This window comes from Acinetobacter sp. HR7 (assembly GCF_000773685.1).
GTDB classification, from domain to species: domain Bacteria; phylum Pseudomonadota; class Gammaproteobacteria; order Pseudomonadales; family Moraxellaceae; genus Acinetobacter; species Acinetobacter thermotolerans.
In genome coordinates this window covers 1-51,684 of sequence record NZ_JPQO01000145.1, presented here as the reverse complement: position 1 = coordinate 51,684, position 51,684 = coordinate 1, and the positions used below count along the sequence as shown (strand labels likewise).

General features: G+C 43.4%; 44 protein-coding genes and 1 pseudogene. 32 read left to right on the top strand and 13 right to left on the bottom strand.

Annotated elements, in window-relative coordinates; translation table 11 throughout:
* Nucleotides 1–129 precede the first annotated feature (129 nt).
* Nucleotides 130–333 (top strand): hypothetical protein, encoded by a 204-nt coding sequence (locus tag GW12_RS06630; protein WP_034585199.1) that lies wholly within the window; start codon nt 130–132, stop codon nt 331–333.
* A gap of 8 nt (nt 334–341) precedes the next feature.
* On the opposite strand, the gene GW12_RS06625 is transcribed toward GW12_RS06630, so the two are convergent.
* Both GW12_RS06625 and GW12_RS06620 read right to left on the bottom strand, forming a co-directional pair.
* On the bottom strand, nt 342–950 hold the full coding sequence (locus GW12_RS06625) for a MarC family protein (RefSeq protein ID WP_034585197.1): 609 nt from the start codon (nt 948–950) through the stop codon (nt 342–344).
* Between the two features lie 28 nt (nt 951–978).
* The gene (locus tag GW12_RS06620) at nt 979–3,015 is read right to left on the bottom strand and encodes a choline transporter (protein WP_034585196.1); all 2,037 of its coding nucleotides are present in this window, start codon (nt 3,013–3,015) and stop codon (nt 979–981) included.
* A 271-nt stretch (nt 3,016–3,286) separates the two neighbouring features.
* Here GW12_RS06620 and betI point away from each other — a divergent pair, with 271 nt between their 5' ends.
* From betI to GW12_RS06570, 11 genes and pseudogenes are all read left to right on the top strand, one after another.
* Nucleotides 3,287–3,865 (top strand): transcriptional regulator BetI, encoded by a 579-nt coding sequence (betI, locus tag GW12_RS06615; RefSeq protein WP_005235723.1) that lies wholly within the window; start codon nt 3,287–3,289, stop codon nt 3,863–3,865.
* 21 nt (nt 3,866–3,886) lie between these two features.
* The gene (gene betB / locus GW12_RS06610) at nt 3,887–5,362 is read left to right on the top strand and encodes a betaine-aldehyde dehydrogenase (RefSeq protein ID WP_034585194.1); all 1,476 of its coding nucleotides are present in this window, start codon (nt 3,887–3,889) and stop codon (nt 5,360–5,362) included.
* A 10-nt stretch (nt 5,363–5,372) separates the two neighbouring features.
* Nucleotides 5,373–7,028 (top strand): choline dehydrogenase, encoded by a 1,656-nt coding sequence (gene betA / locus GW12_RS06605; protein ID WP_034585192.1) that lies wholly within the window; start codon nt 5,373–5,375, stop codon nt 7,026–7,028.
* 127 nt (nt 7,029–7,155) lie between these two features.
* Complete coding sequence (locus GW12_RS06600) at nt 7,156–7,926, top strand: hypothetical protein (RefSeq protein WP_034585190.1); 771 nt, start codon at nt 7,156–7,158, stop codon at nt 7,924–7,926.
* Nucleotides 7,927–8,281: 355 nt separating this feature from the next.
* Nucleotides 8,282–10,483 (top strand): OsmC domain/YcaO domain-containing protein, encoded by a 2,202-nt coding sequence (locus GW12_RS06595; protein WP_034585187.1) that lies wholly within the window; start codon nt 8,282–8,284, stop codon nt 10,481–10,483.
* 222 nt (nt 10,484–10,705) lie between these two features.
* Nucleotides 10,706–11,703: pseudogene (locus tag GW12_RS06590) on the top strand (acyl-CoA dehydrogenase).
* A complete protein-coding gene (locus tag GW12_RS06585) occupies nt 11,691–12,479 on the top strand; it encodes a PIG-L deacetylase family protein (protein WP_034585185.1) in 789 nt (262 codons plus the stop codon). The pseudogene GW12_RS06590 and the gene GW12_RS06585 overlap by 13 nt, the downstream one beginning before the upstream one ends.
* Nucleotides 12,466–12,600, top strand: a complete 135-nt coding sequence (locus GW12_RS16100; protein ID WP_264673522.1) for a hypothetical protein — start codon at nt 12,466–12,468, stop codon at nt 12,598–12,600. Before GW12_RS06585 ends, GW12_RS16100 begins: the two co-directional genes overlap by 14 nt.
* A gap of 18 nt (nt 12,601–12,618) precedes the next feature.
* Nucleotides 12,619–12,852 (top strand): methyltransferase domain-containing protein, encoded by a 234-nt coding sequence (locus tag GW12_RS15995; protein ID WP_227504143.1) that lies wholly within the window; start codon nt 12,619–12,621, stop codon nt 12,850–12,852.
* Nucleotides 12,779–13,060 carry a hypothetical protein gene (locus tag GW12_RS06575; RefSeq protein ID WP_227504141.1) on the top strand — a complete coding sequence of 94 codons (282 nt, stop codon included), beginning with the start codon at nt 12,779–12,781 and terminating at the stop codon, nt 13,058–13,060. Before GW12_RS15995 ends, GW12_RS06575 begins: the two co-directional genes overlap by 74 nt.
* Before the next feature lie 213 nt (nt 13,061–13,273).
* Complete coding sequence (locus GW12_RS06570) at nt 13,274–14,488, top strand: MFS transporter (protein WP_034585183.1); 1,215 nt, start codon at nt 13,274–13,276, stop codon at nt 14,486–14,488.
* A 39-nt stretch (nt 14,489–14,527) separates the two neighbouring features.
* Here GW12_RS06570 and GW12_RS06565 read toward each other — a convergent pair whose 3' ends face one another.
* The 4 genes from GW12_RS06565 to GW12_RS15985 all read right to left on the bottom strand — a co-directional run bounded on the left by GW12_RS06565 (nt 14,528) and on the right by GW12_RS15985 (nt 18,470).
* Nucleotides 14,528–15,955, bottom strand: coding sequence for a trehalose-6-phosphate synthase (locus GW12_RS06565; RefSeq protein WP_034585181.1), 1,428 nt, complete (start codon nt 15,953–15,955; stop codon nt 14,528–14,530).
* Nucleotides 15,922–16,773: a trehalose-phosphatase gene (otsB, locus tag GW12_RS06560; protein WP_227504140.1), complete on the bottom strand. Its 852-nt coding sequence runs from the start codon at nt 16,771–16,773 to the stop codon at nt 15,922–15,924. Before otsB ends, GW12_RS06565 begins: the two co-directional genes overlap by 34 nt.
* Before the next feature lie 317 nt (nt 16,774–17,090).
* Nucleotides 17,091–17,585: a zinc ribbon domain-containing protein gene (locus tag GW12_RS15990; RefSeq protein ID WP_227504139.1), complete on the bottom strand. Its 495-nt coding sequence runs from the start codon at nt 17,583–17,585 to the stop codon at nt 17,091–17,093.
* Nucleotides 17,586–17,648: 63 nt separating this feature from the next.
* The gene (locus GW12_RS15985; RefSeq protein ID WP_227504138.1) at nt 17,649–18,470 is read right to left on the bottom strand and encodes a transposase; all 822 of its coding nucleotides are present in this window, start codon (nt 18,468–18,470) and stop codon (nt 17,649–17,651) included.
* Between the two features lie 188 nt (nt 18,471–18,658).
* On the opposite strand from GW12_RS15985, the gene GW12_RS15400 reads away from it, so the two are divergent.
* Nucleotides 18,659–20,671 carry a CocE/NonD family hydrolase gene (locus GW12_RS15400; protein WP_081403469.1) on the top strand — a complete coding sequence of 671 codons (2,013 nt, stop codon included), beginning with the start codon at nt 18,659–18,661 and terminating at the stop codon, nt 20,669–20,671.
* A 62-nt stretch (nt 20,672–20,733) separates the two neighbouring features.
* Here the strand turns inward: GW12_RS15400 and GW12_RS06545 are convergent, their stop codons facing one another.
* On the bottom strand, nt 20,734–21,786 hold the full coding sequence (locus tag GW12_RS06545) for an aromatic ring-hydroxylating dioxygenase subunit alpha (RefSeq protein ID WP_034585177.1): 1,053 nt from the start codon (nt 21,784–21,786) through the stop codon (nt 20,734–20,736).
* A 167-nt stretch (nt 21,787–21,953) separates the two neighbouring features.
* A complete protein-coding gene (locus tag GW12_RS06540) occupies nt 21,954–22,886 on the bottom strand; it encodes a LysR family transcriptional regulator (protein ID WP_034585175.1) in 933 nt (310 codons plus the stop codon).
* Nucleotides 22,887–23,155: 269 nt separating this feature from the next.
* Between GW12_RS06540 and GW12_RS06535 the strand changes: the two genes are divergently transcribed.
* From GW12_RS06535 to GW12_RS06500, 8 genes are all read left to right on the top strand, one after another.
* Nucleotides 23,156–24,211: an aromatic ring-hydroxylating dioxygenase subunit alpha gene (locus GW12_RS06535; RefSeq protein ID WP_034585173.1), complete on the top strand. Its 1,056-nt coding sequence runs from the start codon at nt 23,156–23,158 to the stop codon at nt 24,209–24,211.
* Nucleotides 24,212–24,321: 110 nt separating this feature from the next.
* Nucleotides 24,322–24,807 (top strand): nucleoside deaminase, encoded by a 486-nt coding sequence (locus tag GW12_RS06530; RefSeq protein ID WP_034585171.1) that lies wholly within the window; start codon nt 24,322–24,324, stop codon nt 24,805–24,807.
* A gap of 330 nt (nt 24,808–25,137) precedes the next feature.
* Entirely contained in the window at nt 25,138–26,229 is a 1,092-nt protein-coding gene (locus tag GW12_RS06525; protein WP_034585169.1) for a BMP family ABC transporter substrate-binding protein, read from the top strand.
* Nucleotides 26,230–26,335: 106 nt separating this feature from the next.
* The gene (locus GW12_RS06520) at nt 26,336–27,937 is read left to right on the top strand and encodes an ABC transporter ATP-binding protein (RefSeq protein WP_034585167.1); all 1,602 of its coding nucleotides are present in this window, start codon (nt 26,336–26,338) and stop codon (nt 27,935–27,937) included.
* A gap of 41 nt (nt 27,938–27,978) precedes the next feature.
* Entirely contained in the window at nt 27,979–29,076 is a 1,098-nt protein-coding gene (locus GW12_RS06515) for an ABC transporter permease (RefSeq protein WP_034585165.1), read from the top strand.
* Nucleotides 29,077–29,097: 21 nt separating this feature from the next.
* A complete protein-coding gene (locus GW12_RS06510; protein WP_034585163.1) occupies nt 29,098–30,018 on the top strand; it encodes an ABC transporter permease in 921 nt (306 codons plus the stop codon).
* Nucleotides 30,019–30,050: 32 nt separating this feature from the next.
* Entirely contained in the window at nt 30,051–31,436 is a 1,386-nt protein-coding gene (locus GW12_RS06505) for an amidohydrolase family protein (RefSeq protein ID WP_034585161.1), read from the top strand.
* A gap of 106 nt (nt 31,437–31,542) precedes the next feature.
* Nucleotides 31,543–32,226, top strand: coding sequence for a metallophosphoesterase (locus GW12_RS06500; protein WP_034585201.1), 684 nt, complete (start codon nt 31,543–31,545; stop codon nt 32,224–32,226).
* A gap of 76 nt (nt 32,227–32,302) precedes the next feature.
* On the opposite strand, the gene cynS is transcribed toward GW12_RS06500, so the two are convergent.
* Nucleotides 32,303–32,752: a cyanase gene (gene cynS / locus GW12_RS06495; RefSeq protein ID WP_034585159.1), complete on the bottom strand. Its 450-nt coding sequence runs from the start codon at nt 32,750–32,752 to the stop codon at nt 32,303–32,305.
* A gap of 290 nt (nt 32,753–33,042) precedes the next feature.
* On the opposite strand from cynS, the gene GW12_RS06490 reads away from it, so the two are divergent.
* The 3 genes from GW12_RS06490 to GW12_RS06480 all read left to right on the top strand — a co-directional run bounded on the left by GW12_RS06490 (nt 33,043) and on the right by GW12_RS06480 (nt 37,124).
* Nucleotides 33,043–33,852, top strand: coding sequence for a formate/nitrite transporter family protein (locus GW12_RS06490; RefSeq protein ID WP_034585157.1), 810 nt, complete (start codon nt 33,043–33,045; stop codon nt 33,850–33,852).
* Between the two features lie 51 nt (nt 33,853–33,903).
* Nucleotides 33,904–35,631, top strand: a complete 1,728-nt coding sequence (locus tag GW12_RS06485; protein WP_034585154.1) for a bifunctional protein-serine/threonine kinase/phosphatase — start codon at nt 33,904–33,906, stop codon at nt 35,629–35,631.
* Nucleotides 35,632–35,810: 179 nt separating this feature from the next.
* On the top strand, nt 35,811–37,124 hold the full coding sequence (locus tag GW12_RS06480; RefSeq protein ID WP_034585150.1) for a sorbosone dehydrogenase family protein: 1,314 nt from the start codon (nt 35,811–35,813) through the stop codon (nt 37,122–37,124).
* Between the two features lie 365 nt (nt 37,125–37,489).
* Here GW12_RS06480 and GW12_RS06475 read toward each other — a convergent pair whose 3' ends face one another.
* The 3 genes from GW12_RS06475 to GW12_RS06465 all read right to left on the bottom strand — a co-directional run bounded on the left by GW12_RS06475 (nt 37,490) and on the right by GW12_RS06465 (nt 43,058).
* The gene (locus GW12_RS06475) at nt 37,490–38,188 is read right to left on the bottom strand and encodes a DUF1826 domain-containing protein (RefSeq protein WP_034585148.1); all 699 of its coding nucleotides are present in this window, start codon (nt 38,186–38,188) and stop codon (nt 37,490–37,492) included.
* A gap of 138 nt (nt 38,189–38,326) precedes the next feature.
* A complete protein-coding gene (locus GW12_RS06470; protein WP_034585146.1) occupies nt 38,327–40,879 on the bottom strand; it encodes an EAL domain-containing protein in 2,553 nt (850 codons plus the stop codon).
* A 253-nt stretch (nt 40,880–41,132) separates the two neighbouring features.
* A complete protein-coding gene (locus GW12_RS06465) occupies nt 41,133–43,058 on the bottom strand; it encodes a sigma 54-interacting transcriptional regulator (RefSeq protein ID WP_034585144.1) in 1,926 nt (641 codons plus the stop codon).
* A 224-nt stretch (nt 43,059–43,282) separates the two neighbouring features.
* Between GW12_RS06465 and GW12_RS06460 the strand changes: the two genes are divergently transcribed.
* Genes GW12_RS06460 through GW12_RS06430 form a run of 7 tightly spaced genes read left to right on the top strand, consistent with a single transcriptional unit; the run spans nt 43,283 to nt 49,171 of the window.
* Complete coding sequence (locus GW12_RS06460; protein ID WP_034585141.1) at nt 43,283–43,765, top strand: MSMEG_0572/Sll0783 family nitrogen starvation response protein; 483 nt, start codon at nt 43,283–43,285, stop codon at nt 43,763–43,765.
* Nucleotides 43,766–43,798: 33 nt separating this feature from the next.
* Nucleotides 43,799–44,806, top strand: coding sequence for a Nit6803 family nitrilase (locus tag GW12_RS06455; protein WP_034585138.1), 1,008 nt, complete (start codon nt 43,799–43,801; stop codon nt 44,804–44,806).
* A 48-nt stretch (nt 44,807–44,854) separates the two neighbouring features.
* Complete coding sequence (locus GW12_RS06450; RefSeq protein WP_034585135.1) at nt 44,855–45,934, top strand: MSMEG_0568 family radical SAM protein; 1,080 nt, start codon at nt 44,855–44,857, stop codon at nt 45,932–45,934.
* 11 nt (nt 45,935–45,945) lie between these two features.
* Nucleotides 45,946–46,545, top strand: coding sequence for an MSMEG_0567/Sll0786 family nitrogen starvation N-acetyltransferase (locus GW12_RS06445; protein WP_034585132.1), 600 nt, complete (start codon nt 45,946–45,948; stop codon nt 46,543–46,545).
* Nucleotides 46,546–47,592, top strand: coding sequence for a sll0787 family AIR synthase-like protein (locus tag GW12_RS06440; protein ID WP_034585129.1), 1,047 nt, complete (start codon nt 46,546–46,548; stop codon nt 47,590–47,592).
* A complete protein-coding gene (locus GW12_RS06435) occupies nt 47,580–47,873 on the top strand; it encodes an MSMEG_0570 family nitrogen starvation response protein (protein WP_034585126.1) in 294 nt (97 codons plus the stop codon). Before GW12_RS06440 ends, GW12_RS06435 begins: the two co-directional genes overlap by 13 nt.
* A gap of 11 nt (nt 47,874–47,884) precedes the next feature.
* Entirely contained in the window at nt 47,885–49,171 is a 1,287-nt protein-coding gene (locus tag GW12_RS06430) for an MSMEG_0569 family flavin-dependent oxidoreductase (protein ID WP_034585123.1), read from the top strand.
* An 87-nt stretch (nt 49,172–49,258) separates the two neighbouring features.
* On the opposite strand, the gene GW12_RS06425 is transcribed toward GW12_RS06430, so the two are convergent.
* Nucleotides 49,259–50,146 (bottom strand): diguanylate cyclase, encoded by an 888-nt coding sequence (locus tag GW12_RS06425; protein WP_034585120.1) that lies wholly within the window; start codon nt 50,144–50,146, stop codon nt 49,259–49,261.
* 693 nt (nt 50,147–50,839) lie between these two features.
* Here GW12_RS06425 and GW12_RS06420 point away from each other — a divergent pair.
* Complete coding sequence (locus GW12_RS06420; protein WP_034585117.1) at nt 50,840–51,673, top strand: MASE3 domain-containing protein; 834 nt, start codon at nt 50,840–50,842, stop codon at nt 51,671–51,673.
* Nucleotides 51,674–51,684: the final 11 nt, after the last annotated feature.

Here is a 51,684-nt window from a genome sequence, read left to right as displayed (position 1 = left end):
TTTATATCGAACTCAGGTTACTTAAATAAATCCGTTTCAAACCACAAATTTTCATTTACCAGACTTCAACAGCACATGATTTATAGTGTTTTAAAATAAAATCAACTGTTTGATGATATGTTGAAATGAATGAGAGTAAATACCAAGAAATTAACCGCTAAATTGCTCACGGCACATTGGACGCGTGAGCAGGACATTATTCTAATCGAAAATAATCACTTGCCGATTGAACAGCTCAGTGAAATGCTGAAATGCAGCCAAGAAGATATTATGGCGCGCCGAAAAGTCTTGGGATTGGTGACACGCAACAAGCAGTTAAGACGACTTTTATAATGATTAAATTATTTCTGTATGATGCCACTGACACCTGTCACAATCATATCAATGGCGATGGTTCCGATTAATAGTGCTGCGACACGACCAACGATATCGACATAAAGGTCAATATAATTAGAATATTTGTGCTGCATATGATCATGCAGATACTTCATCAGGATCAGTAAGCTACAGGTTAAAAATAAAGTGAAAAAGATCACCAGAATGGTTTGCATTAAACTGAGCTGAATCCCGGTAATCACGGAAGCCGAAATGGTGCCGGGACCGATCATAAACGGCATGGCAATCGTACCCGCCAGATGACTGGGCGCTCCACGCATCACACCAATCGTATCAGCACCTTCAAAGACATAACGATAGCCAATCACCAGAAAAATAATACCGCCAAAAATCTGGAAGGACTCAAACCGTACATGCAAGACTTCATTAAAGAAGGCTTCACCGGTTTTTGCAAAAATGATGAACACAATAAAGCTGATCAGACTGCCCTGAATCAATGCCATGTTGAATACTTTTGCGTCGGAATTACGGATAATTCCGAGCATATAGATACTCATCAGAAAAGGGTTGAGCAGGGAGAAAAACAGGGCAAATGCATTCAAACTTTCTGACATCATTCAGTCCTTCCGTAGTTGAGATATCCTAGATTTCACGGTCCGGGAACAGCGGACGTTTACCTGGGCTGATCCGGTTAATATGCAGATACATCATATGGCGTTCATATTTATCCAGGATGTCATTGATCACCTGTTCCTTACTATAACCGACCAGATCGTTGCCCTGAGAGCCTTCAAACAGATAACTTTCCAGACGATAGTAATAACGTTTGGTTCGTTTACCCCGTGAACTGAAATTTGGCGTGTCATAGCGTACCGGCCATATTTCATAGACAAAGTTTTCTTCTTCATCCAGCTGAATGGTGAGATCCAGATGATACAGTTCAGGTTCTTCCTCAAGCGGTTTTTCCTGAATATTTACTTGAATGCCTTTGTCAATTAACTCGGTTGCAACGGCCTCAATGGCTGGTTTGCAAACATTATCCAGCATGGTTCGGGTCTGGGATAGGCTTGGATGCAGCATGACCCGGCTCAGACGCTTCTTCCAGTTCAGGATATCCACATTACCGACCACAGGCGCAGCATTCAGACTGGTACTGGCCTGCCGAAAATCCTCCAGACGCAAGGACTTATACAGTCCGGCCATCACAAAGAAAATCACGAAACTAAAAGGCAGACCCATAATAATCGTGGTGTTCTGTAATGCTGTCACGCCATTCGCCATGAGCATTGCCAAAGTTAGCAAACCGATAGCAATGGCCCAGAACACACTGAGCCAGCGCGGTGAATCATGCTCAATATTAGTGAATTTAGTGGTGAAGTTCCCCAATACCAATGCCCCTGAATCCGCTGAAGTCACATAGAACAGCAAACCTGTAATGGTGGCGACACCTGCGAGAAATGTGAAACCTGGATACTGTGCTAGCAGGTCATAAAAACCATGCGCTGGATTTTCTAAAACAGTTGTCGCAAGCTGAGTATTACCATCAAAAATCACGCTGTATAAAGCACTGTTACCGAAAATAGACAACCAGGTCAGGGTAAATAACAGAGGAATAACTAAAGTCCCGGTGACAAATTCACGAATAGTACGACCACGGGAAATACGTGCCAGGAACAGACCGACAAAAGGCGACCAGGCAATCCACCATGCCCAGAAGAACAGCGTCCAGCTATTCATCCATTCTTTAGGCTGCTCAAAAGGAAAACTGCTTAAAGAGAGTTTCGGGAACTGGCTGAGATAATCACCAAAATTCTGAATTAGAGCCGCTAATAAAAACTCTGTATTTCCCATAAAGAGAATAAAGAGCAGCAACCCGATTGATACATAGATATTAATTTCAGACAGAACCCGAATACCTTTATTGACACCCGCAGTCACGGAAATAATAGTAATAATGACTGCAACACCAATTAATGCAGTTTGAATCCAGATATTTTCCGGCAAGCCGAACAGGACATGCAGACCGTAGTTCAGCTGAACCACACCAATACCGCAGGTTGTGGCAATACCAAAAATCGTACCGAGTACTGCAGCGGTATCTACTGTATGGCCAATTGGGCCATTAATTCTTTTTCCAAAAATAGGATAAAGCGCAGAGCGAATTGTCAGTGGTAAATTATAGCGATAACTGAAATATCCCAACGCAACCCCAATCAGCGCGTACATGCTCCAGCCGGTCAGACCATAGTGAAACAGGGTCCAGACCATAGACTGACGCGCGGCTTCAAAGGTTTCAGCTTCACCGACTGGAGGACTCATATAGTGCGACAGGGGTTCAGCGACCGAGAAGAACATCAAGTCAATCCCGATCCCGGCTGAGAACAACATGGCCGACCAGCTCAGCAGGCTGAATTCGGGTTTAGAATGTTTGGGACCAAGCTTGATTTCGCCATAACGTGAGCAGGCGATAAAGACAATAAAAACCAGATACAGCGTTGCCGCCAGCAGGTAATACCAGCTAAAGGTACTACTGACCCAGTTTAAAATATTAATAATGATTAGATTGGCTTGTTCATTAAATAAAATCGTGATGATAGAAAATAGCAGAATAAGCGTCGCCGAACAATAAAAGACTACCTTATTCAGACTATCTTGCACCTCTTCGTTTTTCTTTTGCATAAATCTCTGACCATCGTTTTTGTTGCCGGATGATCTACAGTGCAGTGTGATTTAAAAGCAAAAGCTGGCCCTAAAGCTTCCTTGTTTTCGTGAATTACAAACTTTTGCAAATCCAAAACAAACTGCGCTGTACATCAAGGGTGAGCTGGCACTATAATTTTTATTAATTGAACGTTCAATTAAAAAAGCGTTTATGAATTGTTACATCATTCAGCTATTTGCTTTAGCAGAGTGATTTTTTATTGCTACATCCGTTATTCAGGTTAGTCCTATGCCAAAAGTTGGTATGCAACCGATCCGTCGTCAGCAACTGATCGATGCCACCTTAGCTGCAGTCAATGAGCTAGGTTTTGCAGAAGCTTCAATTAGTCAGATTGCTCAGAGGGCAGGTGTCTCAACCGGCATCATAAGTCATTATTTTCAAGGTAAAAATGGGTTAATTGAAGCCACAATGCGTTACTTATTGCAGCAATTAGGTAAGTCTGTTGCTGAAATCAAGTCACAGGTGAATGACGCCCCTGAACAACGCTTACTGGCGATTGTGCGTGGCAATTTTACTGCTCCACAAACAGATAAAGCGGCCATGAAGGTGTGGTTGGCTTTTTGGGCCAGCAGTCTGCACCAGCCTGATTTACATCGTTTACAGCAAATAAACCATTACCGCTTACATTCCAATCTTAAATATGAATTCATGAAAAAGCTGAGTAAGGATCAAGCTGAGAAGGCAGCACAAGGTCTGGCTGCACTCATTGATGGATTCTGGCTAAGAGGTGCTTTAGTAAGTGGCGAAATTGATCCAGAACTGCCGATTGAACTGTGTAGTGAATATATCCGGCAACAACTCAAATAAACAATCTGCGAGGGAATTCCATTGACAACATTCAAACTGCAACGTCCTTATATCCATGGACAATATGTCGATGCAACGTCCAATAGCACGTTTCAAACGATTAATCCTGCAACAGGCGAAGTCCTGGCTGAAGTGCAGGTCTGTTCAAAAAATGATATCGATCGTGCGGTTGAATCTGCACAACAAGGGCAAAAAGTCTGGGCAGAAATGACCGCGATTCAACGCTCGCGCATCTTGAACAAGGCAGTCGCCATTTTACGCGAGCGCAACGATGAGCTGGCAAAATTAGAAAGTCTGGACAGCGGTAAAGCCTTTAGTGAAACATCGACTGTTGATATTACGACAGGTGCAGATGTACTCGAATATTATGCGGGGATTCTACCGGTTCTTGAAGGCCAGCAAATCCCGCTGAGAAGCAGTTCCTTTGTCTATACTCGCCGTGAACCTTTGGGTGTTGTCGCTGGAATTGGCGCATGGAATTATCCGATTCAGATCGCATTGTGGAAATCTGCACCGGCACTCGCTGCAGGCAATGCCATGATTTTCAAAGCCAGTGAAGTTACGCCTTTAACTGCACTGAAACTGGCAGAAATTTATACTGAAGCTGGTGTACCGCATGGTGTCTTTAATGTGGTTACCGGCAGTGGTGAAATTGGTGGTTATCTGACTTCGCATCCTGATATTGCCAAAGTATCGTTCACTGGTGGCGTTTCAACCGGCAAAAAAGTTATGGCACAAGCTGCAAATTCTAGCCTGAAAGAAGTCACTATGGAGCTGGGCGGAAAATCTCCACTCATTATCTGTGAAGATGCCGATCTGGATCTGGCGGCTGATATTGCCATGATGGCCAACTTCTATAGTTCCGGTCAGGTGTGTACTAACGGTACTCGCGTTTTTGTACCTTTGGCATTGAAAGCAAAATTTGAAGAAAAGATTTTGCAGCGTGTTGAACATATCCGTATGGGTGATCCTCTCGATCCTGAAACCAATTTCGGTCCGGTGTCCAGCTTTGAGCATATGGAAAAAGTGCTGGGCTATATCGAAAAAGGCAAGATAGAAGGGGCGCGCTTATTGTATGGCGGCGGCCGTGCTGAGGATGAACAGTTTGCCCAAGGGGCGTATGTCCTGCCAACCGTGTTTACCGACTGCCGCGATGACATGACCATTGTACGTGAAGAAATCTTCGGTCCAGTCATGAGCATCTTGAGTTATGACACCGAGCAAGAAGCGATTCGCCGTGCCAATGATACCGATTATGGTCTGGCCGCAGGTGTCGTCACACCAGACTTAGTCCGTGCACACCGAATTATTCATCAGGTCGAAGCCGGTATCTGCTGGATTAATACCTGGGGTGAATCACCTGCGGAAATGCCGGTCGGTGGTTATAAGCACTCCGGTGTTGGACGTGAAAATGGGCTTGTAACCTTGCAGCATTACACCCAGACCAAATCGATTCAGGTCGAACTCAGTCCTTTCCAGTCTGTATTTAGCGCATAAGGGGGATTTGATGAATTACGACTATATTATTATCGGTGCGGGCTCTGCGGGTAATGTTCTGGCAGCGCGTTTAACTGAAGATCCAGATACTAAAGTGCTATTACTTGAGGCAGGTGGTCCGGACTATCGTCTGGATTTTAGAACCCAGATGCCGGCTGCTTTAGCTTATCCTTTACAAGGACGCCGTTATAACTGGGCCTACCTGACTGATCCAGAACCCCACATGAACAATCGCCGTATGGAATGTGGTCGTGGTAAAGGTCTGGGCGGATCTTCACTGATTAATGGCATGTGCTATATCCGTGGTAATGCTATGGATCTGGAACAGTGGGCCAGCCTTAAAGGTCTGGAACACTGGAACTATGCGCAGTGTCTACCCTATTACAAAAAAGCTGAAACCCGCGATATTGGCGGCAATGACTATCATGGCGATTCAGGCCCGGTTTCAGTCGCAACGCCTAAGAATGGTAATAATGAGCTGTTTCATGCCATGGTGGAAGCTGGGGTTCAAGCCGGTTATCCACGTACCGATGACTTGAATGGCTACCAACAGGAAGGCTTCGGGCCAATGGATCGTACTGTGACACCACAAGGTCGTCGCTCCAGTACGGCACGTGGTTATCTGGATATGGCCAAAGGCCGGGATAATCTCACCATTATTACCCATGCCATGACCAACCGAATTCTGTTTAATCGCAATCAGGCGATTGGCGTAGAATATTTTGAAGGTCAAAATACCTTACAGCCGATTCAGGTCTTTGCGGATCGTGAAGTTCTACTATGTGCAGGTGCAATTGCATCTCCACAAATCTTGCAACGCTCTGGTGTAGGTCCGGCTGAGTTATTAAAAAGTCTGGATATTCCCGTGGTTCAGGATCTGCCGGGTGTGGGTGAAAACCTGCAAGACCATCTGGAAATGTACTTACAATATAAGTGCAAAAAACCGGTCAGTTTATATCCGGCATTGAAATGGTATAACCAGCCCATGATTGGCGCAGAATGGCTATTCCTGGGCAAAGGCATTGGCGCCAGCAACCAGTTTGAAGCCGGAGGCTTTATCCGTTCTTCGGATGAGTTTGAATGGCCAAACATCCAATACCACTTCCTGCCAGTGGCGATTAACTATAATGGGACCAATGCTATTCATGAGCACGGTTTCCAGGCCCATGTCGGTTCTATGCGTTCACCATCTCGTGGTCGGGTTCGCCTGAAATCCAAAGATCCATTTGAACATCCAAGCATTCTGTTCAACTATATGAGCACTGAACAGGACTGGCGCGAATTCCGGGATGCTATCCGTATTACCCGTGAAATTATGCATCAGCCCGCCCTGGATCCCTATCGTGGTGAGGAAATCAGTCCGGGCAAAAATCTGCAAACTGATGCAGAAATTGATGAATTTGTTCGTAATCATGCAGAAACAGCGTATCATCCGTCCTGTAGCTGTAAAATGGGTGAGGATGATATGGCAGTTGTCGATGGTTATGGGCGTGTGCATGAGATGCAAGGCCTACGTGTCATCGATGCTTCAATTATGCCGCTTATTATTACAGGCAACCTCAATGCAACCACGATCATGATGGCTGAAAAGCTTGCAGATCATATCCGTGGCAAGCAGGCATTACCTGCTTCTACAGCGCCTTTCTACCGGGCCCCACGCGCTTAAGTCATGGCTATATTCCTGTTGCTTATTGCATCAAGGAATATAGCGAAATTTATTTTTACCCAAAGCTGGATAGGGCTGTCATCGGTTTCAGTGTTATCCATTCTTTGCTTAATATAATTTATATTTTATGAGAATTTTCAAACAAACAGTCCTTTTCGGCTGTGCTGCTGTTTCTAGTGTTTATTGTTTTGCAGATGATGCAGAAGCAAAAAAAATTGAAACCAGTGGAAACATCAGTGTAGTTTCTAAATACATCTCCCGTGGTCTGACCAATGCGCCAGAAAATGATGACGTTGCCTTACAGGCAGCGCTGAATCTGGCTTATGGTAATTTTTATGTCGGTTACTGGGGCTCAACCTTAGGTTATTCCTATCCGGAACTGGAAGGCAAGAAGTCACATCGTCGCGATAAAGTCGAACATGATTTTATCGTGGGCTATACCTATAGCAGTGAAAACTACGACTGGAATTTTTGGGATGCGACCTACTATTATCCGGGTGGCAGCCATACCACTTCAAATGAATTAGGTTTGAATGTAAGTCGTGCACTGAATGACAAGACCAGTGTTACAGCAGGTGTATCGACCTATTTATATGATGTCGCCTATGCCAATCAAGGTGATACTTTTTATACCCTGGATCTAACCCATCAGATTAATAACAAGCTTGGTGCGCATGTCGGTGCAGCAGGTGGTTACTTTAATGATGAAGGCAAATATGAAGGTAATGAGCTGGGTAATACCACAAAACAGCATGCTTTCCGTTATGCAACTGCCGGATTGAGTTATGAAGTTGCGCCGAAATTGACCTTGTCTGGTGATTATATCTTCGGTGGTTATGACCGTTTTGGTGATAAACAGCGCGATCTCGCTGTGTTTGGTATTGGCTATGACTTTTAATTTGGATCTTTATCTGATTTAAACGACATATCTCACAGCCCATAAAATCCAGTCGGGAACAGCAAGTATCAATAAAAACAGCCTGTTCCCGGCTTAAAGCCAGATTTCCTGAATATTTAATTAACAGATATTTTGATAAATCTGCAGGAAATTCGAGCAAACATTATCAATTTCATAAAATGATTCTATAATAGCGCCCATTCTTACTCGAGCTTATCCTCAAGCTAACTGGTTGAAGGTTTAACCCGGGTTATTTTTATTTTTGAGTCAAATTCTCCTCCGTGATTCGGCTTGTATATTCAGATTTAGCATCTTATCTGTCCGTGGCGGCACATAAGAATATTTAGGTATCCACATGGAAATTAAGGTCAATTATCTCGATAATCTTCGTCAGGAAGCCAAGTTCGATGACTTCACGGTAATCGCCGATCAGCCGATCCGCTATAAAGGTGATGGTTCTGCGCCAGGCCCATTTGATTATTTTCTGGCATCTTCAGCTTTATGTGCAGCGTATTTCGTAAAAGTTTACTGTCTGGCACGTAATATCCCAACCGATAATATTCGTCTGTCGCAAAACAATATTGTTGATCCGGAAAACCGTTACAAACAGATATTCAAAATTCAGGTTGAACTGCCAGCTGATATTTCTGAAAAAGACCGCCAAGGCATTTTGCGTTCAATCGACCGTTGTACTGTGAAAAAGGTAATCCAGACCGGTCCTGAATTTGTCATTGAAGAAGTTGAAAGCATTGATGCTGATGCACAGGCCTTGCTAATGCCAAACTTGGCTTCTGGTCAGAGCACCATGATTCCGGGTAAGGACCTGCCGCTGGAAGAAACGATTGCCAATATGTCTGGCATTCTGGCTGGTCTGGGCATGAAGATCGAGATTGCTTCGTGGCGTAATATCGTGCCGAATGTCTGGTCGCTGCATATCCGTGATGCACAGTCACCAATGTGCTTTACCAATGGTAAAGGCTCGACCAAAGAGAGTGCACTGGCATCGGCGCTGGGTGAATTTATTGAACGTCTGAACTGTAACTTCTTCTATAACGACCAGTTCTGGGGTGAAGACCTGGCCAATGCCGAGTTTGTTCATTATCCAGATGAAAAATGGTTCCAGCCAGGTCCAAATGGCGAATTGCCAGCTGAAGTTTTAGATGACTACACCCGTGAAATTTACGATCCGGAAGGTGAGTTACTGGGTACACATTTATATGACACTAACTCAGGTAATAAAGCACGCGGCATCTGTTCACTGCCATTTGTGCGTCAGTCTGACAGCGAAACCGTATATTTCCCATCGAACCTGATTGAAAACTTATACCTGAGTAATGGTATGAGTGCCGGTAATACATTGGCAGAAGCTCAAGTACAATGTCTGTCTGAAATCTTTGAACGTGCGGTGAAACGTGAAATTTTGGAAGGTGAATTGACCCTGCCAGATGTACCAGAACATGTACTAGCCAAATATCCAAAGATTGTTGAAGGGATTAAAGGTCTGGAAGAACAGGGCTTCCCGGTACTGGTCAAAGATGCCTCATTAGGCGGTCAATTCCCAGTCATGTGTGTCACCCTGATGAACCCACGTACTGGTGGGGTATTCGCTTCATTTGGCGCACATCCAAACTTTGAAGTAGCACTAGAACGCAGTCTGACTGAACTGCTACAAGGCCGTAGTTTTGAAGGCCTAAATGACCTGCCACGTCCGACATTCAGCTCAAATGCTGTGACCGAGCCAAATAACTTTGTAGAACACTTTATTGATTCCAGCGGTGTAGTGTCTTGGCGTTTCTTTAGCAGCAAAGCGGATTATGAATTCGTGGAGTGGGACTTTACCAATAACGGTCAAAACAGCAATGCCGAAGAAGCTGAAGCCATGCTGAACATCCTGCAAGATATGGATAAAGAAGTATATATGGCGGTTTATACGCATCTGGGAGCAACAGCCTGCCGTATTCTGGTACCGGGTTATTCAGAAATCTATCTGGTGGAAGATCTGGTTTGGGACAATACTAACAAGGCGCTGTTATATCGTGAAGATATTCTGAACCTGCATCGTCTGGATGATGAACAGCTGGAAGCACTGGTTGAACGCCTGGAAGAAGCAGATGAAGATGATTACACCGAGATTCGTACCCTGATCGGGATTGAATTTGACGAAAATACCGAATGGGGTCAGCTGACCATTCTGGAACTAAAACTGCTGATCTATCTGGCTCTACAGCAATTTGAAGAAGCCAAAGATCTGGTAGAACAGTTCCTGCAATACAATACCAATACGGTAGAACGTGGCCTGTTCTATCAGTGCATGGATGTAGTACTTGAAGTACTGCTCGATGATGAGCTGGAACTGGAAGATTTTGAACCGAACTTCCGCCGAATGTTTGGTGACGAACGTATGAATGCCGTCATTGGTTCGGTTGAAGGCACTGTCCGTTTCTATGGCCTGACTGAAACCAGCATGAAACTGGAAGGTCTGGACCGTCATTTACGTCTGATCGACAGCTACAAGAAACTGCACGCAGCCCGTGCCAAGTTTGTTGCACAGCAATAATACTGTCTAACCTTAACCAAAAGACCGTCTCTCTGGAGGCGGTTTTTTTATGGGTGAAAAATCCCTTTATTTACAAATCCGACAAATTTCTGACAGAAACACTACAGCGTTTAGTCCTGAGTATAGGCATAAAATAATTCATAAAACAGTCATTTAAACCCTAGATTTAATGCGATGTCAGGGTAATAAAAGCGTGATAAAAATATTGAATGAGGAAAATTCATGTACCTCAAACAGCTGATCGACCAATTAAAAGCGGACTTTGATCCTACTGCAAACGAGCTTGAGCAGCAGATTGATCATGCCTTGTATCAGCTGATTCAGCATAGTGCTGAAGTGCCATATCCGGGTGAAGGACAGACCTTAAAACGCTGGAAAATCCTGAGTCAGGTGGCAGCAATTGATCTAAGCCTGGCTAAAATTTTTGAATCAAATCTGGATGTATTGGCAATTCTGCATGAACTGCATGCAGACCCTGAGCAGATAGTTGGACTCGCGGCCATCTGGGCAGCAGAGGGTGGTCCTGAACCATTAGAGCTGGAACATGGGCTCCTTTCTGGGATTAAACCGTGGTGTTCGGCAGCTGAACAGGTACAACAGGCATTAGTAACTTATCGGGATGAAGAAGAACGTTCTCAGCTGTTGCTCGTCGATATGACTCAGGACGGTATTGAGATTGATACCAGTGCCTGGCACGCCGTCGGGATGCAATATACCCAAACTGCTGCAGTGACCTCCATAAAGTTCAAGCCAAACCGATTAGCAAACCCAATTACTACTTAGATCGTGCCGGATTCTGGCATGGCGCAGCGGGTGTGGCTGCCTGCTGGTATGGGGCAACGGCGAAACTGGCAGGTTTTCTTAAACAGGCGATGCAGCATCAATCCAATGCGTTCAGGGAAATGTATCTGGGTGAGGTGAGTAGCAAGCTATATGCCTCACAAGCCTTATTTTATGAAGCTGCAAAACAGATTGATGCTGACCCCAAACATAGCCATGAACTGATGGTTCGATCTTTACGTGCTCAGGTCGAAGACACCGCTCTGTCTGTACTGGAACTTACTGGAAAAGCCTTGGGTGCAGCACCGTATTGTCAGCAGGCAGATTTTGCCCGTTGTGCAGCCGATCTGCCAGTGTTTATCCGGCAAAGCCATGCTGCTTTTGACCTGCAAAGGATCGGACAACTTTCCATGGGGGATGCGCCGTCATGGGCACTTTAAAACATCCAATCGTTGAGGACCGCATCATTCAGGGCGAAGGCACGGCGTTAGAAGAATGGCAGCAAAGCCAGCAACTCGCTAACTTAAAGCTATTTGACTTCACTTCTATATTTCCAGTGAATCACCGAATCTGTATTATCGCGCTACATCCGGATGATGAAATTTTGGGGTGTGCTGGCCTGATTCAGCAGCTGGATGCTGCGGGTTATGAAATTTTCCTGTTTGCTGTGACTAATGGTACAGCCAGCCATCCAAATTCCAGCCTGTATACACCTGGACAACTGGATTTGATTCGCCCACGAGAAAGCCTGAATGCCTTGCAAACACTGAATCTTTCTCAACCTGTTCAACGGATTGCTTTAAATATTCAAGATGGAGAAGTCGCCCAGCAGCGTGATCAGCTGGCAGCTGCCTTAAAACAATATTTGAAGTCTAATGATATTTTAGTCACGACCTTTGAACATGATGGTCATCCGGATCATGAAATTACTGGGCAGGTGTGTAAACAAGTGGCAATCGAGATGTCTTTAAAATGCCTGCAAGTATTAATCTGGGCATGGCATTGGGCCAGGCCTGGAGATATACGTATTCCATGGCATAAAGCCTTAAAACTAGAACTTAGTTCACGTCAATTAAAGCTCAAATCAAAAGCAATGCAGTGCTTTAAAAGCCAGTTAGAGCCAGACTTGAGCATAGGCAATGATCCGATCGTGTCAGCCAGTGCATTGGAACGCTTATTACAGCCTTGGGAGGTTTATATTCATGACCAAGGCTGAAGCATATCAGCATGAGTATTTTGCTGAACTATACCGTGAAAATAATGGTGATCCGTGGCGTTACGAACAACGCTGGTATGAACAGCGTAAACGTGACATCACATTGGCAGTATTACCATAACCTTCATTCTCAACAGGAATTGAAATAGGTTGTAGTAACGGTGTGCTGAGTTCCGAACTTGCGAAACGCTGTGAACATTTAATATGTATGGATGCTAATCCAACGGCGATCCAGTTGGCCAATCAACGACTCACACATGATCATGTAACAGTGGTGCAGGGGATATTATCAGGATCGGATGGGCCACCGACATATTCATGGTGCCAATTTATGTTTTCGGGCATCCAGCTATCTGGCCTTAGGCGGCTTTAAAGCGATGCCATGTCATGAAGATGTTGATCTAGTCAAAAGAGCTGAAAAAATCGGACTACATATTAGCTGGTCAAATCAGCTGCGCGTCATCACCAGCAGCCGTTTGAGCTCACGTGTAGGCGAAGGGTTTTCCCGGTTCCTGTGGGTGATTGAACAGGAAAATCTGCATGAATATTCATCTGAATCTGCACTCAGAAAAATTGTCTGAAATTTTTTGAAACTTTATTTTTTCATGAATCATAGGCTTAACAATTTAGCCTAATTTTGCTGATTAAAAACTATTCCATTTTGCATAAAACTGCTTATAATTCATCCGAAATAAGCCTCATGTACTAATACATTTCAAGTATAAGTACATGAGGTTTTTCTATGGATCAACGGTTAGGGATGCCGCACTGATTTACTTAATGGTTCATGCGATATGTATTTATTACCTGCTTCTGTTCGTGCGCTTCCACGTTCTCAATGGCAACGCATTGCGACTGCATTATGTTTCTTCGCTCTAGGCTTTAGCACAGCAGCCTGGGCACCGTTGATTCCATTGGTACAGCAGCGCCTGAATCTGTCACACTCAGATTTTGGAGTGTTACTGCTGGGTGCAGGTGTAGGTTCAATGATTGCAATGCCATTGGCTGGCCGTCTGGCACACCGTTTTGGTTGCCGTCCGGTGATTGCCACTGTGCTGGCAGCTTTTGCTGTCATTCTGCCGGCATTAGCATTAAGTCCATCTAAAGGTGTACTCGCTGCAGCATTATTTGCGTTCGGTTCGAGTGCAGGTGCACTGGGTGTTTCAGTCAACCTGCAGGCCATTAAACTGGAAAGCCAGCAACGTAAAAGCATGATGTCATTGTTCCATGGTATCTGTAGCTTAGGCGGTTTGGCTGGTGTATTAGGCATGACAACTATGCTTGGCTTGGGTTTAGCTGTTCCATTAAGTGCACTGGTGATCAGCCTGAGTATTATGCTGGTGATGATGCTAGCTGTACCTTTCTGCCTAAAAGCAGAAGCTCCTGCGACTGAAACTACACAGGTAAGTAAAGTTGAAGAAGAAAAGCATCGCCCTAGCTTTGCCATTCTGTGCATGGGACTTATCTGTTTTATCGCTTTTCTGTCTGAAGGCGCAGCGATGGACTGGAGTGGAATTTACCTGAATACTCAATTTAAAGTAGAAGCATCTCAGGCAGGTTTAGCGTATAGCTGTTTCGCAGCTTTAATGGTGGCAGGCCGTTTAAGTGGTCACCTGATCATCAAATTCTTTGGTGAAAAGAATACCATTTTGTACAGTGCAGCATTGGCGGGTCTAGGTCTGTTAACTGTGGTATTTGCACCAGTCTGGTATGTGGCTTTGATCGGCTATGCAATTTTGGGTCTAGGCAGCGCCAACATCGTACCTTTGATGTTCTCGCGTGCCGGACGTCAACCAAACATGCCTAAACATATTGCTTTATCATATGTTTCGATCTTTGCTTACACCGGTTCGCTGCTTGGACCTGCACTGGTCGGCTTTGGTAGTGAAATGATTGGTTTAAGTCATGTATTCTTTGTGATTGCAGTTGGCCTGATCGGGATCACTGTGTTGAACCAGATGAGTTCAGCACCGGCAACTGCAGCAGAAAAAACACAAACACCAGCTTAAAGCTGGTGTTTTTCTTTATAAAAATAAAAGTTAAATAATTTAGTGCTGTAAAGAGAGATGATGTGCCTTTTGTTTGCTGAGCGGGCGGTAAATATACTGGCTGCCCACATGTTTCAGATCTTTTAAAATCGAATCGCGCCAATGCAGAATGTCATAATCCAACAAACCTTGAAATAAGGCTTTATAACGGGCAATACGTTCAGTTCTTGGCATGGTAATGGCCCGTTTTAATGCTCTGATCATGCTGTACTGATCATGCGGATCAACAATCAGGGCTTCCTTCATTTGTTCTGCAGCACCCGCATATTTGGATAGAATCAAGATTCCTGGATCTTGTGGATCCTGCGCAGCGATATATTCCTTAGCCACCAGATTCATTCCATCATAAATGGAATTCACCCAGCAGATTTCCGCTTTGCGGTACAAGCTCATCAGGGCATGATGACTTAAAGTATCGTAGTAACAATCAAACACCGGTTTCTCTGTAGCAAATTCCTGATTGAGCTGTTCCACACCTTTTTGGAAATCACGATAAAGATGGGCATAGGTCGGAACTTCCAGCCGGCAAGGCGAAGCAATCTGGAACTGACGTATTTGTGACAGCATTTCTGGTGATTGCTGGAAACACTGCCGTAATGCATTCACTTTTTGTAATAAGCCTTTGCTGTAATCAATCCGGTCTACAGAAATAATGTGTTTGACGTCTGGATCAGCACTAAAATCAAAAGGCAAATCCATGGATGCTTGCTGTTCAGCACGACGCTGAATTGCGGTTGGATGTACACTGATCGGATAAGCCTTGATTTCTACCTGGCGCTGACCATTGCGCAGTGTATTCGGTGAATGCGCAGTCAAGGCAAACGTCGTTTTCAGAAATTCATAACAGTGTTTCTGATCACGTTGGGTTTGTAGGCCCAATAAGTCATATTGCGCCAAATGCACGGCAAGTTGCGGTGCACACACCAGATCTTTCCATTTCGCTGTTTCCGGAAAAGGAATATGCAGGAAGAAACCAATCCGGTTACGCATACCGAGCTGACGGCAATAATGGGCAACACTTAAAAAGTGATAATCTTGCACCCAGATCATATCGCTAGGTTGCGCGATCTTTTGTAGCTGGCGGGCAAACTTTAAATTGACATCCTGATAGATCTGGTAGTCCTGATCTGTATAGTCAATATACTGATTCTGGTCATGCATCAATGGCCAAAGTGCACCATTGGCAAAACCACAGTAATATCCCTGATATTCAGCTTCTGAGAAGCTGCAGGTATGATATTCAATTTGATGATCTTTCAGGACGTCAAATGTATGTTGCCGATTTGTCGTCTTTTTACCATTCCATCCCATCCAGATGCCACCAATACCGTTGAGGGCATCTTCAATGGCAACCGCCAGTCCACCTGCCTGTGTGGATTTTGGATTCGGCAGGGTTACGCGGTTGGATAATACAATGAGTCGGGACACGTGTTTTCTCCTTTCATTTCTTGTTTTAACGCTTGTAGTGTTGTTAAAAATTCATGTAAGAAAAAACCGACATCTGCCACATGATCTAAACGACCTCGGGCTGCGCTTTCTCCTGGACCAACTTTGATCGACATACCTCCATAGTCATTAATGGTGTGAAAACCAGCTTCATCCGTTAAATCATCCCCAATAAAAATGGGGTAGAACGCATGATCTTCAAGGCTGTTTAAGACGTGCCGGATGGCCGCACCTTTGTTACAGCCTCGAGGTACCAGTTCATAAACGCATTTGCCGCTTTTCAGTTCAAAACTTGAATTGTGTTTTAGATAATCTTCAATAATGGCTTTTGCCTGATCCGCATATTCAGGATGCTCACGAAAATGCAGGGCGATTGAATAGGTTTTGATTTCAACGCGGATTGGATGCCATTGTTCGGAATGTTGCTGTGCATGGACTTTGAGTTGATTTAATTCTTCGAGATTGACTTGTACCAGCTGTTGAACACTGCCATCTTGTTGCAGCAATTCCAGACCATGTGAACCGGCAATATTCCACTGGTGTGGTTGAATCAACTTTTGTGCCTGAGAAATGGAGCGTCCTGTTACTAGATATAGAGGAATCAGCTGTTGCAGCTGATTCAAGACATGTAATGTCGAAGTAGGAATGAAGCTTTTTTCGGGATCAGGATGGAATTCTGAAAGGGTGCCATCAATGTCTAAAAATAAAATAAAAGGATTGTTATTAATATTCGATCGTCGCTCAACTTTGTTGGCGATTTTATTAAAAATAAGATCAAGGACGGGGTATGAAGTTTTCATTTTGGTTTGTAAAAAATTACAGTCTCTTTGATGCATTGCTTATTTTTATAGCATGCAAAAGAACTGCTTTTTTTATTCTCACAATGAATAATACATTTCGCCTATCTAAAGTAACGTTGAAATATCTTGAAAATCTAATACCTAGATTAATTTTATCCGACATTATTTTGCTGCCGCTATACAACAGATAAATAGATGCGCTTTTGTATAAGATTTTTTATTCATGACAAGCAACATTGTCACTTTGATATCGAAGTGTTAAGAATTGAGATTAAAAATGGATCAGAATTACAAGGAGACTGTTCCTTAAAATGTAGTCAAACATGGTCAAGGACTAATTCGCACTCTGTTAATGTCTTGTTGCCAAGCGTGTAACTAGAGCCTGAGTCGGTCAGTTCCGACTTGTAGCGGTCAGTCCGTTCTTGCAGAATACGTTTTACAGTTTTGTAAGGCGTATAACGACTTATCTCATTGTCGTTTAATCTTGCAAGCACGTTTCTCGCAGCATTCCAATCAGCCTGTATAACTTCCCCATTAGTACGGTAAAACCGATCTCCTTTACGTGTGCCAATCAATAGCCCACTAAAGGAATCAATTTGCGAAGTATATGCAGAATTGACAAGATGCACCGTAGAACCTCTACGGTGAGATATACCTGTTAGGGCATCAGCTAATAAGCCTTTAACCCATGTATTTAAGCGTCTATTGGTGTTTTTGCCATAGTTGCGTTTACTTTGAATTGGGGATGTTAAATCCTCCGCAACAATAACCTTAGCCTTATCAACTAATCGGTGGGTAGCTGTAAAGATCAATGTCTTGAGCTTTGCTTTTTGAGTATCTTGTCGCTTATCTAGTTTTTTTCGACCTAGATTATTTCACTCAATTTTCTGTTTCTTGTGTGGTTTAGATTTGGCAATCGCTCTGAGCTTGTTTCTGTGCTTGTACTTTTGATTTAAATAATCTGATTCACTTGAGATCAAATTGCCTAAACCATCACCATATACATCGCCATCAGAGTCCACAAAAGCTTCTGAGTACCCTTTATCAACGCCTACCGTTGCTGTGCCACAATCTTGAGTTTCAACTGCATCATAGGTTGAATGAACTTCAACATTACCATTTCTTAGAATAATCCTTAATGTGCCTTGCGGTGCAAAATCAACAGTCGTATTTAATGGGATTTTAATGGTTTGTCGAGGGATTAGGCTTGGTACTTTAAGCCAACATTGACCATTTAACTCAAAGGTTTTACACATATCCGCACGAACAATAATCTGATTATACGTGTGATTAACGCCATGCCTAAAGTGTTTACGCATTTGACGATGGAGGAAATTATCAGTAGCCCACTCTTCTTTTTTAAGCAACGTGTATAGTCTTTTTAATTCCTTATCGCATGTCGTTCTTTTTCGGATTGCTTGTTTTACCTTTTCTTTTGATGCTTCTCGATAGGCTTTAATATCACCTATGCAATCACGTAGCGTTTCCTTCCACGCATTTGCTGAAACACCAAAGTCACGACCTTCTTTCATCCACGCATCACAAATAGCTCTGTCACTGATATTCAAACCTGAAATAGCACCATATTTAGCCCAAACCTCGCTACGAATACGACCAAGTAAAACAGCTTGTTTCTCAAGCTGTTTGTACTTTTGCACATTCAAGTTTTTACAGTGGTGGATGCGGGTTAGTTTCAAAAGAAGTAAAACCTTGTGTTAGAATATTTAATAAAAAACATATACATATTGTATATGTTTGGTGTCTTTTGTCTATATTTTTAATGATAGTAATCTACTCTCTTATTTTAAAGAAAATCAAAAATAAACAAATGGATAAACAAAAAGTCCAAAAAAATAAAAACACAATAAAGCTCAGGACAACAGCCATGACGCTTCTTAATAAACTTTATGCTGCAATCGCAGCCACGGTAACCGTAGTTGCCGTAACCGTGGGTGTGGTCAACAAGGTCACATCACCCACCCAGCAGGTAGATGCAGATTTAAACTACCTGCAACCTCAGGTTTTACCTGTTTCTACAGGCTCAAGCTCTTCATATACCACAACTTTAAAAAATACCAAACTTGGTACCCGCCAGTTTCAGAGCCAGGCTCAAACACCTGTATCTGATAATGCAAATGCAAGATGGAGTAATTACACACGGGACTATCAATATCCGAATATGGTGACGCTGCCGGTGCAGTGGCTCAGCATGCGTGATGGCACCAGAATCGCAGTGCGAGTGACTTTACCTGCAGATGAAAATAAGCAGCCAATCTATGGCAAATTCCCGGTGATTCTGATCCAGACGGCGTATAACACCGGCCTAGCAGGGCAGATTGCTGACATGGCGGGTGGCCCAAACCCGGAATTTGTTCGTCGTGGTTATGCCACCGTCGTTGCTGATGTACGTGGCACCGGTTCTTCGGAAGGAGTATGGCAGGCCTTCGATGAAACAGAACAGGAAGACAGCAAGGAAATTATTGACTGGGCCAGCAAGCAGTACTGGTCAAATGGCAAGATTGGCCTCTATGGCGTGTCTTATCTTGGTATTACCAGCCTGCTCGGTGCATCTACGCAACATCCAGCAGTCAAGGCCGCTTTCCCAATGGTACCGATTGGCGATGGCTACCGTGACATTCTATTCAATGGCGGTCAACTCAATACCAACTTCATTCCGTTATGGATGAGTCTGGTCGGCTTGCTGGGTGCTTTGCCGGTCGATGCACTACAGGTTGATCCGGTCAACGGCATTGTCATGGGATTGGACAAAATCCAGAACATGCTGTTTGAATTCCAGCTTCCCTTAACCTTCCAGGCCCTACAGGGTACCGATACCGCTTTTGACAGCGATTTCTGGCGTCAACGTTCGCCGTTGGAATATGCCCATAAAATCAAGGTGCCGACCTTTGTTGTCGGTGGTACGCGTGACCTGTTCCAGCGTAGTGAACCCTTATGGCTGGAAGCGTTAAAAGACCAGACCACAGCCAAAATTCTAATTGGTCCATGGAACCATTTACAGGCTGCTTTGGGTTCAACTTCAGGCAATGGAGATGTCCCTGCAGTCAACAACATTGCCTTACAATGGTTTGACCAGTATCTCAAGGGTATAGATACAAAAGCAGAAAAATTACCCAACGTAACCCAATGGGTCTATGGTCATGAAAAATTTGTGACATCAACCGACTGGCCACATATCGGAATTCAGCCAGACCGTTTATACCTGAATAGCTTGGGCAAACTGGTGACGAACAAGTCAACGTCCAGCATTGGTGAAAGTTTCCTGCTTGAAGCACCTACTTTCGGGATTTGTTCGAATACAGTTGAGACAGTGACCATTGGTGTTGCTGCAATATTGCCATTCCCATGTTTGCAAAATAACAATATGTCGAACATTCCAGCAGCAGTGTTTAATTCTGATACCTTGCAGAATGACTATTATCTGAATGGGCCAATTCAGGCAGATCTTTGGGTCTCTTCCAGTGCTCCGGATATGGGACTGGTGGTTCGTATTGCAGATGTGGATCCAAAAACAGGCAATGCCAAAGCACTGAGTACCGGTATTCTGACCGCTTCTTTACGCAAGGTGGATGAAACGCGTTCTCGGTATATCAATGGCGTGATGATGCAGCCGTGGCATACCTTCAAGAAAGAGGATGTCCAACCACTGGAGAAGAACAAACCAGTGCTGATGAATATTGAAATTGCACCAGTGGCAGCACTGATTCCGAAAGGGCATCAATTACAGATTTCTGTGGTAGCAAGTGATATCTGGAAAGGCGTTGCACCATTACCAACGTTGAAATCCACCTTGAATGGTTCAATTTCGATTTATTCGAACTCCAAGTATCCATCCAGCGTGGTATTGCCAAAAGTGTCAACACAATATCTGAATCCTTAATTTCTTGAAAGATAAAAAGCCCCAGCATAAGTTCTGGGGCTTTCTTTTAGAAAATACTTAAATCAGGCTGCAAATAATGGACTAAAACCATGCTTACGCAATAATTTCCGGTACATGCTGGAGCTACGGTCGGCAGGGAAATGGGCTTCCAAAGACAAGTCCAAAGGCAAATATTCTGGTTTCTGGTTCTCCACAATCATACGGTCTTCTTCAAAGATTTTCAGGTTAAAGTCATACGCATCTTCAACTGGCAGATCTTTGTCATAGTTCCGACAGATGGGGGCAAACAGGCGAGTGGTACGCGCTGTCATCGGTGAAGCCGCATTCATAATCACTTGTTTGGCATCTTCCGGGAAATGAATGGTGAGTGTTGCCGTAAATGGTACACTTATTTCAAAATGTCGTAACCATTTAAAATTTTCTGCTCCCCGTTGATCCAGTCCAATCGGGTAACGTCCAACAGTACTTAGATAATCTGCTGCAAAACCATAATCCGTTTCATAGGTTTTATAATCAGGCACTTCAGCATTATCGGGATCACCAAAGGTATCTGGATGGACCCAGGCGAAATGCGCGACATCAATAAAACCTTCTAGTTGACGTCCCGCAAAGCATTTAATGTCCACGATTGGGCAGACCAGTTGCTGATAATCAGGATCTTCCCAATAAGGCATATACGGAATATTCGGTTCCGCATTTTTATCCGCCAGTAGAGAACACCAGATCAGGCCATATTTTTCTACTGAGGCATAGGTTTTTAGATGGAATCGATCAGAGATCTTTTGATCGGGATGGGCAGGAATACGGTTGCATTTACCTTCAGCACCGAAGCGCAAACCATGATAGGGACAGACCACACCTTGGCCGTCATTTTTGCCTAAACTTAACGCTACCCCACGATGCGGACAGGCATCTTTGGCAACAATCACTTCATCACCCATTTTATAAATCACCAAGGGCATATCCAAAAGCATTGTGCCCATCGGCTGCTCTGTGACTTCACGTGCCAGTGCGACTGGATACCAGTATTTTGCCAACAAGTGCCAGTCATGTTCAGAAAATGTCATATGAACTGGCAAGTCTGGATTATGGGTGAGGATCGTTTTGCTATTCATCATGGCCTCAAATTCGTCTGCTTTTCATGACTATAGAACAAGGACCCATTCACTGAAATTAGAGAAATCTGGACAACGCATTAAGAAAATTAGAACAGCTAAACGACATGCCTAACAAAAAGCGTGTTTTCGCTTAAACCTGAGGTTTAGACGATCTAAGCCATTATTTATCCCTCCAATTCCTGAGAGAGCTGATTTTTAAGGTGTTCCATCTGCTCAATAATGTGTTTAATCATCAGTTGTGACGCACGGGAAATTTGGCGTTTCGGTGCCACGCAAAGTGCGATAGTCAAAGGGCGTACACCTTTTTCGGTAATGGGTTTAAAAATCAGTTCATCACGTTGCAGCTCGGGATAGACATCCAGATAACTTAAGATGCCAATCCCGGTATTGGCCTTGATCATACTGTTCATTAAACGAATATCATTCGATTCCGTTTTCCGTGCAGGTATAAATTTGTGGTGTTTATAAATCGCCTGTACATAGTCATGCACAATTAGCGGTTCTGAGGGAATAAAGTGGTTGTCATTTAACGTATCCGAAAAATAAATCTTTTCAGCCTCTGCCAGTGGATGTTGTTTGGACATGACAAAACCCAATGGCAATTCAAGGAAATGTAAGACTTCAAGCTGATGATGGGCTTTGGGATTCATAATGAGTCCAAAATCCAGTTCAGCATCCATTATTTTGCGGGCAACCACTTCACTGTCAGCCACTCTAATATTGAAATTGATCCAGGGATACTGTTCATACATATGCTGCAGCGACTGCATGACAAAACCCTCACTCAAAGCAGCAATCAGCCCGAATTCGATACTGCCACGTTTTAGCCCCTGAATTTCATCAAAGCGAATACAGGTCTGCTGGAATTCCTTTTGCCATTTCAGAATATCGGCATACAGCATTTCACCCGCCAAAGTCAGTTTCAGCCCATTCGGTAAGCGCTCAAACAGATCGATACCCAGTTCTTCTTCAGCAAGGGCAATTTGACGATGTACTGCAGATACCGAGATAAACAGCTGATCCGCAGCCTTACGCAAACTTCCGCTTTTCGCTACCGCAATAAAGTATTCGGAAAAACGTGAGAAAGGAGTATTCAACAATTTACTCAAGCCAGATCTACCTGTATTTAAAATTCGATAAACAGCTTTATGCGAGTTTTATGCCAAGGCCGGGAACTAGAACCCAATAAAATCAGGTATTTCAGTCTTATGTTCTAATTTTTAGAATGATTTATACGAAACATTCTAATAGACGAAATATCAAAAAAACCAGTAATTTCAATCATAAATAAGTGGGACGTTAACTGAACTCGGCCACGTTCCAAGACATTAAAACGATTCAGAATTTTGCAGAAAAAAGGTTTGATATGAACGCTATTCCAATGATCAATGTATTTAGCAAACCATGCTACAGCCAGTTTGACGATCAGGATTGGGAGATTCTGGCGCATCATTGGTATCCGGTTGCACGTATTCAGGACGTCACCGAAAAACCGCAGCAAGTCACTTTGCTGGATGTCAAACTTGCAATCTATAAAACTGAAAGCGGTACAATTCATCTGGTCCGTGATATCTGTCCGCACCGCGGGGTGCCACTGAGTAAGGGATGGGTTTCTGGAGAAAGTATCGTCTGTCCATATCATGGCCTCGAATATAATGAGCACGGGAAGTGCGTCAAAATTCCGGCACAACCTGAACTGACCAAAATTTCTGACCGTTTTTCACTGACCAAATTCCCAGTGGTAGAAAAATACGGTCTGGTGTGGACCAGCCTGTTTAATCGTGATGAAAGCACAGCGAATTTCCCAGTGCTAGAAACCTGGGATACAACAGATCATCAATCCATCCTGCCGCCGTTTGTAGATATTGGTGGTTCCAGCGGTCGTCAATTAGAAGGCTTTATCGATGTCGCACATTTTGCCTTTGTGCATCACAATGCCTTTGCCGATCGTGATAATCCGGTGGTGCCGAAATACAGTACCGAACGTACGCCGTATGGTCTGCATACTGAATACGTCAGCAATGTCAGCAACTACCCGCATGGCTTGCAACATCTGGCACCAGAAGGCTTTTTATGGAAACGTGTGTTTGATGTCTATCCGCCATTTTCAGCGACTTTAACTGTACATTTTCCAAATGATGGCATCCTTAAAATCCTGAATGCCTGCTGTCCGGTCTCACATAACAAAACCCGACTGTTTGTACCACTGACCCGTAATTTTGATACGACAGGCGATTTACAGGCAGTTTACGATTTTAACGCGCAGATCTTTGCTGAAGATCAGGAAATGGTGGAAAGCCAAAAACCGGAAGAACTGCCGTTGGATATTTCTATGGAAGCGCACTTTGAAGCCGACCGTTCATCGACGACTTATCGCCGTATATTAGCCGAAATGGGATTAAGTAAACGCTATATTGTTTAATATAAGAGATTAATTTTTATTTAATATAAGCTGCATTGAAATAATATGATTTTAAGTGCAGCTTATATTTTCAATATGATTTTATTTAAAATAAATTTTGGAATAATTAAATGAGTCGTCCGAATCAGGAACAGATATTAAAATTTTTGAAACTCTCCAATGAGGTTGGACGTCGTGCAACCGAGCTAGGGCATCATCCTTTTGGAGCTGTACTGGTCGCGCCAGATCATGAAACGGTACTGTTGACCCAGTGCAATATCGATACAGTCAATCATGCCGAATCAACTTTAGCCCGTATTGCTGCGACCAATTATCCCGCGGATTATTTATGGCAATGTACGCTATATACCGCTGTAGAACCTTGCTGTATGTGTGCTGGAACCATCTATTGGGCCAATATTGGCCGTGTGGTGTATGGCATGTCGGAAGAACGACTGCTGGAATGTACCGGCAATCATCAGGAAAACCCGACCATGAGTGTCAGCTCGGAATATGTGTTTAGTCATGGACAAAAGGACATCGATCTGATTGGTCCAGTGCCTGAGATTGAAGCGGAAACTGTCAGCTTGCAACAGCAGTTCTGGCAAAACCGATAAATATTTATCTAAACTAAAATCCCATTTTTATAATGGGATTTTTTATTTTATAGTGTAATAATTTTAAATATTAACGCCCAATTTAATTGCACCAAAAATTAAAAATTGCACTTATTTAAAACATATTTATTTAATATTAAAAAGCAATCTCTGTTTATAAATTTAAAAATACGAAATCTGAGCTTTTATTTAAAAGGAATAAATTAAATCCATGGTTTTTTAAACAAGTTGGAATAGTTATTGCTAATTATAAATAGAACCAACTGAACTCATCTGAGCCAAGTTTTTAATGAATGTGCATGTGCACACGTACAACAAGAGCGGAAGAGAATGAAAGAAAAAAAGATCTTTAAAACCGGATTCAAAACACTCATGGGGATGTTGTTTGCGGGTGGGCTGATAGCTACTTCAATGACACATGCACAGGATAAAGCCGCATTTGTTTATATCGGGCCGACCAGCGACCATGGCTGGACCTATTCACATGATCAGGGCCGAATCAAGGCGGAAAAAGCACTGGCGGGCAAATATAAAACTTCCTATATCGAGAATGTGCCTGAAACTGCCGATGCAGAACGTGTGATCCGTAACCTGGCACAGCAGGGCAATAAAGTGGTTTTTGCGACATCGTTTGGCTATATGAATGCGATGGAAAAAGTCTCCAAGCAGTTCCCGAATACAGTCTTTATGCATGCGACAGGTTATAAGCAGGGTAAAAACCTGGGTGTCTATGACGTGCGTACCTATGAAGGTGCCTATATGCTCGGTGTAGTCGCAGGCCAGAAAACCAAAAACAATACACTCGGCGTTGTAGCGTCATTCCCAATTCCAGAAGTGGTGCGTAACATCAATGCCTATACCTTGGGTGCACAAAGCGTGAATCCAAAAGTAAAAACCAAAGTGATCTGGGTGAATTCTTGGTTTAACCCAGGCAAAGAACGTGATGCAGCTTTAGCTTTAATTGCACAAGGTGCAGATGTGCTGATGCAAAACACTGACTCTCCAGCTGTAGTACAAGCTGCTGAACAGAAAGGGGTCTATGCCTTTGGTTGGGACTCAGACATGAGCAAGTTTGGTCCTAAAGCACATCTGGCAGCTTCAGTATTACACTGGGAAAAAATCTATACCCCAGTGATGACGCAAGTCAGCAATAAAACCTGGAAACCAAGTGCTTTATGGTATGGCGTAAAACAAAAAGCAGTGGATATCGAAAACTTTGGTCCAATGGTCACTGCGGATGAGAAGAAAAAAGCCTTGGCTGCACGTGACGCGCTTCTAAAAGGCACCCTTCATCCATTTAGCGGACCAATTTACAAACAGGATGGCTCACTGTTAGTGGCTAAAGGCAAAACACTGGATGATGCAACCTTAGGAAAAATGAACTACTACGTGAAAGGTGTAGAAGGCGCATTACCAAAATAATGACAACAATAAGCAGCACTTTGATCTAAAAACAGGCTTGGTGATTCATCTGTTCTTGAACGAAAGTCAGATGAGTCATCCAGCCACATAAAACAGGGCACTGACAATGAACCAAACACAAGATTTGTCTGCGCATTCGCCCAAGCTGAATACAGTTTCAAGCCGAGAAATTCCACGTCTGGAACTGATCAATATCTGTAAAAGTTATAATTCTCTTAAGGCAAATGACCAGATTCATTTAACTGTTTATCCCGGACAGATTCACGCCATTTTAGGTGAAAATGGTGCAGGCAAAAGTACCCTGATGAAAATCATCTATGGTGCGGTCAAAGCAGATCAGGGCCAGATTCTCTGGAATGGCAAAGAAGTCAGAATCGACAGCCCATCCTTCGCCAGGAAGCTGGGTATCGGCATGGTCTATCAGCATTTTTCTTTGTTTGAGACCCTGACAGTTGCTGAAAATATTCTCTTAGGGCTCGATGAAAAAGTAGATTTAGCTGATCTCAGCAAAAAAATTATTGCCGTTTCTGAACAGTATGGTTTACCGGTTGATCCACGACGTGAAGTGCATTCCTTATCTGTGGGTGAACGGCAGCGTGTCGAAATCATTCGTTGCCTGTTACAGTATCCAGAGCTGATTATTCTGGATGAACCCACTTCAGTGCTGACCCCACAGGCCGTACGACAATTATTTAAAACCTTACGCCTGCTGGCATCCCAAGGGGTATCTATTCTTTATATAAGCCATAAGCTACACGAGATTCAGGAACTCTGTGATGAAGCCACGATTTTGCGGAATGGATGCGTGACTGGCAATGTCGATCCACGAGAAAAATCCACCAGTGAATTGGCTCGCCTGATGATTGGTCGGGATTTACCGACCTATATACGTGCAGAATATGAAGGTACGCCTGAAACCTGTTTTGAGGTAAAAAACCTCAGCTTTCAATCCGATGATCCTTTTGGTGTTTCTTTAAAAAATATCAATCTCAGCGTACAAGCTGGGGAAATTATGGGCATTGCCGGTATTTCAGGAAATGGGCAGGCTGAACTGCTGTCTTTGCTTTCAGGTGAAGCACTGACCCAAAATGGCCTGTTGTATCTGGAACAACAAGACATTACTGCACTGAGTGCTGGTCAACGCCGCGATGTTGGACTGGGCTTTGTTCCAGAAGAACGTTTAGGTCGTGGTGCCGTACCGAATATGACCCTGTCACAAAATGCGCTACTGACGGCCTATCGCCAAAAGTTTACCCAATGGGGGCTGATTAAATTTCAGAATATTCAGTCTTTCGCAGAAAAAATTATCGAAAAATTTGGCGTAAAAGCCAGTGGTGCATCAGCAGAAGCCCGGTCTTTATCAGGCGGTAATCTACAGAAATTTATTGTCGGTCGTGAAATTCTACAAAACCCAAAATTTCTGATTGTGGCTCAGCCTACCTGGGGTGTGGACGTCGGTGCTTCCATGTTTATCCGCCAGACCTTAATCGATCTATCTCGTCAGGGGGTTGGTATTTTGGTGATTTCTGAAGAACTGGAAGAGCTGTTTGAGATGAGCGATCGCATTTGTGTACTTGCCAATGGGGAATTATCAGCACCAGTACCGACTCAAGAAACCAATGCGGAAAAGATCGGCTTACTCATGTCCGGTATTCAACAGCAGGAAACCACCTCTGCAACAACAGAAGAGGTAGGTGTTCATGCTTAAGACCTTATTCAAACAGTTAATGCTTTTGGGAGGATGAGCACATGCATTTACTCGAACCGCGTGAACATCCATCACAACTGATGAAATGGCTTTCACCCCTTATTGCCTTAGCCGCCATGCTGATCGTAGGCAGTGTTTTATTTTTAATGCTGGGCATCAGTCCGACACAAGCCATGTATGTGTTTTTTATTGAACCGCTGATGACCTCTTATGGCTGGAGTGAACTGGCAGTTAAAGCCGGACCGTTAATCCTGATTGCACTGGGTTTAGCCGTCGGATTCCGTGCCAAGTTATTCAATATCGGGGCAGAAGGCCAGCTGATCATGGGTGCCATTTTTGGTGGTGGGATTGCACTATTATTTCATGAACAAACAGGTTGGTGGATTCTCCCGCTGATGATTGTCATGGGTGCCATTGGCGGTGCCATATGGGGTGCCATTCCTGCTTTGTTAAAGACCCATTTCAATGCTGAAGAAACCCTGACCACCTTGATGATGAATTATGTGGCGCTGTTTGTATTGCTCTATCTGGTCAATGGGCCATGGCGCGATGCTGAAGGCATGAATTTCCCGCAAACTGTGATGTTTAGTGATGGTGCGCTGTTGCCAATGATTCTGGAAGGGACACGCGTCAATGCTTCGATCTTTATTACGATTGTAGCTGTGATTCTGTTCTGGGTGTTTATGCGTAAAAGCCTGACAGCATTCAAACTGGAAGTCAGCGGGCAGGCACCTTTAGCCGCTAAATATGCAGGCTTTTCATCTTCCAAAGCGATTTGGCTCAGTCTGGTCATTTCTGGAATGATGGCGGGGATTGCAGGCATATGCGAAGTGGCAGGTCCTATAGGTCAGCTCAATCCAAACCTGTCACCAGGTTATGGTTATGCCGCGATTATTGTGGCTTATCTAGGGCGTTTAAATCCAATTGGAATCGTCCTTTCAGGTTCATTAATGGCTCTCATCTACCTGGGCGGGGAAATGGCACAAATGCAATTACAACTCCCAGTCGCGATTACCGGGATTTTCCAGGGTTTATTGCTATTTTTCCTGTTGGCATCTGATGCCTTGATTGAAAACCGCTACCGTTTTACCAAAAAACGCGCGCTGCCTGCAGCTGAACTTACTTCAGCGAATGCTTAACAAGATAAGAGGAAAAATAATATGGCTATAGAAATGACTGCAATTCTGGCAGGAACCATTGCCGCAGCAACACCTCTGATCTTTGCAGGCTTGGGTGAACTGGTGTCACAACGGACTGGCGTGATTAATTTGGGTGTAGAAGGCATGATGCTGGTCGGTGCGATTGCTGGCTTTGCATTCGCTGCCCAATATGAGGCCAGTGTGTTTAGTGCCTTATTGATCGGTGGACTGGCAGGAATGTTTATGGCATTGTTGTTTGCATTTTTCACGCTTTCACTTAGCACCAATCAGTCCGCATGTGGCTTGGCATTGACGATTTTCGGTATCGGGATCTCGGCGTTCTGGGGACAAAACTATGTCAGCATGGCTTTACCCGGCCTCAGCAGCTGGAATATTCCTGTATTAGCCGATATTCCATTCATTGGGCCAATCCTGTTCCAGCAAAACTATGTGGTTTATCTATCCATTCTGGCATTTTTCGCAATCTGGTTTGTGCTGGCTAGAACCCGTCTAGGTTTGCTGTTAAAAGCAGTTGGTGAATCGCCTGAAAGTGCCCATGCCATGGGATATAACGTGCTCGCAATCCGCTACGGTGCTGTACTATTCGGCGGACTCATGGCAGGGATTGGCGGCGCTTTCTTATCGACGGTCTATACCCCCATGTGGATTGAAAATATGGTTGCAGGTCGTGGCTGGATCGCAATTGCACTGGTGGTCTTCGCTGTGTGGAAGCCAACCCGACTCATGCTGGGTGCCTATCTATTTGGAGGGGTGACGATTCTACAATTTCATGCACAGGCGCTTGGGATCAAAGTCCCGAATGAATTCTTAGCAGCGCTGCCTTACCTAGCAACAATTGTGGTGTTGGTGGTAATTTCCCGCGACAAGAAACTTTTAAAGATGAATTTGCCAGCGTCATTAGGCAAAACTTTCGTGCCTTAAAGCGCATTAATGAAAAGATGATGTAGAGCAAAATGAAAATATTAGCAGCAGCCTATGTGCTGACCATGAATCGTGAAAATGAATGTATCAAAAATGGGGCTGTATTGGTTGATGGCGACAAGATCAAAGCCATTGGCACCAAAGCTGAACTGACCCAGCAATATCCAGACGTGATGGTGCATGATTATCCCAAAGCCTTGCTGATGCCAGGCTTAATCAATACCCACTGTCATTCTGGACTCTTAAGGGGTACTGCTGAAGGTCTGCCTGTCTGGGACTGGCTGCAGCAGTTTATTGATCCTATGCATCGTGTTCTACTACCCGAAGATGCCAAGGCTGCATCCTATCTCTGTTATGCTGAAGCATTACTTTCTGGTACCACAACTATCGTAGATATGTGGCGTTATATGGATGGCAGTGCAGAGGCAGCAAAAGACTTAGGAATTCGTGCTGTTCTGGTGCCGTATGTAGCTGAGCATCCGGACCATGACTATTTTGAAACCTTAAAAAGCAATGAGTCCTTAATTAATCGTTGGCATCAACAAAATCATGGGCAAATTCAGGTCTGGGTCGGTTTAGAACATTTATTTTATGCAGAACCGCATGCGCTAAAACGTATTCAAAGCTTATGTCAGGATTATCAGACAGGTTTCCACACCCACAGCAATGAAAGCCAGTTCGATGTTCAGGAAAACTTACGCCGTCATGGTGTACGTCCCATCCAAACCTTAGAACAACTAGGTCTGTTGGATTTACCACAAACCCTCCTTGCACATTGTGTCTGGGCAGATCCGACTGAAATTCAAATTATGAAACAACACAATGTCGGCGTTGCCCATAATCCAATTTCCAATATGAAACTGGCATCAGGTGCTGCGTCTGTGCTGGAGATGCTCAAACAGGGGATTGCAGTAGGCTTAGGTACGGATGGCGAAAAAGAAAATAATAATCTAGATATGTTTGAGGAAATGAAAACGGCGTCATTATTGGCGAAGTTCTCTACTTTAGATGCCGCAGCATTGGATTCATTATCTATTTGTCAGATGGCAACGCGTACTGGTGCAAAAGCCGTAGGTATGCAGAATCAGATTGGCAGTCTTGAAGTAGGTAAATTAGCAGACATCATTGCTGTGAATATAGCGACACCACGTATGACACCATTGATCGATGAAGGTCGACTCTTTAATTTATTTACCAATCTGGTGCATGCTGTGCAGGGACAGGATGTGGTGATGACCATGGTCGGTGGTCAAATCGTCGTTGAAAATGGTAAATTGCTAAATGCAGATCTACAGCACTTAATCGATGAAGTGAATCGAGTAACGCCTTTACTCTTTGAACGTCGTGATGCATGGATGGCGCAAAAAGGAAAAGTCGTTAATGAATTAAATCGAAATATCGTTGAGGAAACTGAATAAATAGATTAATAATAAGTGTAGTAAATATAAAGAAAAACTATGACTATTGGACTTATCATTGATTGATGAATAAGTCCACTTTCAAATAATGAAAAATTCAGATCACATGACAGCGCTTTGTAGAACTATTCAAGGAACAGATTACGCCGCCATTTATGTAGTTGGGGATTTGCATGGTTGTTATCGCCTGTTGATGCAAGAACTGGAGAAAGTCTGCTTTAATTTTGAGACAGACTTACTGATTTGCACCGGTGATCTGGTGGATCGTGGCCGTGAAAACCTGGAATGTGTATCACTGTTGGATCAACCCTGGTTTTGCAGTGTGCGCGGTAACCATGAGGAAATGTGCATCAAAGGTCGCGATGATGTCTGGATGCAGGAGATGCATGCCCGCAATGGCGGCGAATGGTTTTATCTCTTGCCCATAGAAAAACAGGATCAATTAAGCGATATTTTTCTGTCACTTCCACTGGTGATTGAAGTTCAGCTGGAAGATAAAAAGATTGGCATTCTGCACGCTGATATTGATATCCATGACTGGAACCGGTTTAAGAAAAGAATTGCCAAGGGTGAAAGGAAAATTCCGGGCTTTACTTCAGCTTATACCAATACACTCTGGGGTAGAGGCCGCATTCGCCATCATTCACGCCGTTATAGAACCGTGAAAAAAGTGGATGAGATTTATCTGGGGCATACTATTGTCAGGGGACATACCCAGATTGATAACTGCCACTATATTGATGTGGGTTCTTCTTATACGCAGAGGCTGTGTATCGTCAAAATTAAATAAGTTTAAGAACGATAAGAAAGAAAATTTTTATTCGAAATAAAAAGCCATCGTGTTCGATGGCTTTATCACATTTTGATTAATAGGTTTTATAAGGCAGGAATTTGCCAGACAATACGACATTGACGCGGTCACCATTCGGGTTTTCCTCACGCTGAATATCCATGCTGAAGTCGATCGCGCTCATAATGCCGTCACCAAATTCTTCATGAATCAGTTCCTTAATGGTAGAGCCGTACACATTTACCACTTCATACCAGCGGTAAATAAGAGGATCTGTAGGAACGCTTGTTGGCAAAGAGCCTTTATAAGGCACAATTTGTAGCCATGCGACAGCTTCATCACTCAGGTCAAAAATCTGACCAATTTTCTCTGACTGCTCTTTATTAAATGCCATTTGTCCCAGACAAGCCGCCGTTACCCATTCTTTAGAAAGACCAATTTCCTTGGCGACATCTGTCCATCTAATTGACTTTAAAACTTTCGCTGAAATGATCATGTCAGTTACTTGTTGACGATGGGTAATCATAAAAAATCTCCAGAATATTTTTAAAATAGATTTATGTGAAATTTCAACAATGCAGTTCTCATGCCAACAATAGCTTTGGCATGAGGATGAAATGAAGAATAAAAAATTGAATGATTTTTATATTATTTGTGGCACAGCTTTTGCTTCATTAATCACAAACATGGCAATGGCGCCATAACACAAATTACCTGTTCTGATATTTAAGGCAACGACGCCTAAGGTTTAAAAGACCTTAGGCGTCGTTTTGTTTAAAGAACGGGTTAAGATTTAGAAATAATGAGGACGACCATATGGCATATCTTGCTCCTGCAGAATTTGCAAAAAAAGTAGTAGATGCTGGTGAAGCCAAGCTTCATATGGCAACGCGTGATGTTTTGATCCGTGCATTTATGGCGGGCGCGATTTTAGCCTTGGCAGCAGTATTTGCCATTACTATTGCCGTACAAACCGAGTCACCATTAATTGGTGCATTACTGTTTCCAGTCGGCTTTTGTATGTTGTATTTATTGGGCTATGACTTGTTAACTGGCGTATTTGTATTGACACCATTGGCTTGGCTGGATAAACGACCAGGTGTCACATGGGCACGGATTCTTAAGAACTGGGGGCTGGTTTTTGCGGGTAACTTTACTGGCTGTTTGGTAGTTGCTGTGCTGATGTCTGTGGTTTACACCATGGGCTTTGCAGCAGATCCAAACCCGGTCGGCGAAAAGATTTCCCATATTGGCGAAGACCGTACGCTTGGCTATGCTGCTTATGGTTTTTCTGGCTGGTTGACCATTTTTATCCGCGGCATGCTGTGTAACTGGATGGTATCTTTGGGCGTGATTGGCGCGATGATGTCAACCACTGTTAGCGGTAAATTTATCGCGATGTGGATGCCAGTGATGCTGTTCTTTGCCATGGGCTTTGAACACTCTGTCGTGAATATGTTCCTGTTCCCATTTGCCATGATGATGGGTGGTGACTTCTCGATTGCTGACTACTTCTTATGGAATGAACTTCCAGTTGCTTTAGGTAACCTGGTGGGTGGTTTATCCCTAACTGGTTTGGCACTTTATACGACACATGTCCGTACTGGTGCGAAAAAAGAATTTTAATCATTCACCATGTTTAAAGGGATCAATTTGATCCCTTTTTGAGTTTTTAGCATGAAAAAAAGCTTAAAAGTCAGTGTCGGGCAAAATTCTACGGCTGGAATTAAAGAGCAGAATCAAGATTTTTATGGCATCTATTTGCCAGAAGGTCATGTCCTAAAACAAAAAGGGATTGCCTGTGCGATTGCTGACGGGATTGGTAGTAGTAATGTCAGCCATATTGCTGCTGAAACCGCTGTCGGTAGTTTTTTATCGGACTATTATTCTACCTCAGATGCCTGGAGCACACAGACTTCGGCTGAACGGGTGATTCGTGCTACCAATTCATGGCTGTATGCTCAAACCCAGCAAAGCCAAGGACGTTTTGATAAAGACCGGGGCTATGTATGCACCTTATCTGCACTAATTTTAAAACAGCAACATGCCCATATTTTTCATGTTGGAGATAGCCGGATCTATCGAATCCGCAATGGAAAAATTGAATTACTCACAAATGATCATCGGGTCTGGCTATCTTCCAGAGAACACTACCTGAGCCGAGCCTTGGGTGTCGATTATCGGATAGAGATCGATTACCAAAGCATTGAGCTAAAAGAAAAAGATCTATTTTTACTCATGACCGACGGCGTCTATGAATTTGTTACAGACCAGCAATTATTAGATTTCAGCTTAGAAACAGACGATTTAAACCTACTTGCTCAAGCATTCGTCGAGCAGGCTTTAAAGCAGGGCAGTGATGATAACTTGAGTATTCAGGTGCTTTGTATCGAGCAGTTACCTGAAATGGCACAATTTCGAACTCAGCAAGACTACGTATTTCCGCAGCAGCTGAGCAAAGGCGAAGTATTTGAAGGGTATATCATTGATAAAATCCTGCACCAAAATCATCGCAGCTGCCTGTATTTGGCACACAATTCCCAGAATCAGCCCTTGGTGATTAAGACCCTGGCTGTCGATTTACAGCAGGATGAAAGCGCAGTAGAACAGTTTCAACTGGAAGATTGGATTTCAAAACGCCTGAAACATGACAACCTGATGCAGTGCTATCCCCATCACAACCAGAAAAAATATTTATTTCAATGTTATGAATACTTGCAGGGAGAAACCCTGGATCGTTGGCTGCATCGCCAGAAAAAGCCATTACAGCTTGAAGATATTTTACCCATTCTGCAACAAACGGCTTTGGCTTTAAATGCAATGCATCGACTTGAGATGCTGCATCAGGATGTACGACCAGAAAATATCATGGTCTTAGATACTGGAAATGACATCAAAATTAAGCTGATTGATTATGGTTCAACGGCGGTACGTGGTCTGGCAGAAATCAATCCCCAGCATGCCAATCGTCCTTTAGGCACATTAGCTTTTATGGCACCGGAATATTTTATTGATACCGCACCGTCCGTTCGATCCGATCAGTTTTCTCTAGCTGTAATGGCTTATTACTTACTTACCCGGCAATTACCCTATGGCACCGATCTGGCGCGTTGCCAGAGCTTAAACCAGCAGAAAAAGGTTCGATATCATTCTATTCAGAAATATCGGCCTGATTTGCCTGTCTGGCTGGATCAGGTGCTACATAAAGCACTGAATATTGAGCCAATGCGCCGTTATGAGGCATTGTCGGAATTCATTCATGATTTATCACACCCATCCAAAGAACTGTTAAAAACCAAACCATCGGCAATAATCGAACGTGATCCTTTGCTTTTCTGGCAGGTCTGTTGTGGGGTATTAGGGCTTTTACTGCTCTTGAGTATCGCATGGCCTTATCTTAAATAAAATGAAAGTCATATAGGGACTGATTAAGAGGATAAATAGGACTTTATTAAATAGATAATGAAATGAGATGTGCCGACTATAATAATGAATCGGCAACCAGATAAAACAAGAACTATATCGAGACAACTTAAACAGGCTTTTAAGATAAGGAAAGAACTACAAGAAAGCAGGGAATAACCATGTCTGCTCGATTTTTCCTATCAATCCTGAGTGCTACATTCATAGCCTCATTTACTGGTTGTACCTCATCCTCTAAGGCGCCAATTACAGACAGTTATGGTCCTCAGCCGCATTTACCAGAACCCAAAGCTAGTTTATTTCCAACCGTTAATATTGCACCTGCTAAGGGCTGGCCTGCAGGCACAATGCTTACACCGGCTGCCGGCTTAAAAGTTCAAGCCTTTGCCAAAGACCTTCAACATCCACGTTGGCTATATGTATTACCCAATGGAGATGTACTGGTGGCTGAAACCGACGCACCACCTAAGCCGGAGGATAGTAAAGGAATTAAAGGCAAGATCATGAAAATGGTGATGCAAAAGGCAGGATCCTCCTATCCAAGTGCCAACCGTATTAGCCTGCTTCGTGATAGTAATCATGACGGCGTTGCTGACCAGAAAACGGTATTTCTGCAGAATTTAAACTCGCCGTTTGGAATGACGCTGGTGGGTAATATGCTGTATGTGGCAAATACAGATGCTTTAATACGTTTTCCTTATCAATCCGGTATTACGCAAATCAGGGAAAGTAGCAGCAAAGTATTAGATTTACCAGCAGGCCCCTTAAATCATCACTGGACGAAGAATATTATTGCCAATCCTGCAGGTACCAAACTCTACATAACAGTTGGCTCCAATAGTAATGTGGCTGAAAATGGATTAGATCAGGAAAAGGGACGCGCACTGATCATGGAGTTTGATATCGCAACAGGCAAAGCTCGGCCATTTGCCACAGGTCTGCGTAATCCCAATGGCATGAACTGGCAGCCGCAGAGCGGAGAGTTATGGACTGTGGTTAATGAACGAGATGGGCTTGGCAATGACTTGGTTCCTGATTATCTCACCTCAGTCAAAGACGGAGCTTTTTATGGCTGGCCTTATAGTTACTTTGGTCAGCATGTAGATACACGGGTAAAACCACAAAACCCTGAACTGGTTGCACGTGCAGTTAAGCCAGATTATGCGCTAGGTAACCATACTGCATCTTTGGGCCTAAGCTTTTATAGAGCGAATTTAATGCCGCAATATCGTAATGGTGCACTGATTGGCCAGCATGGATCATGGAACAGAAAACCGCATAGTGGCTATAAAGTGATTTTTGTGCCATTTCAAAATGGCCAACCTGCTGGTCAGCCGCAAGATGTTCTGACTGGATTTCTCAGCAATAAAGAGGAGGCTTTGGGACGACCTGTTGGAGTGGCCGTAGATGCCGAAGGTGCGATATTGGTTGCGGATGATGTAGGCAATATGATCTGGCGTGTGTCACCTCAATGATAGAGTGATTCAAATTAGGCACAAAAATAAAAGCCTTATAGTCTCTCCCAAAACTATAAGGCTTAGCGGCTGTAGTCTCTTCTTTTATCACTTACATCCCGTAAGTTCGCTGTCTTTCGACTTTATTATAATAATTATGCGGTTATTACCGGCTTTCCTTGCCAGCTCTTTGTGTGAAAGATAATGACAAGAATTAAGCAATGTTAAAATAGGGTAATTACTCTAAATTGTGTAGGATATTACTTACAAAGCAGTACTTTTTTCATACAAAAGTTAACATTATATGAAATTTCATATAAAACAATTGGTTCTATTCCTGATTAACCCAGAGTTTAAACAGATTGAATAAGGGAATAGTCAATCTTTTAACAGATCAATAACAGTCGATACTCACCATCATTTTCTACAGGTGCCCGATGCACGCAGGGTAAAGTCTGTTGGGTAGGATGATCCACTGCCAGTCGCCAAAGATTTCCTACGCCTAGATTGACAGGCTGTGCATCCGCTTTCGGTTGATAATGCAGGTCAAAGTAATATTCTTCCAGAAACTTTTCGAACGATTCTTCAGGACCATCATGTAATTGTTTCAGTTGTTCCCTGATTTCTGGAATCAGGATTTTTTGTTCGGCCTGGTGATTGGGCAAAATATCACTCGCAGCACCATGATAGGTACATAAAAAAGTATCCGTTTCGATTGGTGAGCGGTCCACATGATAGGAATAAACATCTGTCGAAATAAAATCGAACTCATCATCCCGTTCATAACATTTCAGCAGATTCAGGGCAGGGGAAGCACCGTATTCCGTTAATAACTGCATATCTTGCAGAATAATTTCTCGGGCAAGATGACCATTTTCAGAAAGCTGAAGTGCTAACAGATCTTGAATAGAAACTTCAGTAATATTTTCTTTTAATTCAAGCTGATCGACAATTTCTTTAAAATCGCCAACCAAATTTCTAGACCAGCAGGCAGCATTCATTTCATCTTTAAATTTTGTATGAATCAGCTCGGCAAAAGTCGAAACAACTTGAATTTGATGATTGTCAGAAAATGTATTGGTCATCTAGGAGAAAAGCGATTAATAAACTGTGCCCAATAATACGCTTAGATTTTTAGAAGTGAAGCAGAATAAATAAGCTATATCCAAATTTTGGGCTTACTTTTAGTTCTAATTATTTACTCATGAATCCATCATGCGAAATTATGGATAATTTAACTTTAACTCGGTCAGCGCGGCAGGTTTCGCAAAATAATAACCCTGGAAATAATCACACTCTTGTTGTCTTAAAAACTCCGCTTGCGCTAAGTCCTCAATCCCTTCCGCAACCACCTGAAGACCAAGTTTATGCGCCATCACAATCATCGCGGCAACAATCGCACTGTCTTTTTCATCTTCAGGTAAATGTTCAATAAAGCAGCGATCCAGTTTGATTTCATCTACCGGTAAGGTACGTAAATAACTCAGACTCGAATATCCCGTTCCAAAGTCATCCACAGACACTTGAATTCCCAAATCACGCAGCGCTTTCAAAATCTCCAAAGAACGATCCGCACCGGCGATTAACATGTTCTCGGTTACTTCAATTTTTAATAATTCAGGTGCTAATCCGGTATTTTTCAGTGTTTCTTGTAATTCATGCAAAAAGCCGGTGCGCTTAAACTGTAAAGGGGAAAGGTTCACTGCCACACTGAAACTCGCCCCATTTTGCTTATTCCATTCGACTATATCCTGACAAGCTTGCTGTAAAACCCATTGTCCAATGGCGACAATCTGGCCTGTTTCTTCAGCAAATGGAATAAACTCGGCTGGAGAGATAAACCCTTTTTCTGGATGCTGCCAGCGGATTAAGGCTTCTACACTTTTGAGCTGGCCTGAGCGCGCATCAATCACCGGTTGATAGAACACCCTAAACTGGTTTTCTTCCAGCGCCACCATGAGTTCATGGCGCATCATGACATAATCCACTTTTGGTGTGGTGGCAGAATTAGATGCATACCAATGCCAGGTATTACCACCTTCTTTTTTCGCTTCATTCATGGCATGGATGGCATGATGCAGGAATTGGCTGGATTTTTCGATCTGAGGGTCATCATCAGCAATCCCAATACTGGCACTGATATGGATTTTATGACCCTCAATATCAAATGGGGCAGAAAGGCTTTTGAGGATTTGTTCTGCAATGACAACGACCTGTTTTAAATCCTGATAATTATTCAGAATGATGCCAAATTCGTCAGCAGAGAAGTGCGCAATAATATCATCTTGTTTAAAGAACTGACTCAGACGCTCTGCAACCGCAACCAGAAGTTGATCACCCAGCAGGTAACCTAAACTGTGATTGAGAGGCTGGAAACCATCTAATTCAATATACATGACAATCAGCGAACCATGATTCTCTCGGTGTTCACGGAAGGCAGTCTCCAGTCGTGTTTCAAAGGTGTGATGATTAATCAAGCCAGTTAAAGTGTCATGGGTTTGCTGACGGGCGATATATTCACTATCGGCCAGCTGTTGGGTAATATCCTGCTGTATGCCAATAAAATGTGTACAGACATTACTGTCATTAAAGACTGGGCCTAAGATTAATTGGTTCCAGTACCAGCTGCCATCTTTACGATAGTTTTTAAGAATGGTTTTGATTTCTTTTTTTTCTATGAGTGCCTTTTCTATTTCCAGAATGATCTCAGGATCTGTGTCCGGACCTTCTAGAATTCGGCAACTCTTACCAATCAGCTCTTCTTTTTTATAGCCCGTAAGTTCTTCAAAAGCTGGATTTACATATTCAATGGGCTGATCTTTGGTGGCGCGCATTAAAGCGAGTCCATGTGGATTGGCATCGACACTGCGTTTCAATAGACGCAACATTTCTTCGCTTTCACGTCGCTCAGTAATATCACGAGCAATACTGAAAACTCCAACCACTTCTTCAGCTTGTTTAATTGGTAGGTAGGTTAGGTCCAACCAGTATGCTTTACCCAAACCATTGACTGCCTGAATTTCAAGATGCTGACTATTGCCTTTCAAGGCCTGATCGAAGGCGGCTTGTGTAACGGATTTATATTCTTCAGCAATGAAATTCGAAAAATGGACCCCCAGCCGCTCTTCCAGATGGAATTTGGTTGTTATTTCAGAAGTTAGATTGGCTTCAATGATAATGCCATCCAGATTATGTTCAAAAATCGCATCTGGGTGATAGGTAAAGAAAGAGCGGTATTTATCATGCAGCGCCAGACGTTGTTGCCGTTCGACATGCAGATCCATACTTAGAGCAATTAAAGAGGCGGCATGGCGAATTAATTGAATATGGGTAGCTGTTGGACGTTTAGGAAAGCGATAATAGGTCGCGAAGGTGCCATAGAGTTTTCCCACGGCATTAATAATCGGAGCAGACCAGCAAGCGTGTATATTTTCTTCTTGAATCAGATCATGGAATGACTGCCAGTTGGGATCTGTATCCAGATTTTCACAAATGACTAATTTTTTATAAAAAGCAGCGGAACCACAGGCTCCCACATTTGGACCAATTTTAAGATCAGTGATCAGTTCACGATAACGGGCTGAAAAGTGTTTTTCACCACTGACCAAATTTAAGGTTTGTTGTTCTTCCGAATACAGCATAACGGATACCATCGAATTCGGTATCCGGTTTTCCAGCCATTCACTGATGGTTTGAAATATGAGCGATAAATCAGCATGTTGCCCAATCAAATCAAAGATTGATTGGGTGTCTAAATAACTTGCTGTTTGACCCATATGGCAGACCATCCTGTTGTTGTCGTTATATTATCTATATTTGCTTCATGGCTGTATAATCCATTTAGACGAAATGTTTACTTCAAATTATGTAAAATTCGCTAAATAGGGATAATTAATTCTACTAAATAAAATAGCAGAATCATGAGCATGTTTATATATAATTGTCTAAAAAACTTATATATTTTAGACTTTAACTTAAGTCTGTTTCTTGATTAAAATTGAATGTTTATCCCCTTATATGTGCCTTGAATTAATATTCAATTTTCAACTTTTTCAGTTTGGAAATTAAGGTCGTTGGATTAATTCCCAGCAATTTTGCTGCACCATTTTCTCCAAAAATTTTTCCATCACAATGCTCAACGGCGCGTTTCAGGTTATCTATTTCCAGCTGTTTCATATCCTCGATGGTTAGAATCTCTGGAAGGTTTTGTTGTAATGGACTATTAGGCTGTTTTGCCGGATGCGCAACGGGCTGTCCGTCCTGTTCCAATAAATACTGGAAAGACACAGCCCCGTGCCGGGCGGTAATCATGGCACGTTCCAGCACATTCTGTAATTCACGGATATTGCCGGGCCAGTTATAACGTTGCAATTCCTGGATATGTTTCTGGCTAAAGGAAAGGTAGGGCACTCTACGTTTTTCACTGATCAGCTTGCTAAAGTGGCTAACCAACAGCGGAATATCTTCTTTACGTTCACGTAGTGCAGGCGAAAAAATTGGAAATACGTTCAGGCGGAAATACAGGTCTTCCCGGAAGCGCTTCTGTCTGACTTCCAGTTTTAGATTACGGTTGGTCGCAGCAATAATCCGGACATTCACTTTACGCGTGCGTTCTTCACCGACCCGTTCAAAGGTGCCTTCCTGCAAGACACGAAGCAGTTTACTTTGCAACTCGAGTGGAATTTCACCGATTTCATCCAAGAAGAGTGTGCCTTGATCTGCCAGTTCAAAACGTCCGGCACGATCCCGGACAGCGCCGGTAAAGGCACCTTTGGCATGACCAAAAAATTCACTTTCAAACAGTTCAGCTGGAATTGCGGCACAGTTAACCCGGATTAGAGGCTGCTGCTTGCGATGACTAGACTGGTGAATCGCACGGGCAATTAATTCCTTACCCGTACCAGACTCGCCATAGATCATCACGTTGGCATCGGTTTGCGCAACAACTTTGATCTTTTCGATAATTTCCCGGATCGAACTGCTATTCCCGACAATCTCATGGTACTGATTGTCTTGCAGGATTTCTTCCTGCAGATATTCATTTTGCTGTTCCAGACGGCTTTTCAGGTTTTGCAGTTCATTCAGCGCCTGGGTAAGCTTGGCCTCGGTATTCAAGCGTTCAGAAATGTCACGAAAGACCACCACGGCGCCAATAATTTCGCCATCACGGATCACCGGGGTACTGGTAAATTCAACTGGAAAATAGCTGCCATCCACCCGCCAGAACACTTCCTGAATACCTTCATGCACCACGCCGTCATGGACTGCTGCATAAATCGGACATTCTTCTACAGGATAATGCCGGCCATCTTCATGGGTATGATGGTGAATCTGGTGAATATTCTTGCCGATAACATCTTCAGGTTTCAGCCCCAGCATTTTGGCACCGACCGGGTTAATAAAGGTACACAGTCCCTGGTGATTAATACTATAAATCCCGTCGCCCACGGCGCTCAGCAATAAATGTTTACCCGTATCGGAATCAATAAACAGTTCCTGTAATGCCTGCCATTCCAGTAGACCCGCACGTATGGCCTTGTCGGCATTTTTATTAAATTGGCGCAGCTCCAGGTCTTTCACATCCACCAGCGACCAGATCATGTAGTCATGCTGTTGATACGGTAAATGGATTGAATGCACATCCAGCTGGATTTTCTCGCCGTTACGGTCAAAGGCATAAATCTCATTATTCCAGGCCTGACCTTTATTTAGCGTTTCCTCGGTAAAGGCGATCAGATAGGGCAGCTGGGTAAAATGACCAAAAAGAGAAGTAACTGTTTTTTTCAACAAGTCATGCCGTTCATAACGCAGCAGGCGGGCAGCAGCAATATTGAAATCAATAAAACGGTTCTCTTTCGGATCAATCACCATCAATGCCTGTGCGGCATGCTCGAAAGCCAAAGGCCGTAAAGAGTCCTCAGATTGTGCCCAACCAGAAATAAAGTCTGCTGCCATGATATGAAATTTCGTAGATATAGCTATGAAAAATCATAGTAATACGAAATTTCATAATTGTAAAAGACTTTTATTTAAACATTAAAAAAATAATAAAAATTAAATATTAAATAAAAACAATAGTTTAAAAAATATTTTTAGCAATTTTCTTTATCTGGCACGGCTTTGGCAATAACTAAGACAAACCAATCAAGGTTGTTTAACTCATCTTATCGGAGCGCATTATGCCAAAAGTAGATATCGAACAATATAAAGATGGCGACTTCCTGGTCGACTATGAAGAAAAGGTATTTGAGGATGTTAAAGCCCAACCAGGTGAAAAAGCACTGGTGACATTCCATACCGTGGCATTTGAAGGTTCGATTGGTTTAGTCAATGTACTGCAGGCGAAACGTTTGTTACGTAAAGGCTTTGAAACCAAAATCCTGCTTTACGGTCCAGGCGTACAACTTGGCGTACAACGTGGTTTCCCAACATTAGGTGCTGAAGCTTTCCCTGGTCATCTGGCAGTTAACAACCAGCTGAAAGCCTTTATGGAAGAAGGTGGTGAAGTCTATGCCTGCCGCTTCGCACTCCAAGCGCTGTATGGCCAGACTGAAAAAGCACTCATTCCAGGTATTCGCGCTATCAATCCACTGGATGTGATGGATCTGAAACTACTGATGCGTCGCGACAACGCATTAATCATCGATACCTGGACTGTGTAATTCAAAGATTAGGAAAAATAGGGGAGTAAAACCATGAGTCGAATCGTAAAAGCTGCAGCCGTACAGTGTAGTCCAGTGCTTTATAGCCAAGCAGGCACCGTGAAAAAGGTCTGTGAGCTGATTGCTGAGCTTGGACAGCAAGGTGTGCAATTTGCAGTTTTTCCTGAGACTGTGGTGCCGTATTACCCTTATTTTTCCTTTGTCCAGCCACCGTTTGCGATGGGTAAAGAACATCTCAAACTGCTCAATGAATCTGTGGTGGTGCCTTCAGAAGCCACGGATCTCATTGGCTCAGCATGTCGTGCTGCGCAGATGGTGGTCTCCATTGGAATTAATGAACGTGCAGGTGGGACAATTTATAACGCCCAGCTGCTCTTTGATACGGATGGCAGCATCATCCAGCATCGTCGCAAAATCACCCCGACTTACCATGAACGTATGGTGTGGGGACAAGGTGATGGCAGTGGTTTACGCGCCATTGATTCCGCCGTCGGACGAATTGGTTCATTGGCATGCTGGGAACACTACAACCCACTGGCACGTTTTGCCTTGATGGCAGATGGTGAACAGATTCATGCCGCAATGTTTCCTGGTTCTTTAGTCGGACAGGTGTTTGCCGATCAAATCTCTGCAACCATTCAGCATCATGCCCTGGAATCGGGCTGTTTTGTAGTGAATGCCACAGCATGGCTGACACCAGAACAGCAACAACAAATTATGCAGGACATCGGCTGTGAAAAGGGTCCAATCTCAGGGGGTTGCTTTACTGCCATTGTTTCACCAGAAGGCAAATTTTTAGCTGCACCTTTAACTGAAGGTGAAGGTTATGTGATTGCCGATCTGGACTTTAGCCTGATCGATAAACGCAAACGCATGATGGACTCAGTGGGTCATTACAGTCGCCCTGAATTGCTGAGCCTGCTGATTGATCGCCGCAAAACCCAGGTTTTACATGAATATCCAGAATCTAATCCATCAACAAACCAAGAAAAAATGAGCAACTTTACCGCCCCAACAGAAGAGTTGCTAAGTAAAGCATAGCAGTCAAATTTGAAAATGAATTAAGTATTACGTGTAAGGAGTGTCGCCATGTCAGCAGTTGAATTACTCAGTGACCTGCAATGCAATGGCCTGAAATGGGAAGGTGAAGTCGGTCTGGCCCGTAAAGGTGGTGCCGGCCCAAGCGACCATAAAGCCCTGAGTCTGAATGGACAGACCATGATGATTCCCGTACTGAATCTTGCCGCTCAGGATTCTCCTTATACTGCACAGCAGGACAAAGCAACCGACAATGTCATTGTTTTCAAAAATAAGATTCCGGTTGCCACGCTGACTGCACCGAAACGCCCTAAGTTTTATGACCTAAAAACTGCAGATGGCATTCCTTATGAACAGATTGCCACCTTGCACAGTCATGATGTTCTGGCAACTACTGTGTTGCAGCACTGTATTCGTATGAATGACAAGACAACTGCCTGTCAGTTCTGTTCCATTGATCAATCTCTCAAAGATGGCCGAACCTTAATCCGTAAACGTCCTGAACAACTGGCAGAAGTGGCTAAAGCAGCCGTCGAGTTGGATGGGATTACTCAGATGATTCTGACAACAGGAACGCCGAACACGCCAGACCGTGGTGCCGAGATTTTATTTGATTCAGTCACTGCAATTCGTGCAGCGGTCGATTTGCCAATCCAGGTGCAATGTGAACCGCCTGACGATTTTAGCTGGTTTGCCAAGTTAAAAAATGCAGGCGCCGTATCTATTGGCATGCACTTAGAAGCAGTCAGTGATCGGGTGCGACACAAGATCATGCCGGGTAAAGCGGAAGTATCCCTGGATAAATATTTTGCGGCATTTAAGGCAGCCGTTGAAGTCTTTGGCCGGGGTCAGGTCAGTACCTATATTCTGGCCGGTCTAGGAGATACAAAAGAAGAAATTCTGGAGATGACAGCTAAACTGACTGAAATCGGTGTCTATCCATTTGTGGTGCCATTCGTACCGATTCAAGGTACACCACTTGAGCATCATCCAAAACCTGAGCCTGAATTTATGCAGGCGCTCTATCCGGAAATTGGTGCTCAGTTGAAACAGCATCAATTGAAGTCTGAAGACACTCAGGCGGGTTGTGCCAAATGCGGTGCCTGCTCATCACTCAAAGCTTATGAATAGGAGAGATCGCGATGTATTTAGATGATGATCTTTCACAAAACCCATGGCTGCAGGCAGTTAACCAGCAACTGAAACATTATCTGGCTGATGAATTTATTAGTGCAGATATCGTGATCAAAATCGTCAGCGAAGACTGGGAGCGACGTCAGTATTACCGACTGCGTGAAGCGACATTTCGTGATGAACAACAAATTCTGAAAGAAGATCGGGATGAATACGATTTTAAAGCATTCGGTATTGTGGCAATTGGTCAGATGTTTGGTGAACCGGATCGTGTCATTGGTGCAGTCCGAATCTTTCCTGACAGCAAACAGACCTGGTGGGGTGGCCGGCTCTGTGTCGATCCCTTATATCGCCACCACCGAGCCATTGGCAAAGCCCTAATCAATGCAGCTGTTTCTACTGCAAAAAATCTGGGATGTCAGCGTTTTCTCGCGACAGTACAGCAACAGAATGAAGGGTATTTCCAAAAGCTGCATTGGCATAGCGAACAGAATATTCAGGTTGCCAATATTCCGCATGTACTGATGCAGGCGGATCTAGCACATTACCCATTGAGCAATATCAGTCAGGCTTATATGCAGCATTCCTATGCAATGCAGGAGGTGTAAATGAATCAGTCAGAACTTGAACGGCTGCTCGGCTACCTCAGACGCACACCCGCCATGCAAGCGAAAATGAATATTGGTCAAGGGATCAAAATAGCCCAACCAAACATTGAAAAGCTGGCTGATCTGTATGCCTTACCGGGAGATGATACCGCTGCGATTGCCACAGAACATGGCTATATGCTGCATGCCTGTGAAGGCATGATTCCAAGTTTTGTAGAAAATCATCCCTATTTTGCAGGCTGGTCAGCGGTGATGGCGAATATCAGTGATATTGCAGCAATGGGAGGCCGGGCGACATCTGTGGTGAATAGCTTTTGGCATCGCAGCACTGAGCAAGCACAAGCATTAATTCAAGGGATGCAGGATGCCTGTCAGTGCTACGGCGTACCATTAGTAGGTGGACATACTCATATAGAACCAAATTTTCAGCCAGCACTTTCCGTATCAATCCAGGGGGAGGCTAAGCGGCTGTTATCAGTCATGCATGTGCAACCACAACAAAATATTTTGCTGGCACTCAATATGAAAGGCCAGTTCCATCCAAACACCACTTACTGGAAATGCTTTGAAAATGTAGATAGAGCCAAGTTACAGGCAGAACTGGAAATCCTGCCACAACTGGCAGAACAGGGCTTAGCTTATGCAGCACGAGATATTAGCAATGCCGGCATTCTGGGCAGCCTGCTGATGTTACTGGAGGCATCCGGCTGTGGTGCAGATATTCAGCTGGATCAGATTATTAAACCGCAAGATGTCGACTGGCAGCACTGGCTACAAATCTTTCCTAGTTATGGTTTCCTGCTGACTGCTGACGATGCAGAGTGTGAAGAAATTATTGAACTCTTTGCTTCACAGGATCTGCATTGTGCCGTGATTGGGCAAGTCAAAGATTCAGGCAAAGTCACTGTTTTTAACAAAGATTCAAAAGCTGAATTCTGGGACTTCCAGCAAGCATTTACCGGTCTGTGCTACGCAAAACAGATCCAAGATTTTCAAAGATATCAACATGATTTTAGACAAGAGGAGCTCAGCGTATGCCAAGCGTGAATTTCACAGTGAAATGGCCGAATGGTCAAAGCAGCAATTTCTATTCACCCAGCACCATTGTCTATGAATATTTTCAGAAAGGTCAGCAATGGGCCGGTCAGGAATTTTTAAAACAGGCTGAACAGGCCCTGCATGCCGCTTCCGAACGGGTACGTGCACGTTACGGCTTTGCCTGTAGTTCAGCCATGGATACGCTCAACCGTATTCAGGAACAGGCTGCGTCATTCTCAGTCAAGCCTGAAGACACCATTGAAATCACTGACATTTATAACATCGACTAGAGGAAATCATTATGTTCCAATCAACAAGCTTAAAATCACATTATGATGTCGTTATTGTCGGTGGTGGGCAGGCTGGACTTTCAGTGAGCCATTATCTTAAACAGGCCAATATCGATCATGTCGTTTTAGAAAAAGAAGATTGTCTAACCCATAGCTGGCGTAAAAAACGCTGGGATAACTTTACTTTGGTAACGCCAAACTGGCAGTGTTTATTGCCGAACCATCCCTATCACGGCAATGATCCAGACGGTTTTATGAAACGTGATGAAATTGTCGACTATCTGGATAGATTTATTGAAAAGCTAAATCCACCTGCATTATTAAATGTCGCCGTTGAACAAGTCACTAAAATTGCCGAGCAGCATTTCCATATTCAAACCAGCATTGGTGAAACCACAGCAAATCAGGTCGTGATTGCTGCGGGTGGTTATCACACGCCAATCTATCCAAAACTCAGTTCTGAATTGCCAGAGCATGTCTATACCATTCATTCCGAGCAGTACTTTAATGCTGGGCAATTACCGGAAGGGAATGTATTGGTTATCGGTTCTGGCCAGTCTGGTGCGCAGATCGCAGAAGATCTGCATTTAGCTGGCAAAAAAGTCTATCTGTCCATCGGTGATGCACCACGTTGTGCACGTTTTTATCGCGGCAAAGATGTGGTGAAATGGCTGTTTGAGATGGGCTATTACGAAACCACGGTAAAAGACCATCGCTATAGTGAAGAAGTCCGTAACAGTACCAACCATTATGTAACCGGCCGTGATGGTGGTCGCGACATCGATCTGCGCAAATTCGCGCTCGAAGGTATGCAGTTATTTGGACGTTTTGCTGACTATCAAAATGGTTCACTTAAATTCCAGCCAAATCTGGTACAGAATCTAGATAATGCAGATTCCACCTATAACCGTATTAATGCTTCCATTGATGCCTATATTGCACAGAATGGAATTGAAACGGCTGAACCTGTCAGTGTCTATACACCAGTATGGCAACCAGAAACAGAGCGGACAGAAATTAATTTAGCTGAAGAAAATATTACTTCAATTATCTGGTGTATCGGCTTTAAACCGGATTACTCATGGATTGATCTGGATATTTTTGAAAACAGCGGTTATCCAAAACATGATCGTGGGATTACAGTGGATCCAGATGTCAGCTTTATCGGCTTACCATGGTTATATACTTGGGGATCAGGGCGTTTCCTAGGGATCGATCAGGATTCACAATATTTATCTGAACATATTATTCAACGCCATCATGCCTTTAAGGAAAAATATGCAGAGATGATTGCTTAAATGCTCAACATTAAGTTCTATAAATTTTGACCGCATGATTTTATGCGGTCATTTCCGTTAAGCAGATATAAAATGAATAACCTTGAATCAGGCAAAGACAGCCTGGTCTCGGCCTTGCTGCTTTCCTTGATACATGGCCTGATCTGCTCGTGCAATCGCAGTCTGCATGCTTTCATTCGGCTCCACCAGAATAATGCCAATGGTGGCAGTGGTATGAATCACTTCGCCACTTTTCAATTGGGTCGGCTTGCTGTGAATGGACTGAAAAATCCGGTCGATAATCTCATGTAGGGAATCAGTATGATCCACTTCCAGAAAAATTAAGAATTCTTCTCCACCATAGCGAAAAATATGGTCTGTATCTCGCAGAGAATCTCGCAGGATCTGCGCCGTATGTGCAAGCACTTCGTCACCAGATTGATGCCCATATTGATCATTAACTCTTTTAAAATGATCTAAATCCAGCAAACCCACGGCCAGTATTTTCTGATTTTTCTTAGTAATCTGGCGTAAGGCATTGAATTGTTCTTCCATGCCATATCTTAAAGGCAAGCCGGTTAATGGATCATATTGCAAGGCTTGGGTAATAAAATAGGCTCTAAAATAAATCAGCAGTTCCAGCAACGTATTCTGGCTAGTTTGATATTGTTCCACTAACGATGCATCGACCTGCTGATTTTCATTCATCCTGAAAAATATCCGATGCATATGCTGGTGTACCAGACAATGTGCCTGTTCCAGTGCTTGTGTTTTAGCAGGGCTGATTTTTTCGAGTTTATTGCGATTTAATTCAAACCAGTTACCAAAATCACATAACAAGTGACTCTTTTTCTCGGAAAATTCTGGCTCGGGAGATGTTTTTAACACCAGATATTGAAATACTTTTTGTGCCCAAGCGACATGTAGACGAATACCCTCCGCTATTTCGACCAGTTCTGTATTTTCAGAATTTAGAGTGTGATGTAATTGATCCATAAACGTCCCAAATAAGTATATTGAAGAGGGAATAGATAAAACAGCAATCTATTTAAAGTATTCAAAATATCGTATCAGCAAGTATTCCTATAAATCATTGATCTTCATTTTATTTTACTTGATTTGTGGTCTTTTATTAAGCTGAATTTAAGACTATCACGTTATAAAAAGTAGGAAACTCTACATAAATAAACAGCGAAGATCCACCGATAAAAATTTAGAAAAAAACAATTAAAGACTAGGGTAAAGACATATATAACTGAATTCAAAAGTCACGGTGTTAAAGCATTGGAAAGCAAGCATGCCTATAACGCTGATGGAGTTCTTATTTGAGATATATAAAGTTTATATCAGCTTAGTATTTAATCCATTTATACCGGTATTTACATATAACTCGCATAGCGTTAATGTTTAGTTGCATCACGTGAATATTCATTTAGTTAGCACACTATTTTAAAGTTTTATTGAATAAGACCACTTATGGCTTTCATTGGGGAATTTTATGCCTAAATCATCTCGTGACCGTTTTTCACCAGATGTATTTGACCTCAAGTCGTTTATTTCTCCTTATATGATGGTCATTACTCCCACGATTTTTGCCTTATTGATCTGGTGGTCTAATCAACATTTTGGCTTCCTACCCATACCTCGGCCGAGCTGATTTCAATCATTATTGCGTTTACCGCACTGATCGTGACTGTAATCTCATGGAATTTCACTAAAAACTATTTTGCAGTTTTTATTGCCATTGCGCTTGGCTGGTGTGGATTTATTGATCTGTTCCATATTTTGCTCTACAAGGGCATGCCGATTCTCCCGGTAGAAAATGCCAATCAGGCGACGCAATTATGGATTGGGGCCCGCCTATTGCAAGCCTTCGCCATGCTGGCTGCGCCATTCATACTGATACGAACCGTCAAACTGGTGCCGATTAGTCTGTTGTTGGGGTTGGTAAGTGCTGGAATTGTCACCGCAGTCCTGTTCGGTTTTTTCCCGACAGCCTTTATTGATAGTCAAGGCTTAACGGCTTTTAAAATTTATAGTGAATATCTGATTATTGCCGTACTAGCAGTGGCACTGGTACTGCTCTGGCAACGCCGCACTTACTTATCGCCACAAATGACTTTTGGTATCAGTCTTTCCATGCTAACCATGATGGCGTCTGAATTTGCTTTTACCCAGTATGTTTCCGTATATGCCGATGCCAACCTAATCGGGCATATCCTGAAAGTTTATTCGTACTGGTTTATCTATATGGCTCTGGTCGAGTCAACCATCAAAGAGCCGTTTAGCATGCTGTCCAAGGCAGCCAGCACGTATGACACCATTCCAGATCCAACTTATATCGTTAATTCTGACCAAACCATTCAGCAGGTCAATCTGGCAGCTGCCAAACTGCATGGTTTAACCGCGATCGAACTGACCGGACGTTCTATTCATGAGCTGGCACATGATCCTCGTGTAAAAGCTAAAGATTGCCCGGTATGTTCTCAATTACTACAAGAGCCGCAAGAGTTTTTAACCTGAGTTCGATATAA

Coding starts and splice junctions, on each gene's coding strand:
- GW12_RS06630 (WP_034585199.1), top strand. CDS start 130: ATGAGAGTAAATACCAAGAAATTAACCGCTAAATTGCTCACGGCACAT.
- GW12_RS06625 (WP_034585197.1), bottom strand. CDS start 950: ATGTCAGAAAGTTTGAATGCATTTGCCCTGTTTTTCTCCCTGCTCAAC.
- GW12_RS06620 (WP_034585196.1), bottom strand. CDS start 3,015: ATGCAAAAGAAAAACGAAGAGGTGCAAGATAGTCTGAATAAGGTAGTC.
- betI (WP_005235723.1), top strand. CDS start 3,287: ATGCCAAAAGTTGGTATGCAACCGATCCGTCGTCAGCAACTGATCGAT.
- betA (WP_034585192.1), top strand. CDS start 5,373: ATGAATTACGACTATATTATTATCGGTGCGGGCTCTGCGGGTAATGTT.
- GW12_RS06600 (WP_034585190.1), top strand. CDS start 7,156: ATGAGAATTTTCAAACAAACAGTCCTTTTCGGCTGTGCTGCTGTTTCT.
- GW12_RS06595 (WP_034585187.1), top strand. CDS start 8,282: ATGGAAATTAAGGTCAATTATCTCGATAATCTTCGTCAGGAAGCCAAG.
- GW12_RS06585 (WP_034585185.1), top strand. CDS start 11,691: ATGGGCACTTTAAAACATCCAATCGTTGAGGACCGCATCATTCAGGGC.
- GW12_RS16100 (WP_264673522.1), top strand. CDS start 12,466: ATGACCAAGGCTGAAGCATATCAGCATGAGTATTTTGCTGAACTATAC.
- GW12_RS06575 (WP_227504141.1), top strand. CDS start 12,779: ATGGGCCACCGACATATTCATGGTGCCAATTTATGTTTTCGGGCATCC.
- GW12_RS06570 (WP_034585183.1), top strand. CDS start 13,274: ATGTATTTATTACCTGCTTCTGTTCGTGCGCTTCCACGTTCTCAATGG.
- otsB (WP_227504140.1), bottom strand. CDS start 16,773: ATGAAAACTTCATACCCCGTCCTTGATCTTATTTTTAATAAAATCGCC.
- GW12_RS15400 (WP_081403469.1), top strand. CDS start 18,659: ATGACGCTTCTTAATAAACTTTATGCTGCAATCGCAGCCACGGTAACC.
- GW12_RS06545 (WP_034585177.1), bottom strand. CDS start 21,786: ATGAATAGCAAAACGATCCTCACCCATAATCCAGACTTGCCAGTTCAT.
- GW12_RS06535 (WP_034585173.1), top strand. CDS start 23,156: ATGAACGCTATTCCAATGATCAATGTATTTAGCAAACCATGCTACAGC.
- GW12_RS06530 (WP_034585171.1), top strand. CDS start 24,322: ATGAGTCGTCCGAATCAGGAACAGATATTAAAATTTTTGAAACTCTCC.
- GW12_RS06525 (WP_034585169.1), top strand. CDS start 25,138: ATGAAAGAAAAAAAGATCTTTAAAACCGGATTCAAAACACTCATGGGG.
- GW12_RS06520 (WP_034585167.1), top strand. CDS start 26,336: ATGAACCAAACACAAGATTTGTCTGCGCATTCGCCCAAGCTGAATACA.
- GW12_RS06515 (WP_034585165.1), top strand. CDS start 27,979: ATGCATTTACTCGAACCGCGTGAACATCCATCACAACTGATGAAATGG.
- GW12_RS06510 (WP_034585163.1), top strand. CDS start 29,098: ATGGCTATAGAAATGACTGCAATTCTGGCAGGAACCATTGCCGCAGCA.
- GW12_RS06505 (WP_034585161.1), top strand. CDS start 30,051: ATGAAAATATTAGCAGCAGCCTATGTGCTGACCATGAATCGTGAAAAT.
- GW12_RS06500 (WP_034585201.1), top strand. CDS start 31,543: ATGACAGCGCTTTGTAGAACTATTCAAGGAACAGATTACGCCGCCATT.
- cynS (WP_034585159.1), bottom strand. CDS start 32,752: ATGATTACCCATCGTCAACAAGTAACTGACATGATCATTTCAGCGAAA.
- GW12_RS06490 (WP_034585157.1), top strand. CDS start 33,043: ATGGCATATCTTGCTCCTGCAGAATTTGCAAAAAAAGTAGTAGATGCT.
- GW12_RS06485 (WP_034585154.1), top strand. CDS start 33,904: ATGAAAAAAAGCTTAAAAGTCAGTGTCGGGCAAAATTCTACGGCTGGA.
- GW12_RS06480 (WP_034585150.1), top strand. CDS start 35,811: ATGTCTGCTCGATTTTTCCTATCAATCCTGAGTGCTACATTCATAGCC.
- GW12_RS06475 (WP_034585148.1), bottom strand. CDS start 38,188: ATGACCAATACATTTTCTGACAATCATCAAATTCAAGTTGTTTCGACT.
- GW12_RS06470 (WP_034585146.1), bottom strand. CDS start 40,879: ATGGGTCAAACAGCAAGTTATTTAGACACCCAATCAATCTTTGATTTG.
- GW12_RS06465 (WP_034585144.1), bottom strand. CDS start 43,058: ATGGCAGCAGACTTTATTTCTGGTTGGGCACAATCTGAGGACTCTTTA.
- GW12_RS06460 (WP_034585141.1), top strand. CDS start 43,283: ATGCCAAAAGTAGATATCGAACAATATAAAGATGGCGACTTCCTGGTC.
- GW12_RS06455 (WP_034585138.1), top strand. CDS start 43,799: ATGAGTCGAATCGTAAAAGCTGCAGCCGTACAGTGTAGTCCAGTGCTT.
- GW12_RS06450 (WP_034585135.1), top strand. CDS start 44,855: ATGTCAGCAGTTGAATTACTCAGTGACCTGCAATGCAATGGCCTGAAA.
- GW12_RS06445 (WP_034585132.1), top strand. CDS start 45,946: ATGTATTTAGATGATGATCTTTCACAAAACCCATGGCTGCAGGCAGTT.
- GW12_RS06440 (WP_034585129.1), top strand. CDS start 46,546: ATGAATCAGTCAGAACTTGAACGGCTGCTCGGCTACCTCAGACGCACA.
- GW12_RS06435 (WP_034585126.1), top strand. CDS start 47,580: ATGCCAAGCGTGAATTTCACAGTGAAATGGCCGAATGGTCAAAGCAGC.
- GW12_RS06430 (WP_034585123.1), top strand. CDS start 47,885: ATGTTCCAATCAACAAGCTTAAAATCACATTATGATGTCGTTATTGTC.
- GW12_RS06425 (WP_034585120.1), bottom strand. CDS start 50,146: ATGGATCAATTACATCACACTCTAAATTCTGAAAATACAGAACTGGTC.